General features: G+C 50.9%; 53 protein-coding genes, 2 other RNA genes and 1 pseudogene (1 of these 56 only partly in view). 28 read left to right on the top strand and 28 right to left on the bottom strand.

The window, feature by feature from the left end:
* The 4 genes from FHS90_RS19985 to FHS90_RS19970 all read right to left on the bottom strand — a co-directional run.
* Positions 1-204, bottom strand: the beginning of a protein-coding gene (locus FHS90_RS19985; RefSeq protein WP_182514338.1) for a glycosyltransferase family 4 protein. It extends 537 nt beyond the left edge of the window; only the first 204 of its 741 coding nucleotides appear in the window; the start codon lies at positions 202-204; the stop codon falls past the left edge of the window.
* A gap of 364 nt (positions 205-568) precedes the next feature.
* A complete protein-coding gene (locus FHS90_RS19980) occupies positions 569-1,465 on the bottom strand; it encodes an FkbM family methyltransferase (RefSeq protein WP_182514337.1) in 897 nt (298 codons plus the stop codon).
* Positions 1,466-1,488: 23 nt separating this feature from the next.
* Positions 1,489-2,508, bottom strand: coding sequence for a Gfo/Idh/MocA family protein (locus FHS90_RS19975; RefSeq protein WP_182514336.1), 1,020 nt, complete (start codon positions 2,506-2,508; stop codon positions 1,489-1,491).
* A gap of 79 nt (positions 2,509-2,587) precedes the next feature.
* Positions 2,588-3,739 carry a DegT/DnrJ/EryC1/StrS family aminotransferase gene (locus FHS90_RS19970; protein ID WP_343049813.1) on the bottom strand — a complete coding sequence of 384 codons (1,152 nt, stop codon included), beginning with the start codon at positions 3,737-3,739 and terminating at the stop codon, positions 2,588-2,590.
* Positions 3,740-3,943: 204 nt separating this feature from the next.
* On the opposite strand from FHS90_RS19970, the gene FHS90_RS19965 reads away from it, so the two are divergent.
* Positions 3,944-4,846: a DUF6565 domain-containing protein gene (locus tag FHS90_RS19965; RefSeq protein ID WP_066833276.1), complete on the top strand. Its 903-nt coding sequence runs from the start codon at positions 3,944-3,946 to the stop codon at positions 4,844-4,846.
* A 93-nt stretch (positions 4,847-4,939) separates the two neighbouring features.
* On the opposite strand, the gene FHS90_RS19960 is transcribed toward FHS90_RS19965, so the two are convergent.
* The 6 genes from FHS90_RS19960 to FHS90_RS19935 all read right to left on the bottom strand — a co-directional run bounded on the left by FHS90_RS19960 (position 4,940) and on the right by FHS90_RS19935 (position 10,010).
* On the bottom strand, positions 4,940-5,833 hold the full coding sequence (locus FHS90_RS19960) for a glycosyltransferase family 2 protein (protein WP_182514335.1): 894 nt from the start codon (positions 5,831-5,833) through the stop codon (positions 4,940-4,942).
* Positions 5,823-6,536 carry a cell division ATP-binding protein FtsE gene (locus tag FHS90_RS19955; protein WP_066833281.1) on the bottom strand — a complete coding sequence of 238 codons (714 nt, stop codon included), beginning with the start codon at positions 6,534-6,536 and terminating at the stop codon, positions 5,823-5,825. The genes FHS90_RS19960 and FHS90_RS19955 overlap by 11 nt, the downstream gene beginning before the upstream one ends.
* A 3-nt stretch (positions 6,537-6,539) precedes the next feature.
* Positions 6,540-6,743 (bottom strand): fructose-6-phosphate aldolase, encoded by a 204-nt coding sequence (locus FHS90_RS19950; protein ID WP_066833283.1) that lies wholly within the window; start codon positions 6,741-6,743, stop codon positions 6,540-6,542.
* 91 nt (positions 6,744-6,834) lie between these two features.
* On the bottom strand, positions 6,835-7,491 hold the full coding sequence (fsa, locus tag FHS90_RS19945; protein ID WP_182514334.1) for a fructose-6-phosphate aldolase: 657 nt from the start codon (positions 7,489-7,491) through the stop codon (positions 6,835-6,837).
* Positions 7,492-8,801: 1,310 nt separating this feature from the next.
* Positions 8,802-8,901: signal recognition particle sRNA small type (gene ffs / locus FHS90_RS19940), an RNA gene on the bottom strand.
* Between the two features lie 452 nt (positions 8,902-9,353).
* Positions 9,354-10,010, bottom strand: a complete 657-nt coding sequence (locus FHS90_RS19935) for a hypothetical protein (RefSeq protein WP_153042647.1) — start codon at positions 10,008-10,010, stop codon at positions 9,354-9,356.
* Positions 10,011-10,480: 470 nt separating this feature from the next.
* Here FHS90_RS19935 and guaA point away from each other — a divergent pair, with 470 nt between their 5' ends.
* The 4 genes from guaA (at position 10,481) to FHS90_RS19915 (ending at position 15,756) form a co-directional block, all read left to right on the top strand.
* Positions 10,481-12,010: a glutamine-hydrolyzing GMP synthase gene (gene guaA, locus FHS90_RS19930; RefSeq protein WP_066833303.1), complete on the top strand. Its 1,530-nt coding sequence runs from the start codon at positions 10,481-10,483 to the stop codon at positions 12,008-12,010.
* Between the two features lie 27 nt (positions 12,011-12,037).
* Positions 12,038-13,726: an ABC transporter substrate-binding protein gene (locus FHS90_RS19925; protein ID WP_182514333.1), complete on the top strand. Its 1,689-nt coding sequence runs from the start codon at positions 12,038-12,040 to the stop codon at positions 13,724-13,726.
* 153 nt (positions 13,727-13,879) lie between these two features.
* The gene (gene hemL, locus FHS90_RS19920; RefSeq protein WP_182514332.1) at positions 13,880-15,175 is read left to right on the top strand and encodes a glutamate-1-semialdehyde 2,1-aminomutase; all 1,296 of its coding nucleotides are present in this window, start codon (positions 13,880-13,882) and stop codon (positions 15,173-15,175) included.
* A 176-nt stretch (positions 15,176-15,351) separates the two neighbouring features.
* Positions 15,352-15,756, top strand: a complete 405-nt coding sequence (locus FHS90_RS19915) for an acyl-CoA thioesterase (RefSeq protein ID WP_182514331.1) — start codon at positions 15,352-15,354, stop codon at positions 15,754-15,756.
* A gap of 154 nt (positions 15,757-15,910) precedes the next feature.
* On the opposite strand, the gene FHS90_RS19910 is transcribed toward FHS90_RS19915, so the two are convergent.
* A complete protein-coding gene (locus tag FHS90_RS19910; RefSeq protein WP_182514330.1) occupies positions 15,911-16,900 on the bottom strand; it encodes a GlxA family transcriptional regulator in 990 nt (329 codons plus the stop codon).
* Between the two features lie 283 nt (positions 16,901-17,183).
* Here FHS90_RS19910 and FHS90_RS19905 point away from each other — a divergent pair, with 283 nt between their 5' ends.
* From FHS90_RS19905 to FHS90_RS19875, 7 genes are all read left to right on the top strand, one after another.
* On the top strand, positions 17,184-17,444 hold the full coding sequence (locus FHS90_RS19905) for a hypothetical protein (protein WP_182514329.1): 261 nt from the start codon (positions 17,184-17,186) through the stop codon (positions 17,442-17,444).
* 90 nt (positions 17,445-17,534) lie between these two features.
* A complete protein-coding gene (locus tag FHS90_RS19900) occupies positions 17,535-18,071 on the top strand; it encodes an SRPBCC family protein (protein WP_206598668.1) in 537 nt (178 codons plus the stop codon).
* Positions 18,072-18,080: 9 nt separating this feature from the next.
* The gene (locus tag FHS90_RS19895) at positions 18,081-18,509 is read left to right on the top strand and encodes a VOC family protein (RefSeq protein WP_182514328.1); all 429 of its coding nucleotides are present in this window, start codon (positions 18,081-18,083) and stop codon (positions 18,507-18,509) included.
* Positions 18,510-18,582: 73 nt separating this feature from the next.
* Complete coding sequence (locus FHS90_RS19890; protein ID WP_182514327.1) at positions 18,583-19,089, top strand: SRPBCC family protein; 507 nt, start codon at positions 18,583-18,585, stop codon at positions 19,087-19,089.
* A 193-nt stretch (positions 19,090-19,282) separates the two neighbouring features.
* Positions 19,283-19,717 carry a VOC family protein gene (locus FHS90_RS19885; RefSeq protein WP_182514326.1) on the top strand — a complete coding sequence of 145 codons (435 nt, stop codon included), beginning with the start codon at positions 19,283-19,285 and terminating at the stop codon, positions 19,715-19,717.
* Between the two features lie 93 nt (positions 19,718-19,810).
* Positions 19,811-20,227 carry a DoxX family protein gene (locus FHS90_RS19880; RefSeq protein WP_182514325.1) on the top strand — a complete coding sequence of 139 codons (417 nt, stop codon included), beginning with the start codon at positions 19,811-19,813 and terminating at the stop codon, positions 20,225-20,227.
* A gap of 59 nt (positions 20,228-20,286) precedes the next feature.
* Positions 20,287-20,475: a hypothetical protein gene (locus FHS90_RS19875; RefSeq protein ID WP_241498964.1), complete on the top strand. Its 189-nt coding sequence runs from the start codon at positions 20,287-20,289 to the stop codon at positions 20,473-20,475.
* A 120-nt stretch (positions 20,476-20,595) separates the two neighbouring features.
* On the opposite strand, the gene FHS90_RS19870 is transcribed toward FHS90_RS19875, so the two are convergent.
* Both FHS90_RS19870 and FHS90_RS19865 read right to left on the bottom strand, forming a co-directional pair.
* Entirely contained in the window at positions 20,596-21,291 is a 696-nt protein-coding gene (locus FHS90_RS19870) for a hypothetical protein (RefSeq protein WP_182514323.1), read from the bottom strand.
* Between the two features lie 414 nt (positions 21,292-21,705).
* Positions 21,706-22,461 (bottom strand): hypothetical protein, encoded by a 756-nt coding sequence (locus tag FHS90_RS19865; protein WP_182514322.1) that lies wholly within the window; start codon positions 22,459-22,461, stop codon positions 21,706-21,708.
* A 527-nt stretch (positions 22,462-22,988) separates the two neighbouring features.
* Between FHS90_RS19865 and FHS90_RS19860 the strand changes: the two genes are divergently transcribed.
* Positions 22,989-23,453: a hypothetical protein gene (locus FHS90_RS19860; protein ID WP_182514321.1), complete on the top strand. Its 465-nt coding sequence runs from the start codon at positions 22,989-22,991 to the stop codon at positions 23,451-23,453.
* Positions 23,454-23,552: 99 nt separating this feature from the next.
* Here FHS90_RS19860 and aroF read toward each other — a convergent pair whose 3' ends face one another.
* The 8 genes from aroF to FHS90_RS19820 all read right to left on the bottom strand — a co-directional run bounded on the left by aroF (position 23,553) and on the right by FHS90_RS19820 (position 31,757).
* Entirely contained in the window at positions 23,553-24,566 is a 1,014-nt protein-coding gene (gene aroF, locus FHS90_RS19855) for a 3-deoxy-7-phosphoheptulonate synthase (RefSeq protein ID WP_182514320.1), read from the bottom strand.
* Between the two features lie 176 nt (positions 24,567-24,742).
* Positions 24,743-25,540, bottom strand: coding sequence for a tryptophan synthase subunit alpha (gene trpA, locus FHS90_RS19850; RefSeq protein ID WP_182514319.1), 798 nt, complete (start codon positions 25,538-25,540; stop codon positions 24,743-24,745).
* Positions 25,527-26,729, bottom strand: coding sequence for a tryptophan synthase subunit beta (trpB, locus tag FHS90_RS19845; RefSeq protein WP_182514318.1), 1,203 nt, complete (start codon positions 26,727-26,729; stop codon positions 25,527-25,529). The genes trpA and trpB overlap by 14 nt, the downstream gene beginning before the upstream one ends.
* A gap of 396 nt (positions 26,730-27,125) precedes the next feature.
* Positions 27,126-27,761, bottom strand: coding sequence for a phosphoribosylanthranilate isomerase (locus tag FHS90_RS19840; protein ID WP_220483111.1), 636 nt, complete (start codon positions 27,759-27,761; stop codon positions 27,126-27,128).
* Positions 27,762-27,801: 40 nt separating this feature from the next.
* Positions 27,802-28,623, bottom strand: a complete 822-nt coding sequence (gene trpC / locus FHS90_RS19835) for an indole-3-glycerol phosphate synthase TrpC (RefSeq protein ID WP_182514317.1) — start codon at positions 28,621-28,623, stop codon at positions 27,802-27,804.
* The gene (trpD, locus tag FHS90_RS19830) at positions 28,607-29,617 is read right to left on the bottom strand and encodes an anthranilate phosphoribosyltransferase (RefSeq protein WP_182514316.1); all 1,011 of its coding nucleotides are present in this window, start codon (positions 29,615-29,617) and stop codon (positions 28,607-28,609) included. Before trpD ends, trpC begins: the two co-directional genes overlap by 17 nt.
* Positions 29,614-30,237, bottom strand: a complete 624-nt coding sequence (locus tag FHS90_RS19825) for an anthranilate synthase component II (protein WP_182514315.1) — start codon at positions 30,235-30,237, stop codon at positions 29,614-29,616. The genes trpD and FHS90_RS19825 overlap by 4 nt, the downstream gene beginning before the upstream one ends.
* Before the next feature lie 107 nt (positions 30,238-30,344).
* Positions 30,345-31,757, bottom strand: coding sequence for an anthranilate synthase component I family protein (locus tag FHS90_RS19820; protein ID WP_182514314.1), 1,413 nt, complete (start codon positions 31,755-31,757; stop codon positions 30,345-30,347).
* A 583-nt stretch (positions 31,758-32,340) separates the two neighbouring features.
* Here FHS90_RS19820 and FHS90_RS19815 point away from each other — a divergent pair.
* Positions 32,341-33,285, top strand: a complete 945-nt coding sequence (locus tag FHS90_RS19815; RefSeq protein WP_182514313.1) for a DUF2279 domain-containing protein — start codon at positions 32,341-32,343, stop codon at positions 33,283-33,285.
* A gap of 605 nt (positions 33,286-33,890) precedes the next feature.
* Here FHS90_RS19815 and FHS90_RS19810 read toward each other — a convergent pair.
* Positions 33,891-34,544, bottom strand: a complete 654-nt coding sequence (locus tag FHS90_RS19810; RefSeq protein ID WP_182514312.1) for an acetoacetate decarboxylase family protein — start codon at positions 34,542-34,544, stop codon at positions 33,891-33,893.
* A 309-nt stretch (positions 34,545-34,853) separates the two neighbouring features.
* Between FHS90_RS19810 and FHS90_RS19805 the strand changes: the two genes are divergently transcribed.
* The 6 genes from FHS90_RS19805 (at position 34,854) to FHS90_RS19780 (ending at position 39,038) form a co-directional block, all read left to right on the top strand.
* Positions 34,854-35,813 (top strand): Smr/MutS family protein, encoded by a 960-nt coding sequence (locus FHS90_RS19805; RefSeq protein ID WP_182514311.1) that lies wholly within the window; start codon positions 34,854-34,856, stop codon positions 35,811-35,813.
* A gap of 93 nt (positions 35,814-35,906) precedes the next feature.
* An RNA gene (gene rnpB / locus FHS90_RS19800) (RNase P RNA component class A) lies at positions 35,907-36,360 on the top strand.
* A 308-nt stretch (positions 36,361-36,668) separates the two neighbouring features.
* A complete protein-coding gene (locus FHS90_RS19795; protein WP_066833368.1) occupies positions 36,669-37,187 on the top strand; it encodes a hypothetical protein in 519 nt (172 codons plus the stop codon).
* A 98-nt stretch (positions 37,188-37,285) separates the two neighbouring features.
* Positions 37,286-37,795 carry a hypothetical protein gene (locus tag FHS90_RS19790; protein ID WP_066833372.1) on the top strand — a complete coding sequence of 170 codons (510 nt, stop codon included), beginning with the start codon at positions 37,286-37,288 and terminating at the stop codon, positions 37,793-37,795.
* Between the two features lie 88 nt (positions 37,796-37,883).
* Entirely contained in the window at positions 37,884-38,489 is a 606-nt protein-coding gene (locus tag FHS90_RS19785) for a hypothetical protein (protein WP_182514310.1), read from the top strand.
* Between the two features lie 90 nt (positions 38,490-38,579).
* Entirely contained in the window at positions 38,580-39,038 is a 459-nt protein-coding gene (locus FHS90_RS19780; RefSeq protein WP_182514309.1) for a netrin-like domain-containing protein, read from the top strand.
* Between the two features lie 91 nt (positions 39,039-39,129).
* On the opposite strand, the gene FHS90_RS19775 is transcribed toward FHS90_RS19780, so the two are convergent.
* Complete coding sequence (locus FHS90_RS19775) at positions 39,130-40,152, bottom strand: IS110 family RNA-guided transposase (RefSeq protein WP_182514308.1); 1,023 nt, start codon at positions 40,150-40,152, stop codon at positions 39,130-39,132.
* Positions 40,153-40,421: 269 nt separating this feature from the next.
* Between FHS90_RS19775 and FHS90_RS19770 the strand changes: the two genes are divergently transcribed.
* Positions 40,422-40,790 carry a hypothetical protein gene (locus tag FHS90_RS19770; RefSeq protein ID WP_066833379.1) on the top strand — a complete coding sequence of 123 codons (369 nt, stop codon included), beginning with the start codon at positions 40,422-40,424 and terminating at the stop codon, positions 40,788-40,790.
* A gap of 96 nt (positions 40,791-40,886) precedes the next feature.
* Here FHS90_RS19770 and FHS90_RS22670 read toward each other — a convergent pair.
* A pseudogene (locus tag FHS90_RS22670) lies at positions 40,887-41,165 on the bottom strand (transposase); the annotation flags it as partial.
* Between the two features lie 12 nt (positions 41,166-41,177).
* Positions 41,178-41,882: an IS110 family transposase gene (locus tag FHS90_RS19760; protein ID WP_182514307.1), complete on the bottom strand. Its 705-nt coding sequence runs from the start codon at positions 41,880-41,882 to the stop codon at positions 41,178-41,180.
* Positions 41,883-42,258: 376 nt separating this feature from the next.
* Between FHS90_RS19760 and FHS90_RS19755 the strand changes: the two genes are divergently transcribed.
* Positions 42,259-42,840, top strand: a complete 582-nt coding sequence (locus FHS90_RS19755) for a Crp/Fnr family transcriptional regulator (RefSeq protein WP_182514306.1) — start codon at positions 42,259-42,261, stop codon at positions 42,838-42,840.
* 75 nt (positions 42,841-42,915) lie between these two features.
* Positions 42,916-43,821: an alpha/beta fold hydrolase gene (locus FHS90_RS19750; RefSeq protein ID WP_182514305.1), complete on the top strand. Its 906-nt coding sequence runs from the start codon at positions 42,916-42,918 to the stop codon at positions 43,819-43,821.
* Between the two features lie 128 nt (positions 43,822-43,949).
* Here the strand turns inward: FHS90_RS19750 and FHS90_RS19745 are convergent, their stop codons facing one another.
* Together FHS90_RS19745 and FHS90_RS19740 are read right to left on the bottom strand one after the other, a co-directional pair.
* Positions 43,950-44,876 (bottom strand): DUF808 domain-containing protein, encoded by a 927-nt coding sequence (locus FHS90_RS19745; protein WP_182514304.1) that lies wholly within the window; start codon positions 44,874-44,876, stop codon positions 43,950-43,952.
* Between the two features lie 327 nt (positions 44,877-45,203).
* Positions 45,204-45,830, bottom strand: a complete 627-nt coding sequence (locus tag FHS90_RS19740) for a trimeric intracellular cation channel family protein (RefSeq protein WP_066833391.1) — start codon at positions 45,828-45,830, stop codon at positions 45,204-45,206.
* A gap of 516 nt (positions 45,831-46,346) precedes the next feature.
* Here FHS90_RS19740 and FHS90_RS19735 point away from each other — a divergent pair.
* From FHS90_RS19735 to FHS90_RS19725, 4 genes are all read left to right on the top strand, one after another.
* Entirely contained in the window at positions 46,347-49,787 is a 3,441-nt protein-coding gene (locus FHS90_RS19735; protein ID WP_182514303.1) for a methylmalonyl-CoA mutase family protein, read from the top strand.
* A gap of 568 nt (positions 49,788-50,355) precedes the next feature.
* Positions 50,356-50,484, top strand: coding sequence for a hypothetical protein (locus tag FHS90_RS22665; protein ID WP_277620009.1), 129 nt, complete (start codon positions 50,356-50,358; stop codon positions 50,482-50,484).
* A 104-nt stretch (positions 50,485-50,588) separates the two neighbouring features.
* Positions 50,589-51,209, top strand: a complete 621-nt coding sequence (bamJ, locus tag FHS90_RS19730) for a BamJ family beta-barrel-assembly machinery protein (RefSeq protein WP_066833393.1) — start codon at positions 50,589-50,591, stop codon at positions 51,207-51,209.
* Between the two features lie 888 nt (positions 51,210-52,097).
* Positions 52,098-54,044 carry a KUP/HAK/KT family potassium transporter gene (locus FHS90_RS19725; protein ID WP_066833399.1) on the top strand — a complete coding sequence of 649 codons (1,947 nt, stop codon included), beginning with the start codon at positions 52,098-52,100 and terminating at the stop codon, positions 54,042-54,044.
* Between the two features lie 465 nt (positions 54,045-54,509).
* On the opposite strand, the gene FHS90_RS19720 is transcribed toward FHS90_RS19725, so the two are convergent.
* Positions 54,510-56,315 (bottom strand): M61 family metallopeptidase, encoded by a 1,806-nt coding sequence (locus FHS90_RS19720; RefSeq protein WP_246387245.1) that lies wholly within the window; start codon positions 56,313-56,315, stop codon positions 54,510-54,512.
* A gap of 125 nt (positions 56,316-56,440) precedes the next feature.
* Here FHS90_RS19720 and FHS90_RS19715 point away from each other — a divergent pair, with 125 nt between their 5' ends.
* On the top strand, positions 56,441-57,049 hold the full coding sequence (locus tag FHS90_RS19715) for a C40 family peptidase (protein WP_182514302.1): 609 nt from the start codon (positions 56,441-56,443) through the stop codon (positions 57,047-57,049).
* Positions 57,050-57,222: the final 173 nt, after the last annotated feature.

Below are 57,222 nucleotides of genomic sequence, written 5' to 3'. Positions count from 1 at the left end.
AGGTGCACCAGTAATGTAAAAATCACGGGAATCATAGCCATTGCAGATCTCCCGGCATTCAACTGCTGCATCGGGCACAAAGACTTGATAGCCTTGGGCGGGTGCACCGGCATCAGCATACGTATACGGTGTTAGCTGCAGGCTTTTATGCACCGGCGTCACAATTGTGGCATGTTTGATAGACCAGCCCGTGAAGAAGCCCATGAGTTTCTTACGGTACGCGCCGTGTTGAATAGCAGGAAAAGAGTGGCAATCAGAGCCGCACAGAACAAGGAGACTTGGCTTTCCTGTTAGTTTCCCAAAAAAGACAGGCAAGACCGAAAGATATCCGGCAAATTGACAGAAAAGAACATCTGCCTTCCAGCTATTCTTTAGAAGAAACAGCAACTGGTTGACAAACAGAAGAGGAGTAAGGTACTTGTTCCTGGGAATGAATTGAAACTCCCTTATCTCGTAATGTTTAGCCAGCAGCTCCCTGTCCTTGATTATAAAGGAAGAAATGGAAGGATAAAAATATAAAAGGACCGGCCTCCTGTTCTGCATGTTGCGGTTGATTCAGTTGTACCCGTTACCGAAGGATATATTTTTCAATCAGGGACAATTTCTCTGGATGTACAAAGAAACAGTTCTTTGCTCCGTTGTCATTTTCGCGGGCCAAGGTTGAGACGGGCACCAAGCCGTCATTCAGATGCAGGTAAAAGCCGTAGCCGTACTGCTTCATGGCCTCTTCCAGTTCATTTTCTATGAGTCCAAAGAGGATTTCGCAGACAATGATAGGCTTATGTTTTCTGATGGTTGCGTCCATCCCTTTGATAATACTGGGTTCGGCTCCTTCGGCATCAATCTTCACAAAGTCTACCTGCAGGTCAGACTGGCCCGGCTCCTGCAGAAGCGCGTCCAGGGTATAGCTGTGCACCTTGTACTTTGAAAATTGCCTTGGCTTCACAAAAAGGCTGGAAGAACCACCCAGGTTGTACTGGAGGTAACCGTACTTCTCACTTTTCACCTCAAAGAATTCCAGTTCGCCCACCTGATCTGAGAGAGCAGATTTAAAAGTCTTTACCCGGCTGTTCAACCCGTTCAACTGTACATTTCTGTTCAGGAAATGATGGGAGGCGTTAGAAGGGTCAAAGGCCAGCACGTTGATAGTTGGATTGACAGTGGCAGCTACCAAAGAGAAAAGCCCGGCATTGGCGCCTATATCAACAAACCCTTTACAGTTTTGGATGATCTCTTCAAAGATCCCCAGGTATTCATAGGAATAAACCCCGTTCCAGAAGATCAGGTAACCTACATAATCTGTCTGGTTCGTTTCAAGCTTTATCTTCTCCCCATTTTTAAGCGTGATATCTAAGATACCAGAAACCGGTAGCTTAAATTTGGGGAAAAGCAGCTTGTTTACATTCCGGAGGAAGTAATTCACCTGTGGTTGGTAAACCACTTTATAAAGAGGGGTTAAGTTCATGGTGGGGCAGAGATAATGCAGGCTTACGCTTTGTTCTTCAGTTCATAAATTCGCTCAATGATCTCCACCACCTTCAGTCCTTCCAGCGCATTGGTAGTGGCAAAGGTCTTGCCCTTGAGCGTGTCAATCACGTTCTCAAAAATGAAGTGGTGGTTGGCGGCACTCCCTTTGTAGTGGCCGTAGTCATTGGCGGGACTGCTGGGCGGCAGCTCAGGCATGGTATAATCCTGCACGTGGCAATATTCCACCTCGTTCATGTACTGGCCACCCACTTTGATACTGCCTTTCTCGCCAATAATGGTCATGCTGCTCTCCAGGTTGGTATCCCAAACGGCAGTGCTGTAGTTCAGGCACCCGTTACCGCCGTTCATAAACTCAAACTGGATCAGGCCGCTGTCTTCAAAATCTGTGAGCGTGGCGTGGTTGAAGTCCATGAACCGGCCTGTTATATTTTTGATATCCCCGAAGAGCCAGTACATGATATCAATAAAATGGCTGAACTGGGTGAACAAGGTGCCTCCATCCAGCGCCTGGTTTCCTTTCCAGGTACCGGCTTTGTAGTAGCGTTCATCCCGGTTCCAGTAGCAATTGATCTGCACCATGAAAATCTGCCCCAGCCGCTTCTCAGAAATCATCTCCTTTAACCACAAAGACGGCGGACTGTAGCGGTTCTGCATGACACAAAACACCAGTTTAGAAGTCTGCAGTGATTTATAGATGATGCGCTCACAGTCTGCTTTACTGAGGGCCATGGGTTTTTCACAGACCACATGGCTCCCGTTCTCCAGCGCCAGCATGGCCTGCTCAGCATGATAGCCGTTAGGGGTGCACACGCAGATGACATCGGCCTTGGGGCCGGAAGCCAGGTATTCTTCCATGCTCAGGAAGAAAGGAACGCCATAGTCCTCCACTTCCGCTCTACGGGCGGGGTCTGAATCTACCATGGCGATCAGCTCCCCTTCCGGATGGCGCTGTACCATGGTGGCGTGGCGTTTGCCAATATGGCCGGCCCCTATGACCGCAAAAGTTATTTTCTCTGACATGAACTGCCTGTTGTGCGTTTTTGGCCTGTTTTCAGAAAAGTAGCCCGAAAACAGGAAATCTTAACTCTATTTTGTTGCTCTATTTCCGCAGAAACTCTATTACTGCGTTGGCAATGTATTGCTGTTGTTCCTGGGTAAGTTCTGTGTGCATGGGCAGGGAAAGTACAGTATGGCAGAGGCCTTCCGCCACCGGGAAGTCTCCCGCTTGGTAGCCCAGGTAGGCATAGGCGTCGTGGAGGTGCAGCGGCACCGGATAATACACCATGCTGGGGATGCCCTGCTCCTGCAGGTGGGCCTTTAAGGCGTCACGCTTTCCGGCAGAGACCTGCACGGTGTACTGGTGGAACACGTGCGAGCTGTAAGGGGCCAGGGTTGGGATTTTGATGCCCTCCACTTCGACAAACGCCGAATCATAATTCATGGCTGCTTTCTGTCGGCGCAGGATAAAATCATCCAGGTGCTGCAGTTTTACATCTAGCAGGGCGGCCTGCAGAGTATCTAACCTGGAGTTCACCCCTACCCTGGAGTAATGGTATTTCTTGTGCTGCCCGTGGTTGGCAATCTGCTGAAGCACTACTGCCAGCTCCTCGTCCTGGGTGAAAATAGCACCGCCGTCCCCCATGCACCCCAGGTTCTTTGACGGAAAGAAAGACGTGGTGCCCACATGCCCAATAGTGCCTGCAAACGAGGTGCCCCCCTCTGCGTCTATGTATTCTGCCCCAATGGCCTGGGCATTGTCTTCAATCACAAACAGTTCCTGCGCAATGGCCAGATCCATGATCTCCTCCATAGGGGCACATTGCCCGAACAGGTGCACCGGCATAATGGCCACTGTTTTATCTGTGATGGCGGCTCTTACGCGGTCTGGGTCCAGGCAGAACGTATCTGGCAGAACATCTACAAAAACCGGCTTGAGCCCCAGGAGCGCAATCACTTCGGCGGTAGCCACATAATTGAAGGCAGGCACAATTACCTCGCCCCCGGCGGGAAGATCCAGCGCCATGAGCGCAATCTGGAGGGCATCTGTACCGTTGGCGCAGGGAATGACATGGTTGGCCTGCAGGTACTGGGCCAGGTGCTGGGAGAATTCCTTTACCTGTGGGCCGTTGATAAAAGCTGTACTGTCTACCACAGCCTGCATGGCTGCGTCAATCTGAGGTTTAAGGCGTTGGTACTGACCTTTCAGGTCTACCATCTGCAGTTGGTTCATGCACACAAATATAACAGGCAAATATAGGAACTGTTGCTGGTAATCTCTTTACCGGCAGTCACTATAATTCAACAGACAAGCAATCAACCTATACCAATACTATCTTTATATTATTCAATTAACAAACCAGAACCACCAATATATAATGCAAAATGCAACCTCATTTACAGCACCCCGTTAAATAACCCATATTGAACTTTGAATAAAAGGCAAAACCACACAACTATGAAAAAGCCAAATTTCTTTAAAAAACATATTTTTATCTATGGGGCGGTTCTGACCATGGGTTTCACGCAAGTGGCGTGTAACAGCACTGACCGCACTACTGCCACCAACACAGAGGCTTCTGGCACCAGTGACCAGGCCTATAATGATTACAAGAGTTATGTCACTACGTATGAGTCTGACGTAAACGGCGGCTGGGACAGCACCGAGACTGACTGGGATTCTCGCATGACCAGAGACCGCCAGCGGTATGACTCCCTGGAGTACGCGGTTTCAGGGTTTGAAAGCACCCTTGATGAAAACCAGAAAGCAGAATACGCCGAGTACCGCAGCCGCTACCAAAATGCGTGGCAGCAGCGGGAAGGCCAGTACAGCGCCTGGATGAACAACAACCAAAGCACCAGTGCCAGCTCAACCAACCGTAGCGCCGGTATGAGTTCAGAGGTTGACATGTCTTCTATGAACACAGAAAAGATCCCGTCTTATACCGCCCGTGACATCAGGGAAGCGTATGAGTCGTTTGTGTCACATGTAGAAAGCAACAAGTCAAACTACAGCAATGACGACTGGAAAACTGTTGAAATGTACTGGAACAAACTGGATGACCGTAAAAACGCCATCCAGAGCGAACTGAGTGACAAAGACAAGTGGGAAATCGCCAAGGCGAAAACCAAGTACATTGCCATGAAGAATGCCAGCAAAGCCGGTAATACCGCCAGCAATGTGGGCTCCAGCCTGAAAGAAACCGGTAAAGATGTTTCTAACAGCAAAGTGGGCGAGAACGTTAAAGACGCCGGGCAAGCCGTTGGCTCTGGTGCAAAAAAAGCCGGGAAAGCCGTAGGCAACACCGTGAAGAAAGGTGCCAATAAAGTAGAAGACGCCTTTGACGGCGATGATAATTAGTCTTTAGTTTCTTCTTGTAGAAACGTAAAAAGCCCTGCCGCTTTGGCAGGGCTTTTTTGTGCCTGTTTTAGGGCTGTTTTCAGAAAAACAGCCCTAAAACAGGCTTTGTTTCTGCAGGTAACGGGTTAGCAAGAGCAGCCGGTACAGGTCAAAACACCACAGGCGGGGGTTCTGGCTTAGGAGTTGCTGCTTAAGCATGGGAAGCAACCAGGTATTGCTCTGCTGGAGCAGTGGCACAGCCCCCCATTTCTTCGCCTTACAATACACCTGAAACAACCGGCTGTCTTTGCCCAGCTGCCGGTGCAACCGCGCCAGGTTGTACACCGCCTGGTCTGCCTTAAGAAGGAAAAGCGGGCCAGGTTCAAGCCCCAGGTGCACCACCGGGTTCTCCAGATGCTGTACCGGCAGGCCTTTTTCCTGCAGCCGCCAGGCAAAGAGCGTGTCTTCATGCCCATACCCCTGCACCTGCGCCGCCAGAAAGTTCTCCAGGAACAGCGTTTTAGAAACGAGCATGTTACTGAAGAACAGGCGCTGGTAAGGGTTCTTCTGCCGCTCCGCACTGGTGGCCTGCTCTCTTGCCCTCCCATATTTCCACCGGAGAACCGCCTCTGCCGGATAGGTATCTGCATACGTAACCCCGCCCGCTACCACGGGCGCCTGCCCTTGCTGCACGTACTTTTGAAGGAAAAACAGGGAGGCCGGTAAGACATCATTGTCCAGGAAAAGCAGCGTGTGGAAAGCGGCCTCTGTGGCCAGTTGGTACCTGATCTGGGACCGGCCTACGTTTTGGGGCAGTTCCAGGTAGGTTACCTCCGGCAAGTTGCGGCACGCCCGGTTCTGTTTTTTAATTTCCTGGTTAGAGCCGTCATCATAAACCCTCACCTCAAAGGGAATGGTAAGAGACCTTGCCTGCTGCAGCAGCGCCTCAACCAGTGCAATAACCGGCTGGTTATAAACGGGAATGAGAACAGAAAGCTCAGATACCATCTACCAGCGAGAATTCTTCGCGGGCAGAATCAAGTACCCTGCCCCGTTCACACTTCAAGATGCGGCGCGGGTACCGTTGCAAGGTCTGGTGGTTGTGGGTAGCCATGAGTATAGCCGTCCCGCTGTTGTTGATCTCCTGAAACAGGCGCAAGATACTGTCAGTCACCTCGGGGTCCAGGTTGCCGGTGGGCTCATCTGCAAAAAGAATGAGCGGTTCATTGAGCAGGGCGCGGGCAATCACTACCCGCTGCTGCTCCCCCCCGGAAAGCTGGTGGGGCATTTTATTGGCCGCAGAGTCCAGGCCCACCCGCATGAGCACCTCTGAAATCCGGTTTTTGATTTTAGACTTGTCGCTCCAGCCGGTGGCTTTCAACACAAACTTGAGGTTGTCTGCCACACTGCGGTCAAACAGCAGCTGGAAATCCTGAAAGACAATCCCAATCTTGCGACGCAGAAATGGAACCTGCTTCCAGGTGACGCTGTGAATGTTAAACCCGGCCACCTGGGCGGTGCCCACTTTCAGTGGAAGATCAGCGTACAGGGTTTTAAGCAAGGAGCTTTTCCCGCTTCCGGTTCTGCCTACCAGGTACACAAACTCCCCTTTCTCAATGGCAAAGCTCACCTCGCTCAAGATGGTGTTCACATCTTGAAAAATAGAGACTCTGTTTAAGACCACCACCGGGTTAGAGGAGAAATCTGCCATAGGTTATATTTCCAGTTTCTGTAATTTCCCGAACTCCAGGCCTTCTATCACGGCAGCCAAGGCTTCTTCCTTGCCTGCCAGGCCGTATCGGTCAATGTTTTTCAAAGGCCGGTCAGCCCGGAAATACGCAATCAGCACGAAGTTCTCATCGCGCAGCTGAATATAATCTGGAATCTTTGCCTTGCCTTTTACTTTGATGATGTACACCTTTTTTTAATTAGGGATTAGGAATTAAGAATTAGGAATGCATGAGAACACCTTCCAATTCTTAATTCCTAATTCTCAATTCTTAATTTATTTACCCGTTTGCTTTTTTATGGTCTGCCAGGAATTTTGCCAGGCCAATGTCGGTCAACGGGTGGTTCAGCAAACTGGTGATCACGTTCAACGGGCAGGTCACCACATCAGCGCCAATCTCAGCACACTGCACCAGGTGCATCACGTGCCGAACGGAAGCCGCCAACACCTCTGTGGGGTACCCGTAGTTCTGGTAAATCTGCACAATCTGCTCAATCAGGTTCAACCCGTCTGTAGAGATGTCATCTAAACGGCCTACAAACGGAGACACATAGGTAGCACCGGCTTTGGCGGCCAGCAATGCCTGTCCGGCTGAGAAAACGAGGGTACAGTTGGTTTTAATGCCTTTGTCTGTGAAATACTTGATGGCTTTTACACCGTCTTTGGTCATGGGCACTTTCACCACAATATTGGGGTGCAGTTGCGCCAGCTCCTCCCCCTCTTTCACCATGGTCTCAAAATCTGTGGCAATCACCTCCGCACTGATGTCACCGTCTACAATTTCGCAAATGGCTTTGTAGTGCTTCATCACATTATCATAGCCAACAATGCCTTCTTTGGCCATCAATGACGGATTGGTAGTCACGCCGTCCAGTACGCCAAGGTCATAGGCTTCACGGATTTCATTCAGGTTTGCGGTGTCAATGAAAAATTTCATAGCAGATGGGTTTTGAAACACAAATCTACTTTAAAGCATTTTTAAAAGCGAACTGACAAGGGAAGTATTTTCTCAGGGCCTTCTCAGGGCCTTTAGAGAAAGAAAGGAAGGGTATTTGGTTAATTAGATGCTGGAGCAATTACCGTGGCAGCAGTGGTGCGTGATATGCAGTTCCCCTGGCGGTAGCGGTTGGTGCGGTAGTGCCTAAGTGATACACTCTTTTCAAAGCCCCTGTTGCTGGAGTTAGAATGTGGAGCGTAGTCTGCAGTTCCCTTGGCAGCGGCAGTTGGATGCAGTGCTGTTGTTTTAGGAATACATGGTCTGCTGTTCCCTTGGCTCTCCCGTTTGCTCCGGTGCGAAATCCCATTGCTGTTTCATCTTTTCCGGTAAGCGCTCACGGCCGCGGGGCCCCGTCCTGGCGGTGAGCACTGCTGTTAAAACTAGGCCTTTGGCGTTGCCTTCGGCACCGTATTAACAGAGGCGCTCACCCCCAGGACTGGTTTGGGTTCCTCTCCTGCTACTTCCTTACTTGCTCTGTCTGTTCCAGTAGGTAACCACTGCTGTCCCGCTAGCCTGAGGCGAGCCCGTGCTGCGCACATCAGTCAAGGGCAGAAGGGTTGATTGTTCATTGCTGCTTGCCAGCTGGTCTGGTTCAGCTGTTTCGGAGAATGGTAGAGACCAGGCACCGCCTTGTCTCCCACGCATACCTGATACTCCCCCTTTGAAGGGGGCGAAGGGGGATGTTGACACAGGAGGGAACGCATTGCTGATCACCCTCTTTTTTGCACATATCGTTGAGCCCTGCCTAGCATCGCGCTCTTCCGGATTTGCAATCCGGAAGCTGGTACTCGGGGATTTGCAATCCCCGTGGCAGCACGTTTGATCTGCAGGCGCCGCGGATTACAAATCCGCAGGTACTGTGTCCGGGATGGCAAATCCCAGACAGACGAGGCCATTTCAGAGGCAGGGGCATATTGCATACAACCTACGCATTCCAGATCACTCCCCTCCCTGGAGGGGTAGGGGTGGGTTTTACATACGGCTAAACTCCCCGCGGTTCCCGTCGGCTCTGGAGACTCGCCCCATGCCATGGCACGAAACCAGAGTCTCGCGCCAGATCCAGCAACCAACCTAGCAACAACAAACCATCAGCCATTCTTATAATTCACCGTAGCGTCAAGAGGATATAAGAGCGGCTGGGTCCAAAGCTGTTTTCGGGCTATTTTTCCCAAAACAGCGCTAAACTAGAAAATAAAACGTGTGAGGTGGAGGCAGTGCCGGAAGTGGCATCTGTTGGGGTATGGGCAAAAAAAAGCGGCAAACCGAGTATCGCGCCGCTCAACCACCTACCCTTGCTCCCTTCCGGGCCTGGGGGAGTTCAGCAGGAGCTGGCCGTACCGATTTGCCGTTGCAAAGATACGCAACCATTTCTTCAGCGCAAGCTGTTTTTCGTTTATTTTTCAAAAAACAGCCCGAAAACAAAAAAGTAACGGCAAACGGCAAGACAACTGCATCTGGGTCAACGGGAAAGCAACAGGGTCTAAAAAGCCAGAAGTGGCGCATGCTCCTTACGCATCACCCCCTCCACAATGGCCCTTCTCCATATATCATCTGAAAGACCAATAAGTGAGGGAAGATATAAGAGCATGTTTTTGCACAGTAAAGCGGCCTCAAGGTTGCCTCGTACGTTAGCGCTGCTATGCGGCTCTAAAGACTATAGTGAAGAGCCTCTTGCTCCCCCATTCCCCTTGTAAACCAAAACGAAAACCTGCTCCAATAAAATAATCCTGTTTTGAAGCTGTTTTCTGAAAAACGGCTCCAAAACAGGATGACCCTACCCTTCACAGGGAAGGAGAATGCAACTACATTTGGCGCAGCTTTGCGTTCTTGAATGACAGGTTTACATGACGGGTTGAGCCGCTGGTGCTCAGGAACAGGCCCGTATGGTTAGGGAAAGCATAAGACGGCACAAAGTAGCCAATCCCGAATTTCAGGTTAGTGACAGCTCCGCTCAACACGCGGGTGTCTTGGTCATACGTCAGGGAAATGGAACCGTCCAGCACCGTGGTGCAGCCGGGAGACATAGCCATGCTGCCATCTTTGAACTGTTGTCCGTCTTCCACGCAAACCACCGCGGTATCTTTTAAAGAGACATGGGCTGGTAAGTTTTTTACACTCCGGTTCTTGAAAGTGAAAGAAAGCCACGGCTGCTCTTTCCCCTGTGAAGCATCTTTCACGTACAAGGTTAAACCTTCCTGGTCTTCATAATAATATACCTCAGACTGGTTCTGTGAAGTCACCAGGTAGGTCTTATCGTTCATAGAAGCATAGAAATCTGGATACGCCAACTGATACGCAGCAGAGACTTTCATGCTGTCTACCAAAGCAAACTGCGTTTCAAGCGGGGCGGCCAGCGGAGTGGGTTCTTCAGAGGTTTCAGTTTCACAGGCCGCCAGCAAGGTGGCGGCCAGTAGTACCGTACTTGCGTTGCGGAGCAAAGAGAGTAAAGTTTTTAACATAGAATATCGTTACTAAAGGGTAGCAGGCGGTATAAGTGGTGCCAGGCCGTTAGGTCTCAGCCCCTTTTTCTGTTACAAGATACCAACAAAAGCCGTGCCTATTTAGAATCGTTCTTTAAAATTAATTTCGAAAGCTGGGAACCGCCTCCCCTACCTTAAGAAGCTGGTTAGGGTTTACTCGTTTTATTGCCGTTTTACACCGCCGCTGCCCCTGGCATGGCACACGCTCCTGCATGCGCCTGCGTTTTTGGCCTAATTTCCCAAAAACAGCCCGGAAACAGAAACTCACTTCCTCTCAAAGCACAAGCGCAGGCCTGCGCTTGTGCTTTGAACAAAAAAAGCTAAACAGCTTCTAAGGGAAACCCACCATTAGGCTGCCCTCCCTCATCTTTAGACAGCACCGGGGTTCTTCTCCCCTACACTTCTATAATTTCATTTTCAAGTTTTAACTCCTGCGTGTACCTTTGCGCATGCCAGAAAAAATTCTCATTCTCGATTTCGGGTCCCAGTACACCCAACTGATTGCCCGTCGCGTGCGCGAACTCAACGTTTACTGTGAAATTCACCCGTTCAACAAGATCCCGGAAATCACCTCAGACCTGAAAGGGGTCATCCTCTCCGGCAGCCCTTGTTCTGTGCGGGAAGAGAACTACCCCAACCCAGACCTTTCGGCTTTCTTAGGCAACCTGCCCGTTTTAGGGGTTTGCTACGGCGCCCAGTTGATGGCACAGGAAGGCGGCGGCGAAGTGATTGCCTCTACCATTAGAGAATACGGAAGGGCAAAACTGAGCCACGTTGACCAGCACAGCCGTTTGCTCAAGGAAATCACCATTGACTCCCAGGTCTGGATGAGCCACGGGGATACCATCAAGCACATTCCGGATTCTTTTGAAATCATTGCCAGCACTGACTCTGTGCAGGTGGCCGCCTATAAGGTGAAAAACCAGGAAACCTACGGCATCCAGTTCCACCCAGAGGTGACCCACTCTACAGAGGGCAAGCGCCTGTTGAGAAACTTTGTGGTGCATATCTGCGGCTGCGCCCAGGACTGGACCCCAGACCAGTTCATTGAAAGCACCGTGGCTGAGCTGCGGGAGCAGATTGGAGAGGATAAAGTGATCCTGGGCCTTTCTGGCGGGGTTGACTCCTCTGTGGCGGCCATGCTCATTCACCAGGCCATTGGCAAAAACCTGTACTGCATCTTTGTTGACAACGGCCTGTTGCGCAAGAACGAGTTTGAAGACGTGCTCCACTCTTACAAAGACATGGGCTTGAACGTGAAAGGCGTTGATGCCAAGGAGCAGTTTTATTCGGCGTTAGCCGGCTTAACCGACCCGGAGGCCAAACGCAAAGCCATTGGCAAAGTTTTCATAGACGTGTTTGACCAGGAGTCGCACCAGGTGGAAGACGCCAAATGGCTGGGCCAGGGCACTATTTACCCAGATGTGATTGAGTCGGTGTCAGTGAAAGGGCCTTCGGCTACCATTAAATCCCACCACAACGTGGGCGGACTACCAGATTTCATGAAACTGAAGGTGGTGGAGCCGCTCAAAACCTTGTTCAAAGACGAGGTGAGGCTGGTGGGCAAAACCCTGGGAATTGCTGAGACCATCATAGGGCGTCATCCGTTCCCGGGCCCCGGCCTGGCCATCCGGATCCTGGGCGACATCACCCCGGAGAAAGTAGCGATTTTGCAGGAGGTGGACCATATCTTCATTTCCTCGTTAAAGAAAAGCGGCCTCTATGACCAGGTTTGGCAGGCGGGGGCAATGCTGCTGCCTATCCAGAGCGTGGGCGTAATGGGCGATGAGCGTACGTATGAGCGCGTGGTGGCCCTCAGGGCCGTGACCAGCGTAGACGGCATGACCGCCGACTGGTGCCATTTGCCGTATGAGTTCCTGGCAGATGTCTCCAACGAGATCATCAATAAGGTACGGGGCGTGAACCGCGTAGTCTATGACATCAGCTCTAAACCACCGGCTACCATTGAGTGGGAGTAATTGCGTTTCTGGCTTACTTTTCTGAAAATGATGAAAAAACAATGTTTTCTTGCGGTACTGGCGGGGCTTTCGCTGGGTTTTCAAGTGCAGGCCCAGTCCAGTGCAGACCTGAACACGCGTCTGCAAAACGGAAAGGTACTGGTAGACCAGCAGAAGTATGAGCTGGCCATGGCAGAGCTGTTGCCCCTGACCAGCAGTGCCACCGGCAAAACCTTTGCGGCAGATGCGGCCTATTTGTACAGTGTGGCGGCGGCTAAGCAGAAAAAATGGGCCGAGGCCGATAAAATGCTCACGCAGCTTACCGCAGAACACCCTGCCTGGGGTGGCCTGCCAGATGCGCAGTACCTGCACGGGCACGTTCTGTTTGAGAAGAAGGAATACCTGCGCGCCTTGAACGCATTGGCCCCAATACAGGGAATGCAGGAGGAGGTGGCCAACATCAAGCGGCATTACATGATGCTGCTCCCTGACAAGGCAACCTTCCAGTACCTCATGCGTCAGTTTTCTGAAGATGCCACTCTGGCCAAAGCCTACGCAGATAAACTGGCCAGCGGCTGGTACACGGCCCAGGACAGAAGTCACCTGGAAGACCTGGTGCGGAAGTTCAACCTGGACCGCAGCTACCTACAGCGCACCGAGGCGGTCAAGAAGAACGAGTACAACATTGCGGTGCTCCTCCCCTTCAACCAGCCGGAGAACAGGGTGCAGGTAGATAAGAAAAACCTGTTTGTCACTGACTTTTACGCCGGCATGGCCGCCGCCCAGGATTCCCTGCAGAAACAGGGCATACGGGTCAACCTTTTCCCTTATGACACCCGCAATGACACCGCCCTGGTGCGAAAGATCATGACCATGCCTGAACTAGGGACCATGGACCTGGTGGTGGGGCCTATCTACAAGAACAACAGTACCCTGGCCGCTAAAATTGCCCAGGAGCGCAGCCTCAACATGGTAAACCCGTTTTCAGATGACCAGGAAATCCTGAAAGGCAACCCATACCTTTACCTGATGGAAACGTCTGTGGCCACGCAGGGGCAACGGGCTGCTGCTTTTGCCTACCAGACGTTTCCTAAGAAAACCGCGGTGATTATCTACGGCAGTGACAAAGACGACACCGTTTTTGCCAGCAGCTTCAGAAACACCTATATTTCACTGGGGGGCAAAGTACTCACGTACCACCGGTTCAACCCCAAAGTGGGTTCTGGCATTTCAGGGGCTTTGGCTACCACCAACCTCAAGGATCTTGGGGTATTGGTAGTGAAATCCAATGCCTTGAATGTGGCCACCGGCACCATTGGCTACCTGGAGCAGCGCGCTTCTAAAGTACCGGTCATGGTACCGCAGGCCTGGCTGGAACACCCGCAGATAGGTATGTCCCAGCTAGATTTCCTGGAGATGTACTTTTTGGCGCCCAAATACGTGGATCTGGAAAACCCCACCGTGCAGCGGTTCAGGAAAAACTATAGCTCCAGATACAATCTGCCCCCTTCCAGCTTCACCTTTTCCGGGTTTGAACTCCTCATGTACTATGGCAAACAGTTGCAGCAGAACGGCTATGCAGTTCCCTTGAGATTAAGCGGAGTGCAGCCGGGTGTCTTCTACCAGGGGGTGGGGTATATGAACAATGCCTCTGCCAAGCAAACCCAGGACAATCAGTACCTTCCTATCCTGAAACTGGAGAATGGCCGTTTTCTAGTAGTGAACCCTGTTTTTTAAGCACATGACTGTTGGGAGAAGAGAGAGTTCTAACGAACCAGGCAACAGAGACAGGAATCTTTCCCTTTTGGCCTCCAGCTTTGGAACCCGTTGCTTTACACCCTCCCCTACTCTGTCATCTGCATATTTCATCCACTAATCCTTTGAACCAACATGCTTACCCATACAACCAGCAAAGAACTATTTGAGCGGGCCCAACAGTTTATTCCCGGCGGGGTGAATTCACCGGTGCGGGCATTCAGGGCGGTGGGCGGTCAGCCCCTGTTCCTGAAATCTGCCAAGGGTGCGTTTCTCTATGACGAAGACGGCAACCAGTACCTGGACCTGATCAACTCCTGGGGCCCAATGATCCTGGGCCACGCCCATGAGGTGGTGGAGAAAGCGGTGCGGGATGCCCTGCCAGGTTCCCTTTCCTTTGGGGCCCCTACCCGCCGCGAGATTGAAATGGCCGAGCTTATCACCTGCATGATCCCCAGCGTGGAGAAGGTGCGCATGGTTAACTCCGGCACTGAGGCCACCATGAGTGCCATACGCGTGGCACGCGGCTATACCGGCCGTGACAAAATGATCAAGTTTGAAGGCTGCTACCACGGGCACGGTGACTCATTCCTGATTGCCGCCGGCAGCGGGGCCGTCACCCTGGGGGTACCAGACAGCCCCGGCGTAACCAAAGGTGTGGCCAATGATACCCTTACCGCCCCCTTCAATGACTTAGCCGCCGTGCAAACGCTGGTAGAAGCCAACCCGGGGCAGATAGCCGCCATCATTCTGGAACCGGTGGTAGGCAACATGGGCCTGGTGCCACCGGCAGAAGGCTTTCTGCAGGGGCTTCGGGATTTATGTACCAAAGAAGGCATTGTGCTCATTTTTGACGAGGTGATGACGGGATTCCGGCTAGCCAAAGGCGGGGCGCAGGAGTTGTTCGGCGTAAGCCCAGACATGACCACCCTGGGCAAAATCATTGGCGGCGGCATGCCCGTGGGCGCCTACGGCGGAAAAAAGGAGATCATGAACGCAGTAGCCCCGGCCGGGCCAGTGTACCAGGCAGGTACTTTGTCAGGCAATCCCATTGCTATGTCGGCAGGTTTGGCGGCATTGACGTACCTGAACGAGCATCCTGAGGTGTACACGCACCTGCAGCAGATCACTGACAAGTTGGTGAACGGTACCAGACAGAACCTGCAGCAACTGGGCTTGCACTACACCCTTAACCAGGTGGGCTCCATGTTCAGCATCTTCTTCACAGAGCAACCGGTTACAGATTTTGCATCGGCCAAAACGTCAGACCTGCAGCTGTTCGGGAAGTATTTCCATGAGATGCTGCAGCGGGGAATCTACCTGGCCCCTTCCCAGTTTGAGACTCTGTTTGTCTCCCATGCCCTCACAGATGAACTGGCAGATCACTACCTGGCAGCTAACCTGGAAGCTTTAAAAGCCATACACCCTTAGAAAGAATAGCTCAAAAGAAGCGGCGCCTGAACCTAACCAAGGCGCCGCTTCCTTTTTCTAAGCACCTGTTTTTTCACTTCTTGATTTTTCTGTTTTGGGGCTGTTTTTCAGAAATCAGCCCCAAAACAGAACGTATGCCTTATCTTTTCCCCTCAATTTTACGTTCAGCCCTTAGAATGAAACCTCAGGAGCACGCCGGCAAGTTTTCAATTGAGATCAGGGTCACCCCGCAAGACATTGATGCGTTGGGTCATGTGAACAACGTGGTGTATCTGAGGTGGGTGCAGGAGGTGTCAGCGGCGCACTGGGCGCAGGTGGCACCGCCCAGAGTGCAGGAAAAATTCCTGTGGGTGGTGCTTCGGCACGAAATTGATTTTCACAAACCTGCTTTCCTGCAAGACACCGTGACGGGTTATACCTGGGTAGGGGAACACCAGGGGGCAAAATTTGAGCGGTTTGTGAGCCTGTACAGAACAGCCACCGGTGAACTGCTGGCCGCCGCAAAGACCGTCTGGTGTCTGTTAGACGCCCAGACCCTACGCCCCAGAAGAATTGAGCAGGAGCTTCTCCGTCTGCTGTAGTAGCCTCCATTTTTTCATGCCGCCTAGGTGCCCATTTCATTGGAACGAGAAGAATGCCTCCTTTCCTGAATTATTTTCAGGGGAGTTTTTCTGTTTTGGAGCTGTTTTGGCCAAAACAGCCCCAAAACAGAAAAAGTAGCCCAACCTGCTGCTGCTAATTCACCTGGAGCGCACCGGCTACTTTGTTGTATTTGTTCCGGTATTCAAGCGGTGACAAACCCGTGATTTTCTTAAACGTGGCCCTGAATGCTTTTGGATCTGAATACCCAACGGTAAACATCACCTCGTTCACATTGTCCTGGGAGGATTCAAAGCGCATCTTGGCCGCCTCCATCTTCACCCGCTGTATGTACTCCAGCACGGTATTGCAGGTGGCTTTCTTGAACCGGCGTTCCAGGTTTCTTCGGCCTAGATAGAAATTACTGGCCAGGTCGTCTACGGAGATTTTTTCCTGGTAATTGGCTTCAATGAACTCCTGGGCCTGTTTGATGAGGTCGTCTTCATGGTCTTTCTGCCCCTGGAAAATCACGAACGGGCTCTGGCTGCGCCGGTCAATGTCAATCTGGAACGCCTTAGACATGACCACGGCAATCTCGCGCCCCGCAAATTTCTCAAGGAGGTAGAGCACCAGGTTGAGGTAGGAGAACGCGCCGCCGCTGGAGTAGATGCGGTGCTCGTCGGTGATGATGCTGTCTTCCACCAGTTCCACCTCTGGGAACATCTTCCTGAAGGCATTGGCGGCCATCCAGTGGGTGGCGCACTTGCGGCCGTTGACCAATCCGGTAGAGGCCAGCAGGAAAGCGCCCACGCAGAGACTCGCCACTTCGGCCCCGGCCTGGTACTGCTGCACAATCCAGGGCATGAATTCGGCATTGGCTTGTACGGCCTTGGCCAAATCACCGTCCAGCGCCGGAATCAACACCAAATCAATGTGGGGAACGTCATGAATGGTGGCATCTGTATAGACAGTGTAAATGCCGCCGGCCGCCTTCACTTCCCTGGTAAGCCCCACCAGCTGAATCTTGAAAAGCGCCGGTTTGCCCATGCCTAAGAGCAGTTTATTGGCCTCTGTCAGCACCTGCCGGGGGCCTTCCACGCTACCTAGAATGGCACCTTGGGGCACAAGAAGGGTGATGTGCTTCATCTCTAAAATATTTTTGGTTACTTAAGGCATTCTTTTCCTTCTGCCCTATCTATCACTCTCATTCTTAAGCATTATACCGGCGGCCGGTGTAGTTGCTTTGGTTTTCAAGGTACATAATTTTCTTGCTTCCTGATTCTATAACCTGGTCAATTTTGTGGCTTTCCTTTCAGTTTCAGGCGTTCTGGGGAAAATGTCGGAATCACCCCGTTTAATGCCGTATTCCCCCCCGTTCCATCCTTTTAAAGAAGTCTATGTTTGCAAGGTCAATATGAAGGAAAGAACTATGACTCCATACGCCCTGGTAGCCTATACAGAACCCCGCGTTAAGCGCCACTCTGCCCAGCACTTGGCGGTCATCAAAACGCAGGTGGCCCTACCGCAGATTCACCGGCACCTGCCTCCGCTTTTGCCAGAAGTTCAGGCGTGGCTGGCCGCATGCCAGGTAGCCGCGGCGCAGCAGGAGCTGGCTGCCTTTATCAAAGGAAATGTCTTCGCTATTGAAACGCACCCCACCGGCCCCGCCAACAAGCCAAACCCGGAATAAATGGCAAACCAAAATTATGCTCATGGTGGAGCCTGCTACTACCCTTGTCACTACTTAAACCAATCATCTCTCTTTTTATCCATGAAAACCTTGAAAAAAATCTTACTCGGCGTAGCCGCTTTTGTAGTGCTGCCTCTGGTAGTGGCGCTGTTCGTGCAAAACGACTTTAAAGTGGAACGGCAGATTGTCATCAACAAGCCCCAGCCAGAGGTGTTTGCCTACCTCAAGCACCTCAAAAACCAGGAAAACTTTAGCAAATGGGTCATGGCTGACCCGAACATGAAAAAAGCATTCAGGGGCACCGACGGCACCGTGGGGTTTGTGTACGCCTGGAACGGCAATGACCAAGCCGGTGAAGGCGAGCAGGAAATCAAGCACCTGGACGGACAGAACATTGACATTGAAGTCAGGTTTAAACGCCCCATGGAAAGCATGGCACAAGCCCCATTCCACACCCAAGCCCTCTCTGACAACCAGACCAAAGTCACGTGGGGCATGCAAGGTTCTTCGCCTTACCCATTCAACCTCATGAATTTATTTACAGACAAAATGCTGGGCGGTGACTTAGAAGCCAGTTTGACCAACCTGAAAGGAATTTTAGAAAAAGAAACCATTTCCAAAAAATAACCTAACGCTATGCTCACCATTCATCCTTACGTCAATTTCCCGGGCAACACCGAAGAAGCCTTCCGGTTCTACCAATCTGTCTTCGGCGGCAATTTCAAAGCGCTCATAAGGTTCAAAGACACGCCAGAGGCGGAAAGAATGTCACCCGAAGACCAGGAGAAAATCATGCACATCAGCCTTCCCATTGGCGATTCTATGCTGTTGATGGGCACAGATGCGCTGGAATCTATGGGTCACACGCTCACCATGGGCAACAACTTCTTTCTCACCATTACCCCAACTTCCAGACATGAGGCAGATGAGGTATTTGCCAAACTGTCAGCGGGCGGAAAGGCGTCTCTGCCCATGCATGAAAGTTCGTGGAACTCCTACTTTGGTATGTTCACAGACAAGTTCGGGCTGCAATGGATGATTGACCTGGATTTAAGCCAGCAATAGCACCGCATGTAAGGAATGCCCTTCGCTTATTCACCTGAAAAAGAATCTTCCCATCACCTAATCTGAAATCGCCATGGCAGCAAATGAAATCTTACAAGAACCTGCGTTAGACACGCTCCACCTGCATCGTATTTTCAACGCGCCCCGGGAACTGGTTTGGCAAGCCTGGACCACTCCCGCTTTGCTCATGCGTTGGCACGGTCCCAAAGACTTTACGGCTCCGGTTTGCCATGTAGACCTGCGGAAGGGCGGTATAACGCACCTCTGCATGCGTTCGCCCGAGGGGCAGGATTTCTGGAGCAAGGGCACGTACCGTGAGATAGATGCCCCGCACCGGATGGTGGTGACCGATTCCTTTTCAGATGAGCAAGGGAACATTATCTCGGCCGCCAACTTGGGCATGGGCCATGATTGGCCGCTGGAACTGCTGGTGACGCTCACGTTTGAGGAAAAAGACGGCAAAACCCATTTCCACCTGCAACATGAAGGGCTGCCCACCGGTGAAATGCTGGATTTGTGCCGCGCCGGCTGGATTGAGTCGTTAGACAAGCTGGAGAACCTGTTGCAGCAACTTCAATAAAAAGCGGGAAGAATTTAGAGTTTTCAGTTTACCCTTAGCAACAGCGTCCGCCTGGGTCTTACGGTAGATTAGTTTCCTGTTTTGGGGCTGTTTTCAGAAAAACAGCCCCAAAACAGGGGCACAAGCTGGCCCTTGCGCCCTCTAACCTCTCCGCCTCTAGAACACAGCATGTATCACTTTAAAAAATTAGAAAATGGCAAAGCAAATTTTTGTAAACCTTCCGGTGAAAGACCTGAACCGTTCTGTTGAGTTTTTCACCCAACTGGGTTTCACCTTCAACCCGGAGTTCACCAATGAAGACGCCACCTGCATGATTGTGGGCGAGAATATTTTTGTCATGCTGCTGGTAGAAAAGTTCTTCCAGGGCTTCACCAAGAAACCCATTGCCGATGCCTCCAAAACCACCGAGGTGCTGGTTTGCCTTTCGGCGGAAAGCCGGGAAGAAATAGATTCTTTGGTGGAAAAGGCCGTGGCCGCCGGTGGGGCCGCGCCCAATGACAAGCAAGACCACGGCTTTATGTACGGCTGGGGCTTTGAAGATTTAGACGGCCACCTCTGGGAATTCAGTTACATAGAGGCCATGCCCGAAACCCAAGCTGCCGCTGCCCAACCGGAAACTATGGCGTAAAAAATTTCCTGTTTTGGGGCTGTTTTTCTAAAAAGAGCCCCAAAACAGGAAATCCTTCACAATTCACTATCAAAATTTCATCTCTTCTAACAAATGAAAAAGACTAAAATTCTCTACTGGGTTTTCACCGGAATCATGGCGCTCATGCTGGGCTTCGGGTCGGTGTTCAACGTCATGTCCTCACCCGAATCGGTTGAGCTTTTCAACAGGCTAGGTTACCCGTTGTACCTGTTGCCGTTCCTGGGGGTGGCGAAGTTGTTGGGGATTTTCGCCATTCTGGTGCCTGGTTTTAACCGGGTGAAAGAGTGGGCGTATGCCGGCCTCATCTTTGATTTGGTGGGCGCCATGTATTCGCTAATGTCTATTGGCGAACCAATTTATGTGTATTTGCCGCTGTTGCTGCCCATTCTGCTGGTGGCGCTTTCTTATTACTTCCACCACAAGCTACTGAAAGGGGCGGCGGACCATGTTCCAGAAAAAACGCCAGACCTTTCTCTAGCCGTTTCCTAAGCGTTTCATTTTATTTATCAGGCGAAGTCATGCCCCCCGTTGAAGTATTTAAAACCAATGTGGCAAGAGTTTCCCAAGCCCATGCGCTGGCGCAACTACTCACGCAACAGCTGCCAGGCTGTAAGATTAGCTTTGACCTTGACGACTGTGACCGGATTCTGAGAGTGGAAGGCAACGGCTGTCCGCCTGAGCTGGTCATTGAACTGGTGCAGGAAAATGGCTTTTTTTGCCAGGTGCTGGAAGAATAGAGTTGGTTCTGCTTTCGGGCTGTTTTTCAGAAAACAGCCCGAAAGCAGAACCCGCGGGTACAAGCTTTAGCTTGTACCATGCCTTGGTCAGTCGCTATCTATTACTTTAGAAAAAGGACACTAATTTAAGGAATTATAGTATGTAACTAGTTTGGCTAAGTCTTCATCCTCTTTAAAGCTCAAATTATTATTTTCAGCGAATTTGGCTATTTCAGTGGATTTATCTTTTAAAACTGCTAGTATTTCTTTTTTATCTTTCCTTATTTTAACAAACCCAGTTGGTGTTGTCATATAGTACCTCATTGTAGGTTTGATCTGTTTAGTAGCAATAGTGGCCCCTGGGGCTCTTTCCTCCACTATAGTCTTGGTTGTACGCTTGAGCAGCTGTACTTTCCCCTCAGCAAGAACTTCATAAAAAGAATTTCCATTTGCACCGTCAACACTTGCAAACCCATTCCTAAACTTCTTCTCAGTGTACGCTGCCCCACTTCCATTAGCCACCTGCAGAATAAACTCGTGCACCGGGTGCATGAATGTCTGCATTCTATTTTTGTCTATACTGAAAATTAGCTCATCTTTCTGTTGGTCATATAAAAGATTTAATCCCTGATAAGTTGTTCCGTCTTTCAATGTAACCGTTCCATTTGTCCAATCATTGTATAAATAGGGGGATCCTGTAGCGCCAGAATACATCTTTCCAACAACACCTAAACCAACCGGGTCAGGAGTAATTGTGACGCCTTGTGCAAAAAGATCCAATTGTATAGACACTATTGCTACTACTAAAACAACTAATCTTTTACCTAGCTTTCTCATCTAAATTTGCTTTATCTTATTGTATTATTTTAAACTCCCTAAATATAAAAAAAGGCCTGCACTTTAACATGAATAAATATCCATCTTCAAAAAGATTTAAAAAAATCACACAGCACTAGACAATTAACAAAGCAATTATTATTCAAGTCCTTACAAACTCACCCATTACACCCTGAAAGTAGTTCGCCTTTAGTAGCCGGAATTTAGCGTGGCTCTCTCCCGTCAATAAAAACTCTCAGTATTTAATTAACGTGTAGCTAGAAATTGTCAGTACCTTCAGCAACCGCCATTACCACTCGGGTGAGTACAGCGCCAAACAGGCTATTTGTGATTTACGCAAAAATCGTTCCTACTATTCCCTGATACACGTTGATGAAGTATTACAAAAATAAAAAAAGCATTTTAAGTTGTTTCTTACCCCGCTACTAACTGCAGCTCCGCCGGCAGCTCCACCACCGGCACGCCATCTTTCTCCAGTTGGGTCACCAAATTGGTCAGGTCAGACAAGTGCTCCAGCACGAAGTACCTTTCGGCCACTTCCTTTTCTTTGTGAGGCATGGCTAACATTTCTGCCAAATCCAATGGTTGCCAGCTGTTCTCTTTGCGCATGGCCGCCTCGCCCTCCGGGGCGTTGGAAAGCAAAGCCGCCCCGAAAAGCATCACTTTCCCTTCCTCATTTCTAAGCAAGCCGTTGCTTAACACATGCTGCGCCAACCGCCACAACAGCTCAATGCCCTCCGGCGATTTCTGTTCTTTAGACAAAACGCCCAACCGCTGCATGAAACCCGCTACTTCTGGCTGCAGCAACCACGGCAACTGGCAGAACACGTGGGTAAACATGTCTTGCCCGCCCTGCAGACGCATATCAGCGTCTGGGTGCAAGCGCAGTGTGGTCAGCGCCGGGAATTTGCACTTCGCCCAGCGGGCGAGGAGTTGCCGCGGGGTCATGGGTTCCTCAACGGCCACTACCTCCCAGCCAATCTGCCGCTTGAGCAGAAAGTTCAGCTCCTGGAAATCAGGAATCATATACGCCTTCAGTTCCAGCGCCTTCACGCCTTCCCAGAAGGGTGCCGCGACCTGATTAGCCAACGTCTCCACACGCTTGGTGTACAAGATGTTCCAAATCTGCTGTTCTTGAATGGTGTACTGATGATACTGTTGCTGGTACATAACGGTTAAAATGAAAAAGGCCTGATTCCGAAGCGGAACCAGGCCTTTTATGGTGATTGATGTTCTTAGTTTTTATCCATCAAAAATTCACCCATATTGTCCCGGCTCCGAAGGCGCATGTGCGCTTCGCAGAATTGACAATAATCATATATAGGGCAAAGTTTTGCATAACTGGGACTAATATAAGAGTCCTGTTTTATATTTCCAAATTTTTAAACGCTTTTTTCAGTTTTTTTCTAGAAAGGATGCAACCATAGTTCTATACAGATGCTCTTACCTTTAAAGGCATCATCATTCCTATAGAAAAAGCGTTTAGCATTTTATTACAGTTTGTGGCGCAAACATCTGTTTGTTCCTTCAGGAGAAGTAAGTCTCTGTTTCCGGGCTGTTTTTTGGAAAGTAGCCCCGAAACGGAAACACCGGCAATCGTGTTTGCCATGCCAGGGTCAGCCAAGATTTATCACGATAGTAAAAGGAAAAAACTTAAAACAGCTTCAGTAAACTCTCCAACATCTACTAACTCTATTATGAAAAGACTTATTTCTCTACTGCTGGTTTTCATTGTTTTCGCGCAGACAGGCTGTGATAAAACAGACGATGAACCTACTTCCCCTTTTCAAAGAAAGACTACCTCTATCAAGGCCACAGATGTTGTTGGCGAGTGGAAGTATGTGAAGAGGGTTTGGCTATCACAAATAGCTGGTAAACCCGAACCCTATGTTACTCCCGCCGAATTCGAAGAGGTTATTACCTTTTATACAGATAACACCTATACCAGGTCAACATCTGGCACAGTTACTACCGGAACCTATAGAGTACATGAATTGACAGCCCCAGAATGGGTAGTCATTTTAGAAAACAACCAAACCTCCAGAAGCACTTCTCTGTCTACAGGAGACAGCAATTTCTTAATTGAAGACCACACCCCCTCTGACGGCCCCATGTACTACTTCCAGAAGGTGACCAGTAGCACTGGAACCACCCCCAGGTAATAGACCAACTGAATGCACTTTTGTTCCGGAATGCCTGTTTCCGGGCTGTTTTTCACAAAACAGCCCGGAAACAGATGTTCTGCAAGGAGTTTTTGGGTTCTATACCAATTCCTTCCTCAGTTCAAACGTCTTGCGCATCTTCTGAATCATACGGGCAGACTCCGCAAAACTTAAGGTTTGGGCCCCGTCAGAGGCGGCTTCCTCTGGTTTCTCGTGGGTTTCATAAATAATGCCATCGGCACCGGCCATGATGGCGGCCAAAGCCATGGGCTCCACATAGTCCCTGATGCCGATGCCGTGCGAAGGGTCAACAATTACCGGCAGGTGCGTCTTCTCTTTCAAGATTGGAATGGCGTTCAGGTCTAAGGTATTTCGGCTGGCGGTTTCATAGGTCCTGATACCGCGCTCGCAGAGCATGAGCTTCTCGTTTCCGCCGGAGAAAATGTATTCAGCCGAATACAGCAGTTCATCAATGGTGCCGGAGATGCCGCGTTTTAACAACACGGGCTTGTCTACTTTGCCCAACTCGTCCAGCAGGTTGAAGTTCTGGGTGTTGCGGGCGCCTACCTGAAAGACGTCGGTGTACGGCTCCATAGGGACGATCTGAGACACCTGCATGACCTCAGTCACAATCTTAATGCCGTTGGCGCGGCAAAGCTGGTAGAACATTTTCAGACCTTCCAAACCCAACCCTCTGAACGAATACGGCGAACTGCGGGGCTTGAACACGCCGCCGCGCATGAACCGAACACCCTGGCTTACCAGATGGGCAATGGTTTTCTCAATTTGTTCCTCGTTCTCAATGGAGCAAGGCCCGGCCATGAGGGTCAGCTCCCCTTCCTTCACCTGCAGCCCATCCCCGAAGTCAATGACCGTGGGATTCACTTTCCATTTGCGTGACACCAGTTTGTAGTCATCAGAGACCATGTGAATGTCCTTGATACCGGGTAAATGCCCGATGGTGCGCACGTCAAATTCGGCTTTGCCGGTACCTACCAGATAATGACCTGCCTGGGTGATGACCTCAGTAGTTTTGTACTTGAGTTCTTTGGCTTTGTCCTGAATGGCAGTCTTCTGGTCAGGACATATATTAGCTTGTAGCTGGATCAGCATGTTTTTAAATTTGAAAGTTCACTTCTCTTTTGTCATCCTGAAAGGATCTTGTGAGCGAACGGTAGTAGCGGTTAATAAATGCCGTTCTAGCTCGCCCACAAGATCTTTCCAAGATGACAAAGTGAGGGGTGTATACTCTTGAAAATAAGAGCTTGTATTTCGAATTATGTCGTCGTTTATGCTTGTACGGTTGGCTCTGATTTAATAGACTTCAAGAAGCCCCGCACATTCTCCCGCACCTCCGCCGGATTTTGCAACGCTTTGATAAAAGCGCTGCCAATAATGGCGCCATGAGCTGTTTGGCAGGCCAGCTCAAAGGAGTTCTTATCTGAAATCCCGAAGCCAATCAGCAGCGGGTTCTTCAAACCCAAATTCCGCACGCGGGAGAAATAGGCCTGCTGAGCGTCATTGGTCTGCACCTGGCTGCCAGTGGTGCTGGCGCTGGATACCATGTAGATAAAGGAGTTGGTCAGGTTGTCAATTTGCCGGATTCTTGTATCTGAAGTTTGCGGCGTAATCAGGAAGATAAGGCTGAGGCCATGCTTCTCCAGAATGGGTTTGTACTCTTCCTCGTACTCGGCAAACGGAAGGTCTGGCAGAATAAGACCATCTACCCCTACCCTGGCAGCATCTTCGCAGAAGCGTTCAAAGCCGTACTGCATCACCGGGTTCAGGTACCCCATTAAAATGATGGGCAGCGTCACTTTCTCCCGCACGCCTTCCAATTGCTTTAACAGCACTTTCAGGGACATGCCGTTGTCCAGCGCGACCATGTTGCTGGCTTGTATGGTAGGTCCGTCGGCCAAGGGGTCAGAGAAAGGCATGCCAATCTCCACCAAATCAGCGCCGGAGGCTTCCAGTTCCTCCAGAATGGTCACGGTGTCTTCCAGTTTAGGGTAACCGGCGGTGAAATACACGTTGAGCAGGTTGCCGGTCTTCTCCCGGAAAAGTTGAGTGAGTCTATTGTTGGGCATCTTGTTGTTCAAAGTAGGTGAGAATGGTGTTCAGGTCTTTGTCGCCGCGGCCGGAAAGGTTCAGTACCACCACATCTTCTGGTCCGGCATTGATTTCTTTCAGAGCCGCCAGTGCGTGTGACGATTCAATGGCCGGGATAATGCCTTCCAGACGGCTCAATTCGCGCAGCGCTTCCATGGCATCAGCGTCTGTGATGGCAATGAATTGGGCTCTGCCCGATTGGGCCAATTGCGCGTGTAACGGCCCTACACCTGGGTAATCTAGCCCCGCCGAAATGGAATATGGTTCAGTTATCTGTCCGTCTTCGGTTTGCATGAGTAGAGTTTTGCTGCCGTGAATGATGCCGGTTTTCCCCAGCACCGAAGTAGCCGCCGAATGACCGGAATCTACGCCCAAACCAGCCGCTTCTACCGCTACCAGCTTCACGCTTTCCTCGTCCAGGAAATGGTAAAAAGCACCAGCCGCGTTGCTGCCGCCGCCTACGCACGCCACCACGTAATCTGGTAATTCCCTTCCCTCCTTCTCAATCAGTTGGTTCCTGATTTCCTCAGAAATTATGGCCTGAAAACGCGCCACCATGTCTGGATACGGGTGCGGCCCCACCACTGAACCAATAATATAATGCGTATCAACCGGGTTGTTAATCCAATCTCTTATGGCTTCATTGGTGGCGTCTTTCAACGTCTGGCTCCCCGAAGTCACCGGCACCACCGTGGCGCCCAGCAGTTTCATTTTCTCCACGTTGGGTTTCTGGCGTTCGGTGTCAATCTTGCCCATGTAGACAATGCACTCCAGACCAGCCAAGGCGCAAACGGTGGCGGTGGCCACGCCGTGCTGACCGGCTCCGGTTTCAGCGATGATGCGTTTTTTTCCCAGCCGCTTCGCCATGAGAATCTGCCCCACGGTGTTGTTAATTTTATGGGCACCGGTATGGTTCAGGTCTTCGCGCTTGAGGTAGATTTTGGTGTTGTACCTTTCAGAAAGACGCTTGGCGTGGTACAGCGGCGTGGGCCTGCCCACATAATCACGCAACAACAAATGCAGTTCTTCCTGAAACTCGGGCTCCTCTATAATTTGCAGGTATTTCTCGCGCAGCTCCTCCACGTTGGGGTACAGCATCTCCGGGATAAACGCCCCGCCAAACTGTCCGTAATAGCCCCGCTCGCTTACTCCGTAATGTTTACTCATATTCTTATGTCTTTTAAGACGTTAAATCTTAGTGATTGCCAAGCTATTCTAAAACAGCTGGCTACTTATACAGTTTATCAATTTCACTTCACCTACCCATTTTCAATTAGCCCGCAGCTCTTCATTCTGCCTCCCACTTTGTCCTTCTACCTTCTTTTCTATCCCCATTATGTCATTCTCGAAGAATCTCGGTTGCGAACGGTAGTAACACTTACTTTTCTAGTTTGCCACCAATTTTCTTTCAGATTGACAAAGAGAGACAGAAAGACAAAAGAGAGAATTCATTAATTGAATTGGTTAGATAACCTCTCAACAGGTGTAACCTACTTCCTGTTTTTGACCTGTTTTGGCTAAAACAGGCCGAAAACGCACTTCCTTCTTTCGGCTGCGCCGATATTAGTCCCTTAGCTGGGTAAAGAACTCTTTCAGGCGCGTCACATCTTTCAACCCCGGCGAAACTTCAAACTTGCTGTTCAGGTCAATGCCGTAGAGCTGCGGGTGCCGGAGGGCTTTGATTTCATCTATATGCTCCAGGTCAATGCCGCCGCTCAAGAAGAAAGGAACGTCTAGGTTGTAGTTCTGCAGCAAGTTCCAACTGAACCGCGTGCCGTTGCCGCCGGGCGAAGGCCCGCTGGCGTCAAACAGGAAATAATCACAGCAGCCGGCGTATTCCTGCAACTGAGTGAAATCAAAGTCGTCACCCACCCGGAAGGCTTTCATAACGGTGAGCCCGGCGTCTTTGAGTTCGGCGCAGAACTGCGGCGGTTCATGGCCGTGCAGCTGCACCAGGTCCAGCCCCAAATCGGTGACCTTCTGCAGAATGTTGACCACCAGCTCATCTACAAAAACCCCCACCTTCTCTACCCCGCTCCCCGCCGACGACGAGAAAACGGCCCATTGGGTGGTGATGAAGCGCGGCGATTTTTCATAAAAGATAAACCCTATGTAATCTGGCTGAAGCTGAAGCAGTTCTTCAATATTTTCTGAATACTTCATGCCGCAGACTTTAATCTTCAGGTCGCGAGGGGCCATGGTTGCGTTTCTAAGCTGTTTTTCTGAAATGAGGCCAAAACTAGATGGTAAACGCGGGCGAAGCCGTCCGCAGTTTTTTCAGCTCGCCTATGAAGGCCGCGCAGGCTTTCTCCGGACGGCTGTTCTTCATGAACGTCTCCCCTATCAAAAAACCTTCAAAGCCGTATTGCCGAAGCTCCATGATGGTTTCGGCGGAGCTGATGCCGCTTTCAGACACTTTCACAAAGTCATCAGGAATCAAGTCCGCCAGTTCTTTAGACGTCTCCACGCTCAAGGTAAAATCATGTAGGTTGCGGTTGTTCACGCCAATCAGGTCTACATGCGGCGTCACTGTTCTTTCCAGCTCGGCGCGGTCATGCACTTCCAGCAGCACCTCCAGCCCTAGTGAGTGCGCAAACTGCCCCAATTGGGCCACTTCCTCCTTCGTCAAAATGGCGGCAATCAACAAGATGGCATCTGCGCCGATGGATTTGGCCTCCAGAATCTGGTATTCGTCTATGACGAAATCTTTGCGCAGAATGGGGCAGAAATTGAATTTGCGGGCGGTGGTCAGGTCTTCGCTCTTGCCCCCAAAAAAAGCCGAATCTGTGAGCACCGACAATGCCGAAGCCCCTGCCTGCATGTAGCCAATGGTGGTTCTTTCCACCGGCGCGTACGCATTCAGCATACCTTTGGAGGGCGAGCGGCGCTTGAATTCGGCAATAATGCCGTTGAGGTCATCGCGCTGCACGTACTTGCGTAGAGACACCGGCTGCGACGGGAAATACAAGCTGCGCTCCAGCAGTTTTACCGGTACAATGGTTTTGCGGTCGGCAACTTCCTGGCGTTTGTGCGCCACTATTTGGTCAAGAATGGTAGGCATAGGGTTGGGTCACTAAAAGCTGTTGAAAAGTGTGCAGGGCTTTGCCGGTTTCCAGCGTGTGCCGGGCTTTCTGCAGGGCCTGCGCCACGGTGAGGGTTTCGTCTGAACAGTAAATACCCAGTCCGGCGTTGGCCACCACAGCATCTTGCTGGGCCTGGGTGCCGCGGCCTTCCAGCACGTCCATGAAAATGCGGGCCGCGTCTTCCACCGTCTCACCCCCAAATAAATCAGAGGCCTGGTACGTAGGAAACCCGAGGTCAGACGGCTGCAACATCTGTTCGCCCTGCGGCGTCACCATTTTGAAGGCGCCAGTCAAAGAAACTTCGTCATACCCATCTAGCGAATGCAGCAGCACAAAGCGTTTGCCGGTTTTCTGGTACAGGTACGTGTACAAACGCATAAGCTCCAGGCTGAACACGCCCACCAGTTGGAAGTGCGGCTTCGCCGGATTAATCATAGGCCCCAACATGTTGAAGAAGGTTTTCACGCCCAGTTCTTTCCTGATGGGCGCCACTTCTTTCATGGCCGGGTGGAACAGCGGTGCGTGCATGAAACAGAGGTTAGTTTTCTCCAGTTGTTCGCGCAGCACTTCGCTGTCATTGGTAAAATTGTAGCCCAGATGCCCCATCACGTTAGAAGAACCGCAGATTGACGAAACGCCCGTGTTGCCGTGCTTGGCCACTTTATAGCCCGCGCCTGCCACTACAAAAGAAGACAGCGTAGAGATATTGAACGTGTCTTTACCGTCGCCACCGGTGCCGCAGAGGTCAATCACTTGGTCGGTGCCCAACTCCGGCAGAATGCAAAGTTCCAGCATGGCCTCTCTAAAGCCCTCCAGCTCCTCCACGGTGATATTGCGCATGAGGTACACGGTCATGAAAGCCGCCATCTGGCTGGCGTTGGCCTGGCCGCGCGTAATATTGATGAGCACTTCCTTGGCAGTTTGTTTGCTCAGGGTTTTGTGCTCAATCAGTTGTTGCAGAATTTGTTTCATAGGGTTAAGGAAGCGGCAAACGTGGTCCATTTAGTGATGCGGGTCTGGGGTTTCTCCAGCCAGTTGCGCATCATGTCTTTGCCGTAATCGGTGAGAATGGATTCTGGGTGGAACTGCACGCCGCACACGTCATATTCGCGGTGACGCAGCGCCAGCACCTCGCCGTTCTCGTCAACGGCGGTCACTCTCAATTCTGAAGGCATGGAATCTGGCACCACCGTCCAGGAATGGTAACGGGCCACTTGAAACGTTTGGGGCAACGACTGGAACATGGGCTCATGGTTGTTCACCACTCTTATAGTAGCCGACACGCCGTGGAAGACCTCTTTCATGTTCTCCAACTCGCCCCCGAAGGCTTCGGCAATGGCCTGGTGGCCCAGGCATACGCCCATGATGCGTTTGGTGGGCGCGTATTTCTTGATTAAAGCCGGCATGATGCCCGCGTCTTCGGGCACGCCCGGCCCCGGCGACAGCACAATAGCATCATATTTTTCCACGTCTTCCAGGCTGATTTGGTCATTTCTGAAAACGTCCAGTTTATCGGCGTAGCCTAGCTCCCGGAGCAACTGCACCAGGTTGTAGGTGAAGGAATCGTAATTGTCCAGAACTAAAATTTTCATGGTACTCTTGGGTTTAGTCGGGTTTGTCTGTATCGGTTTCGGTTTTCCGTTTTTGGCCTGTTTTTCAGAAAACAGCCCGAAAACAGAAATCATCCATTCATAAGTTACTAAATAGTAGCGGCTTTTTCAAGCGCCTTCCGCAGGGCGGCCAGTTTGTGGTGCACCTCGTTCAGCTCGCTGTGAATGTCTGACTTGGCCACCACGCCCGCCCCGGCCTGGTAAAACAACTGGTTCTGCACGCTCAAAAACGACCGAATCATGATGGCATGGTTAAAGTCGCCGTTAAAGCCCAGGTAGCCAATGCAGCCGCCGTAGTAGCCGCGCCCGGTAGGTTCCAGCTCGTCAATGAGCGTGAGCGCCCGGTGCTTGGGCGCCCCAGACAAAGTACCCGCCGGAAACGTGTCGGCTACCATCTGCACCGAGCCGTGCTGATTGGGCAGCTGCGCCGTCACTTTTGAGACCAGGTGAATCACGTGGGAGTAATACTGCACCTCCTTGAACACCTCCACCTTCACTTTATCGCCGTGCCGACTTAAATCATTGCGGGCCAGGTCTACCAGCATCACATGCTCTGCGTTCTCTTTGGGGTCATCATACAACTTCTGGGCCAACTCGGCGTCTGCCTGGTCATTGCCGGTGCGTTTGAACGTGCCCGCAATGGGGTAAATGGTGGCTTTCTCGTTTTTGATGGTGAGCTGCGCCTCCGGCGATGACCCAAAGATTTTGAAAGTGCCGTAGTCAAAGTAAAACAGGTACGGCGACGGATTGATGGAGCGCAACGCACGGTACACGTTGAACTCATCGCCCTGAAACTCCTGCGAGAACCTTCTGGAGAGCACAATCTGGAACACGTTGCCCAGGTGGCAATGCTTCACGCCCTGCTCAATCACCTTCAGGAATTCCTCATCGGTCTGGTTGGTGACTTCCTCGCCCACCGTAGAGAAATGGAACTGCGGGAAGTTCTTGTTCTGGATTTGGTTTTCCAGCTCGTCCAACCCATCGTTTTGTGGCTGATTTCCCAAAAAGTGCTCAAAAATGAACAGCTCGTTCTTGAAGTGGTTGATGGCAATCACGTACCTAAACGCCTGGTACAGAATCTCGGGCATATCAGAGTGCGCCGTGGGTTTCTCCTGCAGATTGAGCTGCTCATAATACTGTACCGCCTCAAACGACATGTACCCGAACAACCCGTTCTGGATAAACCCGAACTGGTCATTGCCTGCCTCAAACTGCTCAGCGTATTGCTGGAGCAATTTCACCGCCTCGCGCTTGTCCGTCAGTTCTTGCTCTTCTACCGTTCCGTCTGGAAACGTGAGGCGCAGCTGGCTGTCTTTTAACCGGAACTCGGCGATGGGTTCGCAACAGATGTAACTGAAGCTGTTTTCCTGGCCGTGGTAGTCAGAGCTTTCCAGCAAGAGGCAGTTGCGGTATTTGTCGCGCAGCTGCAGGTAAATGCCCACCGGGGTCACGGTGTCGGCGAGGAGGTGGCGGTATTGCGTTTGTAGGTTGAAGGTCTTCATGTGGTTCAAATAAAAAAGGCTTGCCGTTTGGGTAGAACAGCAAGCCTTTTGGGTATGGGCACGTTTTCTCTAGGCAACAGCCTGCTGTTCACGAATCTTGCGATTGGTGCCACCAACAGAACTGGTTGAAGATTTGTACCTGTACCATGTTTTTTTTGTCTTGATGAAACGGTTAAAAACGCCAAAGGCCCGGGGTGAATCCGAGCCTTTGGTTCTAGCAAATTACTGCATAGCAAGCGGGTCACCCATCAGATTTGAGGAGTGTGCCACCAAGCGTTATGTGTAAATTGTGCTGTGTTCATGTTGCAAATGTAACGGTCGTTTTAGAATGTGCAAGCGAATGGCAGAAAAAAATATCAAAAATTTAACTAAAGGCAATTTCTTATCAATTCTGTACATTTATGACGTGGTTCAACGGCTCTCTTTAGCATTTGCAAAGTCAAAATTATATGGCGCAAGCGTCCGCTTGTGCCTACTAACAAGGAGAAATTTGCGTTTACAGCCTCTTTTTCGCGAAACTGCCCCAAACTGCGGCACAAGCGGACGCTTGCGCCATGATAAGCGAGCAACCATTTTTTTACCATTGCACAAAACTCTTTCCTCCAGCTTCTTTATCTGGTGCTGCCTGTACGGGTGGTTGTGGCTAACTCCTGCCCTGCCTGTTTTTGCTCAGTCTACTTACACTTTTGAGCCGCAAGCAGAAGTTGATTCTGCTAAAACCGTCTCCAGGAAACTCCTGCCCTACGCCCTCGGCACCGCCGCCGCCTATACCGGCGGCCTGCTTTGGCTCAATGAAACGTGGTACAAAAATGAACCCCGCACCTCGTTCCATTGGTTCAATGATGCCCGCGAGTGGAAACAGATGGACAAGCTTGGCCATTTCTGGGGCGCCTTCCACGAAAGTAAACTGGGTGTTGACGTGCTGCGAAGCCTGGGCGTTTCTGAGAAAAAAGCCATTTGGTGGGGCGGCTCGCTCGGTTTCCTGCTCCAGACGCCCATTGAGTATTTTGACGGTCGCTCGCCTGCCTACGGTGCCTCAGCGTCTGACATCGTCGCCAACGCTGCCGGTTCTTTGGCTGTCATTAGCCAACAACTGGCCTGGGGAGAGCTTCGGCTCACGCCGAAATTTTCCTTCCACCGTTCCCGCTACGCGGAATTACGCCCTAACGTCTTGGGCAACGGCCTGGCCGAGGAACTGCTCAAAGACTACAATGGGCAAACCTACTGGCTCAGCGTAGACGTGGCCAAGTTCCTGCCTGCTTCCAGCCAATACCCGAAGTGGCTGAACTTAGCGCTGGGTTATGGGGCCGAGGAAATGGTGTATCATGATACAGATGCCAATCAAGCCTTAGGATTACAGGCGTACCGGCAGTATTACCTGAGTCTTGATTTGAACTGGCAAGCTATTCCTACCCGGAGCAAGTTTTTACGCGGCGCGTTTTATGTGCTGAATGCGGTGAAGTTACCCGCCCCGGCGGTGGAATGGAATGGCAGACGTGGGTGGCGCCTGCATGGGTTGTATTTTTAACTACGGCTAATGCTTGGGGGCCTGCTTTTGCAATGCGTAGTCTGCTGTTCCCCTGGCGGTGGCGCTTGATGCTGTATTTGGTGACTGCCAATTGCTGCTGCTGAAATGCTTAATTCGCTGTTCCCCTGGCTTTGGTGTTTGACGCGGTGGTTTAGTAGCTGTGTTGTTTCATCTTTACCGGTATGCGCTCACGGCCGCGGGGCCCCGTCTTGCCAGTTCGCACTGCTGTTAAAACTACGCCTTTGGCGTTGCCTGCGGCAGCGTATTAACAGAGGCGCTCACCGCCAGGACTGGTTTGGGTTCCTTCCCTGATCAGCTTCTCTGGTTGTAGTTGGTTTGCAGGTAATTATTGTAGTTCCGCTAGCCTGAGACGAGCCCGTGCTGCGCACATTCATGGATTTACTGATTGTCAAATTGCTGATTGCCTTTGGTTTGGTTCAGGCGTTTCGGAGAATGGTAGAGACCAGGCACCGCCTTGTACCCCACGCATTCCAGAAAACTCCTCTGAGGGGCAGGGGTAGGTTTAATCCATTTGCCGCTGCAATTGCGCCTGCTCCAAAGACCTCGTAGCGTCCGGAGGACCTGCGAGCGTCTGCGCCAATGTTTCACCGCAGCACCTCCGCCACCGGAAACACCATCTTAAAATCTTGCACCGCCAGCACAGCCAACGGCTTTAAATGCTGTACAGGCGGGAAATAGGCCGCGTCTGCCTCTAAATACGGCACGTTGGCCAGGTGGGCATGGCCGAAGGCCTGCGGCTGGGTGAGGAGCAGTCGCCCCCGCCGTTCCTGCACCACCCGGAACAGGGGAAGCAGTTTGGTGGTAACCGGAAAGGAAAAGCCTTTGGGGTGAACCTCAGCAGAGAAGAAAGTACGGCCCTCCCGGCTCACTTCAAACAGCTGCGTCCCGTCACCCTGCTTCTGGAAGTGGAAGTCGGCCACCTCTTTGGGTATGCCCCAGTTCTCACTTCCGCTGGCGGCGCTGGCGTGGGTGGAGACGTAAATTTTGGAGATGGCAAAGGTGAGTTTTCCGCCCCGGCGGAAAATACCCGGGATAAAGAGCAGCTCCTGGTACGGCCCCACCCCCGAGGTGTCATACTTCACCGCCATCACCGCCCCCAGCCCCAGCTTGTGCTGCCTGCACAAGTCTGGGTCCAGAAATCCGAATTGCCGGAGAAAGGCCTTCGGGAAAGCGTACAGGAAAACCGCGCCGTGGCCCGTGAGAAACCAGGGGGCGGGAACGATACCAGCAGGTGCCATAGGCCAGAATATGTTGGTGTTTTTCCTCAGAACGGAATCCTCTACCGGCAGTTGCCCTAAAAGCAGCGGGGCGTTTTGGGGCTATTTTCCGGAAAACAGCCCCAAAACAGAAAATGAAACGGCTTTACCTTATCTGTAGCACCTGCCTTGCCACCTGATGGTTTACCTGTTGATCATATGCCCAAACGCCAGAACAGCCGGCAAAGACCAATTAATTAACTTCCCCGCGCCAGCCGCATTTCCCGTATCTTTGCCTAACGGCCGAAGCTGTTTCTGGCCTTTTTTTCCCAAAACTGAACCAAACTGGATATGAACATAGGAGACCGCGTTCGCCTTATGCACGGCAAAGAACAAGGCGTGATTACCCGCTTTCTGGATAACAACCTGGTAGAAGTGGCCATTGACAATGATTTCACCATACCGGTGATGCGCCGCGAGGTGGTGGTCATTGCGCAGGAAGAAGACCAACATTTCAGGAACGCCCCGGCTCCGGCCCCGGTGAAAAAAGAAGCCGCGCCGGTGGTGCCGTCTACTGCCGTGGCGGGCATCTACGTGGCCCTGGTGCATACTACGCCTGATCTGCTGGCGGTGCACCTGGTCAACAACTCTGAGTTTGACCTGCTGTTCACCTACGGCGAAGAAACCGCCAAAGGCTACCGCGCCCAGCACAATGACAAGCTTCCGCCCAAAAAAACCAAGCCGGTGGCGCACCTGCACCTAAACGACTTTGACAAATGGCCCGACCTGGTGGTGCAATACCTACAGCACAAGACCGGTGCCAACACCCTGCTGGAGCCTGTGACCCGCAAGCTGAAGTTCAAGGCCTCCTCGTTTTACAAGAGCAAGAAAACCGCGCCGGTGCTGCAGAAGGAAGGTTACGTTTTCCAACTGGACTCCAAGCCTTCATTGGTGAACCCCGGGCAAATACAGGAGCAGTTGATTGAATCTTCGGCCGCGGCCGATAACATCAAAGTCACCGTGCCCAATCATGAGGTGGACCTGCATATTGAGAAACTGCTGCCCAATGAGGACCCCAAGCAGCTAAGTAATTCGGAGCTGCTGCGCACGCAGTTGGCCGCTTTTCAGGACAATTTAGACCGCGCCGTGGCCGCCAACATGCACGAGATTATCTTTATTCACGGCACCGGCAACGGCGTACTCAAAAAGGAAATCCAGAAGCTGCTGAGCCGCAACCCGCACATCAAGTTCTATGAAGACGCCCGCAAAGAGAAGTTCGGGTACGGGGCAACCCGGGTGGTCCTGAAGTAGCCGTTTCCGTTTTGGGGCTGTTTTCATGAAAACAGCCCCAAAACGGAAATAGGAACAGATTGCCCCATTTATAATGTTACCTTTGTAAAAAAATCGGCAAGCCGGCTTATCGCTGCGCCCGTTGGGGCGGAGAGGAAAGTCCGGGCAACGCAGAGCATCCTGCTTCCTAACGGGAAGGCACCTGGCGGGCGACGGCCAGGTGACAGCAGTGCCACAGAAAAGTACCGCCCACTAATTAATTAGGAATGGGGAATTAGGGATCATTCTTAATTCTCAATTTTAAATTCTTAATTAAAAATGGGTAAGGGTGAAAAGGTGCGGTAAGAGCGCACCAGCGGCTGGGCGACCAGTCCGGCTGGGTAAACCTCAGGAGTTGAAAGACCAAATAGGCTGGCAGCGTCACTCCCCCGGGAGTGGCTAAGGGCGGCTCGTCCGATGTCAGTGGGTAGGTTGATGGAGCCCCTCCGTGAGGGCGGGCCTAGATAAATGATAAGCCATCTGCCGCCAAGGCAGAGGACAGAACCCGGCTTACAGGCTTGCCGATTTTTTTTATTTATCCATTCTGGAGAATCTTCTTTAGCCTGGCTTTTGCCTCGCCATTAGCAGCCCCGCACACGAATTTTATTCCTCTCTTTTTCGTGGCCCTGAATCTGGCAACTTCAGCAGGGCTACTACCTATTTATCTGATTCTCTTCATCTTGTTAAAGATATATCCTATATTAGGCTGTGTATTACGTTTATCAGCCTAAAACTGGGGGTAAACCGTATGTTTAGGTACGTATATAGGGGTGATAAACGTGATTATGACGGTTATACGGGAGTTGTGCGGCATTTTAAAATATTAAATAAATTACAATGGAATATACATCTGTGTACGGCTATATCAAAATCGACCGAGATTATGAAGAATCCGTCAATCATATAAAAAGTTTAGGTAAAGATGATTCATACCCATTCATAAATACAAGTATGTTTAGTTTTGGAGATTATGAAATCCCATACTATTATGAAAATATGATTTTTGGATTTGCTGCTACCTATAAATATTTTGGATTTGAATTATCAGACTGGAATAATTTTATTATTAAAATTGAGAATATTCTTAGGAATGTTGATTTTGAGAATGCTCAATTTCATATTGAAAGTTCTTTTGGAGATTTTACATTATTTTGGACTACACAAGGTCCTTCTTTATCAGGTAAAGAACATGAAGAAGAGTACCTTAAAGAATATTTATTAACTAAAACTGACGAATGGTATTTTGGCTTTGGTAAAAGGAGCGTTTTTACTGGCTATATAGAAAGTTTAGAAGACTATGAAGATTTAAGGAATGATAAAACTCTCGGATTTAGTTATCCTGTACCTCTGAAATAAAAACGAACGCACAACAAGGCATAAACGTCAGCCTTCGGCCGACGGCCTCGCCCGTCGTTTATGCTAGACCGTTAGACAGCATTTATAATAAATCATCAATGAAAAAACTCATAATCTTAGCCACTTTCTCAACATTTCTAAATTCATGCGCTAAACCTGAAGCAGCTAACAATCAAGCTCCTATATCAATAAGTGGTACGGATTCTTTGGCAAGTAAATCTCCTTTGATGAAAGCGTCCTTACCAGAGGAAGAAGAATCATCGGACAATTCCCAAAAACAAGAAAAAAGGGATAAACAGGTAAGTACCGCCGCTGAACTGCAAGGAAAATGGGTGCATGAAAGTGATAGTCTAGCCTATTTAAATATAACTGGCTCAAGCTGGGTTTCAGGATATGAAGGTGAAGAAGAGACACAGGACAATAAATACACATATACTCTCACCGATAAACTTCCTCAATTTGTTGACCCAGAGGTGAAAGCAGAGTTTATAGTTTTGTCTAATAAGAATGACACCATGTACTATGAACTAAATGGTGTCTCAAAGGAAACGCTAAGCCTCACATATTATCCAATGATGAAACTTCATGTCTATAAAAGAAAGAAATAAAAACGCTGTCTAACAACACCTAAACGTCAGCCATCGGCCGACGGCCTTGCCCGTCGTTTACACGAGACCATTGGCAAAAATTTGATATATGAAAAAGGTATTACAAATAAGTTTTCTGCTCACCATCTTTGTTGGTTGCAACTCTTCGTATATCCACTCTTCTACATCGCACTATGAAGCTATTAACGAAGGGGACTTATATTTCCCATTGAAACCAGATAGTGTTGAAGGTCAAGAAAATGACAAACAGATTACTTTTATGAACAAATGGTATTCAGAAAATATGGTCAGACTGAAAGAACCTGTCTTGTATAAACATACCGGTAGAGACTTTAATGTTTTCAGATTTACCAAAATCGGGACATGGGGTGAATCAACCTCCTACAGGATAGAAAAGACGGATTCAAATGTATCGATTGTTAAACGCACAAAGGACTTGTCTGGAAATTTGATTGCTGATGAAAAGAAGTTATTGAGCAAAGAAAATTGGAGCGCATTAGAGGCAAGAATACAATCAATAGCTTTCTGGCATTTAAACACTCACGGTGAGCGAGGTCTCGACGGGGAGGAATGGATATTGGAAGGTCTAGATGATGACAAGTATCATTTTGTGATAAGATGGAGTCCTGACCTTCATGGTGATAAAGAGTTTGTAAAAGCTTGTAACTTATTTGAAGATTTGTTTAAAAAATAAAGAAAAACTCTTGCCAACACTGTATAAACGCCAGCTTCGGCCGACGGCCTCGCCGTCGTTTATACTAGTCCGTTGGCAGTAAGTTATAATATGAAGAAACTAATTCTTTTAACTTTTCTAATTGTAGTAATAGCGACAGATTCTATTACGTGTAAATGCGGGATTTATACAACATCTCTTCAAGCAGCTACTCAAGAGCGCTATAATTCTTCGGACTTTGTAATATCGGCAAAGGTGGAGCTTGTTAGAGACAGCTTGACAAAAGGAAACTACTTTATGGAACCAGGACCTTATTGGCGGAAAGGTGGCTATAACGTAGTAATAAATGTAAAAAAAGCCTACAAAGGAGAAATAAAGACTGATAAAATTGAAATTACTCCAAGCTGGTCGAATTGCAGCCAATATTTCAAAATAGGAGATACATATATAATTTTTGGGTACATCAATAAAAAGGGTGAGTACACAACTGACATATGCTCAATGAATTTCTCAACAGATCAAAAAGATAGGTTGAGGGCGTTTAAAAAAATAAAGAAGAAGAAAACCTAATGCTAACAAGGTGCATAAGTCATGCTACGGCCGACGGCCTCGCCCGCCGCTTACACTAGACGAAATCTATGAGTAAAGCAAGCATTTCCCGCTAAACTTTATCCAATTTTATCACATATGGCGTCCCCCTCTTCACCACGGCCACAATCTGGTGCAGAAGCTTGTTTCGCACGGCATTTAGCACGCTCATCTTGCTTTTGCCCTCGGCCACCTTTCGCTCAAAATACGCCTTGAGTTCCTGATTATAGCGCACGCTGTTCATGGCCGCCAGGTGCAAAACATGCTTGAGCTCTTTGTTGGCAAGCCTTGACACCCCAGTCCTTCCTCTTACACTTGTTCCGCTGCGATATTCAAAGGGGGCCACGCCGCAGTAGCAGGCCAGCTTGCGGCCGTCTTCCATCCGGTTAAAACCGTGGGTGTAAACCAGCAGGGAAGTAGCCAGCACCTTTCCCACCCCCTTCACGCTCGTCAGAAGATCATACTTTTGCTTTAGCGACTGATCCTGCCGGATAAACCCCTGCATCCTCTCCTCCACCTGTTCTATGCTTTTCTCCAAGCCACGCACCGCTTTTTTGTTTACCTGCTCCAGCGTCTTACCCGACACCGGATCTATCTGCAGCAGCTCTTTTATGGTGACTTTGATGCTCTGCAGCGCTTTGAGCAGCCGGCTGCGGTTAGCCTGCAGGTCCTTCAGCCGCTCCAGGGTGACGCTGGACAAGTTCACGCATTTAGCCTGCTGTTGGTGCAGGAGCGCGTAGCGGGCAATCCGCTGGGCGTCAACCCGGTCATCTTTGCCGCGGGCCATGCCGATGCTGCGCTTGATCTGCAGCGCGCTTTCCAGCCACACCCGCACATCTCTGGCCAGCAGGTAATGCACCAGCTGCCGGGTGTAAAGGCCGGTGTGCTCCATGCAGGCCAGCGTTTCCGGCCCTGCCCCGCAGCTCTGTAGTTTGCACCAGGCTTTCAGGCGTCTGAAGCCTTCTTTGTTGTTGTTGAACTTCTGACTTGACGCCTGCTGGGTCTGCGAATCGATCAGGCACACATCCAGGCTGTCTTTGGACACATCCACACCTAAAATAAAGGCGCAGGCTTGGGTTTGCAGGAGCTTTTCCATACCTTTTGTTTTAAGTAAAGCAAGCACTGGATCGAAACCTTAATGATGGGCCTGAAATCCCGAAAATCTATATGACCCTTGCCTGCGGGTTAAACAATTAAGCAGTCAGTCTGAATCGTCTATTAGAACTCCAGGGCTGGTTAGCGTGTAGGTCGCTGACTGCTCTTCAACTACTACTAAGTTATAGCAGTAGTTGGTAAAAGGGTAATGCTAACATTAGAAAATTAATATCCGGCTAAACTAAAGGTTGGGGTTAATTAAAAATATAAATGTTCGGACTATTTGATAAAAGAACTTCTAAAATTGAATTCACCGAAGAAAGTGAGGAGAAGTTCAACCACCTGTTGACAGAAATCTATGAAATCCTTCGCGACTCAGCATATACAATTCAGGCGGACAGGATAAAAGAAATCTTGTTCGCTGTTCAAAAAGAAGACCCCGAATTATTTGAGCAGAAAGTGATTTCTGCAGAACTACTTGGTGGTGCAGGTTCTGTAGTGGACGTTTGGATTGAGAAAGAAGAGAAAATGAAAAGAATGGATTCGTTAATGAACGACTTCTTAGAACTTACTTTTAAATCGGGGTTGAATCAAAGAGCTTTAAAAGCAAGAATGACTAGAAAAATGAAAAACAACTAACCCCTAACATTGTGTTCTATGGTAAAATCAAGTAAAAGCGCATAAATTTCCCAAGAACTTCTCCCAACCTACTTCATGGATTTGTAGGCATACGCATTACGTCTGCAGGCACACGTAGGGCGTGTTGCGCTCGATGACGGCGAACATGCGGCTGACGATCTTGTTCTTGATGGCGTTGAGCACGGCCATGGGGTGCTTGCCCTCGCCCGTCTTCCTCTCATAGTACTTGCGGTACTCGTTGCCGGCCTTGATGCTGGCCAGAGCGCCCATGGTCAAGAGGGCCTTTATCTTCTTGTTGGCGATCTTTGAGACCTTCGTCCTCCCCCTGACGCTGGTGCCGGAGGAGTTCTTGAACGGCGCGAGCCCGGCGTAGCAGGAGAACTTGCGTCAAGAGGGGAACCGGGTGAAGCCCCTGGTGAGGATGAGCATCTGGGTCGCCGTCTGCTCGCCCACGCCCGGCACTGAGCACAGGAGCCCCTTCTTCTCCCTCAGCTCCCTCTGGGCCTCTATCAGGCGGTTTATCTCCGCCTGCACCTCCTTCAGCTTCCTGTCCAGAAGGCAGACCATCTCCTTCTCGATTCTCAGGGGAAACCTCACGTCCAGGCAGCGTCCCAACACTTTCAGCTCCCTGATGCGCGCCTTGTGGGCCGATTTCTCCTTCAGCAGCCGCTCGCGCTGGGAGAAGAGTTGGCTCAACTCCAGCAGCAGGTCGGGGGCCGCCCCGTTGAAGCTCAGCTCCTCCAGGTTCCTTTTCAGGTAACGGGCTATCAGCAGCGAATCAGCCTTATCGTCCTTGCCCCGCACGGTGCCCATTGAGCGCCTGATGCGGCAGGCGTTCTCCGAGACATACTTAAGCTTCAGCTCGGAGAGGAACCTGCCCAGGCCGACGGAGTAGACGCCCGTGTCCTCAAACCCGAACACCGTCCTACAGGTCGCATACGCGATAAACTTCCCTACCCACCTGAGCAGCTGGCCGAAGCCCACCTTGTTGATCTTGAATTGTTGGTGGGCGTGGTCACCATTAGGGAAAAGCACGGTGGCATCCAGCACAAGTTTGCTGACGTCGATGCCGACGGAAAGGTTTTTCTCCATATCTTTCTCTTGGTTAAAAGAAGGTTGAACAACTGCCACCTTTATGAGGCATGAGAGCCTGGTGTTCTATCTGGTCAAGGTTCAACCGAAGGGAACAGGGAGAGGACTAACACAATGTAGGGGAATAGAATCCTATGTAAACGTGTAGTTCTCCTCTCCCTTTTCCCAAGTTAGGAAATTGTACTCGTACAGGTATAGCAAATATAAAGGTGTAAACGGCAGCTGGGTTTCCTCGGCGAGCGCCTCTACTCCCCTTTTCCCCAATACCCGAACTTTGGTTTAAATTTGCCAGGCAGGGGGAGGTGAATCTTTACTTTCAGCCCCTCAAGCCGCCATAGCCCCCCGTATGGCAGAAAACCAGTTCATTTGTGAGAAGATGACAAATCACTTTGATGAAATCCTGACTGGCTTTGGTTTTGTTTCCTCCTTATCCAGACAACAGTTTGTGAACCATGCGCAGGTGCTAGAGTTCACTAAGAACCAGGAGATTTTTGCAGAGGGTAAGAAAAACACCTTTGAATACCTGCTCTTGTCCGGTATTTCCCACCGGTACACTTTTACTGATTTGGGAGAAATGGTTACCACTGGCCTCTATGTGGCACCCGCGGTGATCACCCCCCATTTTGCCAGGACAAGCCAGGGGAAAAGCATGTTCAGTTTGCAGTCACTAACGGAGGTGGTGCTGGCAGCCATACCCGTGGCTGAACTGGACAGGTTAAGAAGCAGCCTGGCCGAGTTCAGGGACTTTGGGCAGCGGGTGATAGAACAGGAACTTGTCCAGAGCATCCAGCAGGAAGTGACCTTCCGGTCCTTCAGCGCCAAAGAAAGGCTTCTGGCCCTCCGGAGAAGATACCCCTTGCTGGAAAACCTGATCCCCCATCACATCATTGCCTCCTATCTGGGGATCACCCATGTCTCTTTCAGCCGGCTGAGAAAAGAACTTGCCCTTGAAGATTGATTTTATCAAATGATAACAGAGGGGGCGGTATTTTAGTCCACTTTTGCCTCATTCACCATAAAAACAGGTTGAGGCATGAGACATACATTCTTCAGGTTAGCCGTACTGGTTTCTTTCACCGCAACTGTACAGGCTGGTATGGCGCAGGAAACCAGCGTGCTTGATAACAAAGGCGATAAATTATTTACCACCCTTTACCCTAACCCCGGGAAAGAAACTGTTCTTCTCCTGCATGGGGGCCCGGGGTTTCCCAGTGACCTGGTAGAGGTAGTGCAAACCCTGAAAGACAACTATCAGGTAATTACCTTTCACCAGAGAGGCACTAAAAAATCTCCCTGCATAAGCAAAGATTATTCTATGCCAGCCTATCTCAGTGACATAGAAGCCATCAGAGAATACTACCAGCTAGACAAATTTCACCTGTGGGGCCACTCCTGGGGCGGGCTTTATGCCCAGATCTATGCCAATCAATACCCCGAAAGGCTTGTGAGCCTGTTCTTGTGCTGTCCCGGGTCAGGCACCAATACAGAATGGCAGCAGACTGAAAAGGAGGTCATGCAGCTGAACAGGTCAAAATGCACCCACTGGCAGTGGGCAAAAATGGGTTGGAACAACGTGTGGGGGGCACTGGGGAGCGACAGGGCTTATAAACGGCTCTTCACCCAGGTGATGAAAAACTACAATGATGGTTTCATTCAGACGGACGGCCTGGAGATTGATTTTGATAACCTCAGGGCCGAATCCATCAATAAAACGAGGCCACAGATTGTCAAATACCCTATACTTGCCAGACAAGAAAACCCAGGCTTTCAGATTACCATTATTTACGGGGATCAGGACATTTACAATGCAAGCAAAAACTTTGTCCTGAACCGGTACCCTACCGCTAAGACCGTCACCATCAAGAACAGTGGGCATATACCGTGGCTGCACAACCCTTCGGCTTATAAGGCCGCTTTGGAACAGCATTACCGGTTATAGGCACCGGGCAGCATCTGCTAAAAAAAAGTCCTCCTGAGGGTCCTTTCCTGCTTGGTTAAAAACATGGGAAGAACCCTCAGGAGGACTTTTTTTACCGTAATGAAGCTTAGTTAGTAGCAGTTATAGGTTTACCGGTTGTTTGACTTGAACAAGCCTTTCGCCAGCCCTATTACTTTCTCAATCACAAACCCCAGCGCAATGCCAAAGACAGCACAGGCTACCACCTTGGCCAACCAGGCCAGAACCGGAATTTGGGCCAGGGAGTGCTCCAGGTTCTCCAGGTGATGGTGCAGGTAAGGAATTCCGTGAATCACAATTTCAGCCCCTACCCAGAGCATGGCGGCCGTCCCCACATACCCTAAGATCTTAAGGAAGCTGGGCATGAACTTAACAATGCCGCGGCCAATCTTTTGGGTTGAGGCATTGTTCTTCTTGGCCATGTGCAAGCCTATGTCATCTGCTTTTACAATGAGCCCCACAAAACCGTACACGGCGGCGGTAATGAAAATGGCCACGGCCAACATCACAGCAATCTGGTTGAGCAACGGCTGGTCGGCTACGGTAGAATAGGTGATGGCTACAATCTCAGCCGACAAGATAAAGTCTGTTCTGATGGCGCTGGTCACGCGCTCCTTTTCCAGTTCCTCAGGGGTGATGACCTGCACGTCACCGGCCGCCTGCGCCTCCTCCGCCGCATGGGGGCTGAACATGCCGTGCACCTTCTCATAGCCTTCAAAGCAAAGAAAGGCGCCCCCCAGCATCAAGATGGGGGTAATGGCCCACGGGGCGAAGAATCCCAGAAGCAAAGCCGCCGGCCCCAGAAAAATAACCTTGTTGATAAAAGATTTCTTGGCAATCTGCCAGATGATGGAAAGCTCCCGCGAAGGGTCCAGCCCTACCACGTACTTAGGCGTGACAGCGGTGTCATCAATCACAATGCCAGACACTTTGCCGGTGGTTTTGGCTACCTGCGTGGGTACATCATCTAAACTTGCCGCACTGACTTTCACCAGCGCCGCCACATCATCTAAAAGAGCGAGAAGACCTGAGGCCATTAGGTTATAGTTGTTTATGGGGAATTAAATTCTTCTTTCAGTCCTGGGACAAATCTCTATTTTTTTGTGCAATCCCGTCTTCGCCTCTCTTCCTCAGCTTCCGGCAAGCAGACCCTTTTTTACAGAATTGACCGCTTAAAGATAAAGCAACCGCGCCAGAATCATAGGCAATGGCCAACATTTCTGCAGAAGACAGGCCTGGGGGTGAATAACTGTGATTTACACCAAGCTAGAAACGGCCCCTGCCGGAATAAGTTGGCAGAGGGTCACCACCATAAACGCTTCTCTGTTTTAGGCCTGTTTTCGCAAAAACAGGCCTAAAACAGACTATTCCCCGGCGCTCAGATTCGGGAAGGCCCACTTTAGCCGCACCGCCAAAACCCTGATCAGGATGATAATGCCCACGGCTACGCCGAAGGGGACTTCGGCGGGAACGGGAGCCAGGCGCATGAGCAGGTACGTCACCCCGCCCGCCAGACACGCCGTGGCGTAGATTTCCCTCCGGAAAATAAGCGGGATCTCATTGCAGAGAATATCCCGCACCACCCCGCCAAAAACAGCGCTTACCACCCCCATCACCAGGGCTATCAGCGGGGGCACACCCAGCCGGAGGGCTTTCTCCATTCCCAACACCGTAAAGAGGGCAATTCCCACGGTGTCAAACAAAAACATGGTGCGCCTGAATCGGCCAATGTCTCTCCTGAAAACCAGGGTGACCAGCACTGACACAAAAACGGTTACCAGAAACCTCTCTTCCTGCATCCAGATGGGCTGCAGGTTGAGCAAAAGGTCCCGCAAAGTACCTCCGCCCAGCGCCGTCACAAACGCAATCACACTCGCGCCAAACGGGTCCAGTTTTTTATCTGCGGCGGTAAGTGTGCCGCTGATGGCGAACACAAACGTTCCCACTACATCAATAACAGGAATAAGCGCAAAGGAGGGCAAGTCTGGCATAGGCGGCAAGTGAAAGATGAAACTACGGCATAAGCGGCAGAAAATCTAAAGGCTGCTGAAATTTGTACTGCCCCTACAAACAGATGACGCAAACAGGAACAGGCATTTTATCCCCCTTTTGCGGGAGCAAACGAGCCTTTTCTTGCTGTGTTCACGTGATCGTTTCTTCCGTGCCTGCAGCGGCCCCACCCCTTTTCTGTTTTAGGCCTGTTTTCAGAAAAACAGGCCTAAAACAGAAAAGGGGTACCGCCTCCTATTGCCAATGGTGTACCCTAATCAATAGCACCTTCTTCTGCCGCAGGCTTTTTCCATGGCGTCACCTCTTCCCTCTTCTGCTGTCAGTTTTGTTGCTTGTGAGTAGAGGAATACGGTAAGCAATTGACCAACTGAACAAATAGCGTTTTTTGGCTGTTTTCAGAAAAGTAGGCCAGAAACAGGACGGGTGACTTTTGCCAGCCCGTTCCATTCTATCTTAAAATTCGTACTTTCGCATACCAATCACTAGCAACCTAACAAATGTCAGTTACCACTGTACAACCTTATAAACCGGTCAACCACATCCGAATTGTAACGGCCGCCTCTCTGTTTGACGGCCATGACGCGTCTATCAACATCATGCGCCGCATCATCCAGGCATCGGGGGCCGAGGTCATTCACCTGGGCCACAACCGCTCGGTGCAGGAGATTGTGGACTGCGCCATTCAGGAAGATGCCCAGGCCATTGCCATCACCAGTTACCAGGGCGGCCACCTGGAGTACTTCAAATACATGTATGACCTGCTGCAGGAGCGGGGCTGCGGCCACATCCGTATCTTTGGCGGCGGTGGCGGCGTGATTCTGCCCACTGAGATTGAGGAACTGCACGGCTACGGCATCGCGCGCATCTACTCCCCAGACGACGGACGCGCCATGGGCCTGCAGGGCATGATCAACGACATGCTCCAGAAATGTGACTTCCCCACGGGTCAGAACCTGAACGGCGAGGTGAAGCACCTGAAAGAAAAAGACATCAAATCCATTGCCCGCCTTATCTCTGCCGCTGAGAACTTCCCGGAGGAATTTGCGAAGGTAAAAAAAGACCTAACCCCAGCCCTCTCCCACGGAGAGGGAGATAAAAACACCCCCTCTCCGCGGGAGAGGGGGCCAGGGGGTGAGGTGACCACCCCCGTGCTGGGCATTACGGGTACCGGCGGGGCCGGAAAATCTTCTCTGGTAGATGAGCTGGTGCGCCGTTTCCTGATGGATTTTCAGGACAAGACCATCGCCATTATCTCGGTGGACCCTTCTAAGCGCAAAACCGGCGGTGCCCTGCTGGGCGATAGAATACGCATGAACGCCATCAGCAACAGCCGCGTGTACATGCGCTCGCTGGCCACGCGCCAGAGCAATCTGGCCTTGAGCAAGTACGTGCAAGACGCCGTAGACATTGTGAAGGCCGCCCACTTTGATCTGATCATCCTGGAGACCTCGGGCATTGGCCAGTCAGACACCGAGATAATTGAGCATTCAGACGCCAGCCTGTACGTGATGACGCCCGAGTACGGCGCCGCCACCCAGCTGGAGAAAATTGACATGCTGGATTTTGCCGATATCATTGCGCTGAACAAGTTTGACAAGCGCGGGGCCCTGGATGCGCTGCGCGACGTGAAGAAACAATACAAGCGCAACCACCAGCTCTGGGACGTGTCTGATGAGGAAATTCCGGTGTTCGGCACCATCGCCTCGCAGTTCAACGACCCCGGCATGAACCGCCTGTACAAAGCCGTGATGGCGAAGATATCTGAGAAGACCGGCGTCACGTTTGACTCTCAGATGCAGGCCACCGGCGAGATGTCTGAGAAAGTGTACATCATTCCGCCCAGCCGCACCCGCTACCTTTCTGAGATTGCCGAGAACAACCGCAGCTATGACAAATGGGTGCAGGATCAGGCCGCCGTGGCGCAGAAACTGTACGGCATCCGGCAGTCTATTGAAGCCATCCAGGCCATTGAGGTAGAAGATAAAGACCGCTTGATCAAAGGGTTGGAGTACGCCTATGAAGAAACTGCTTTAAAGCTGGACGGCCAGAACAAGAAGCTGCTGGAGCAATGGCCTGAGAAGCGGCAGAGTTACAAAAACGAATTCTACGAGTTCAAGGTACGCGATAAGGTGCTCAAGGTGAAAACCCACACCACCAGCCTCTCCCACCTGGAAATCCCCAAAGTAGCCACCCCGCGTTATGAGGCCTGGGGCGATTTATTGAAGTGGAACCTGCAGGAGAACGTGCCGGGCGAGTTCCCGTACACGGCCGGCGTGTTCCCGTTCAAGCGTGAAGGCGAAGACCCTACCCGTATGTTCGCGGGCGAAGGCGGGCCGGAGCGTACCAACCGCCGTTTCCACTATGTGAGCAAAGGCTTGCCGGCCAAGCGCCTCTCCACCGCCTTTGACTCCGTAACCCTGTATGGCGAAGACCCGGATTTGCGCCCAGACATTTATGGGAAGATAGGAAACTCCGGGGTGAGCATCGCCTGCCTGGATGATGCCAAGAAACTGTATTCCGGTTTCAACCTGGCGCACCCCATGACATCGGTGTCTATGACCATCAACGGTCCGGCCGCCATGTTGACCGGCTTTTTCATGAACGCCGCCATTGACCAGCAGTGCGAACTCTACATCAAAGAGAACGGTCTGGAGGCTGAAGTGGAAGCCCAGATTGAGGCTATTTTCCAGAAAACAGGCCAGAAACGCCCCCGCTACCAAGGCGACCTGCCCGAAGGGAATGATGGCCTGGGCCTGATGCTCTTAGGTGTGACCGGCGACCAGGTGTTGCCCGCCGAGGTGTATGCCCAAATCAAAGAACGCACCTTGGCCTCGGTACGCGGTACCGTGCAGGCCGATATCCTGAAGGAAGACCAGGCGCAGAACACCTGTATCTTCAGCACCGAGTTTGCGCTGCGGTTGATGGGTGACGTACAGCAGTATTTCATTGACCACAACGTACGCAATTTCTACTCGGTTTCTATTTCAGGCTACCATATTGCCGAGGCGGGCGCCAACCCTATTTCCCAATTGGCGTTTACGCTGGCCAACGGCTTTACCTTTGTGGAGTACTACGTGAGCCGCGGCATGGACATCAACGCCTTTGCGCCCAACCTGAGCTTCTTCTTCTCCAACGGCATTGACCCTGAATATGCGGTCATCGGGCGAGTAGCCCGCAGAATTTGGGCGAAGGCCATGAAGCTGAAATACGGCGCCAACGCCCGCTCGCAGATGTTGAAGTACCACATCCAGACCTCGGGCCGCTCTTTGCACGCGCAGGAGATTGACTTCAATGACATCAGAACCACGCTGCAGGCGCTGTACGCGATTTATGACAACTGTAACTCCCTGCATACCAACGCGTATGACGAGGCTATTACAACCCCTACTGAAGCATCGGTACGCCGGGCAATGGCCATTCAGCTCATTATTAACCGCGAGTTGGGCTTGGCTAAAAACGAGAACCCGCTGCAAGGTTCCTTCATCATTGAGGAACTGACCAACCTGGTAGAAGAGGCAGTATTGCTGGAGTTTGACCGGATTACCGAGCGCGGCGGCGTGTTGGGCGCCATGGAAACCATGTACCAGCGTGGTAAGATTCAGGAGGAAAGCCTGTACTACGAAACGCTCAAGCATACCGGCGAGTATCCCATCATTGGCGTGAACACCTTCCTGAGCAGCCAGGGCTCCCCTACGGTGATTCCTTCAGAGGTCATCAGGGCCACCGAGGAAGAGAAGCAGTACCAGATTTCCATGCTGCAGGAACTGCACGCCCGGCACGCTGACAAAGCCCCGGCAATGCTTAAGCAACTGCAGGAGGTGGCTATCCAGAACGGTAACATCTTTGACGCGCTCATGGAAGTGTCTAAATACTGCTCTCTGGGCCAGATCACCAATGCCCTGTTTGCCGTAGGCGGACAATACCGCCGGAACATGTAAAACCTTTGGCCAGAGCCAACGCTGTTTTTAACCTGTTTTCAGAAAAGGAGCCGATAAACGTCGGCTCCTTTTTTTATGAGGGTTTGAGGGCATTTCAGGTGTATCGCTCCCATAATGCAACGGCAGGTTTCTATCAGCTTTGTGCAATGGAGACACTAAATTGAAGAACCACTGAAACCGGCTGGTGTTTTCAATCCCTTCGGGAGGAAAATTTAATATCTGTTGTCCGCTTTGAGATAGGGCATCCCACTGAACATGGCGGCCATTGCCAGGACAGATTTAGCTGCTGAATCCCCGTCCTGGCCGTTCCCAACCAGGGGTGAAAATAAAGTGGATGGGCAATGAACAGGAAGTAGTGATTTAGATAATTTACATCTGCCGTTATGGGGTTAACAGAGAATTTCCGCCTAAGGTTGAGTCTGCCCTACAGAACATAATTCCTTCATAGCGGGCTGTTTAACAGGCATAAGCTATAACCTTAACTAAAGCATAACCTGGAGAACACACTGGAGTAAACTCATTTGCATTATTTTACGTTTATAGTATAAACCAAAAATAACTGCAGGCCATGAAAACAATTTCTACACTCTCGTCCCTCTTAGTTATAGGCGCTTTGGGCATCTTGGCCTCAACCTGGCTTTCTACTCCAGATTTGTCTATTGACCTCTCAGACGAAGAAACCCACCTGTATCTCTAAACCCTGTATAAGCTTTGAACCTCTGAACCCCGCCCTGGCGGGGTTTTACTTTTTTTGCTCATCTATTTCAGCTGAGCGCCGTACCTTTACCCAAAATAAACACTATGGAATTAAAAGACCTTTCACAGAAAATCAGCTACATTATTGGCCGTGACATGGCCGCTAACTTCAAAAAACAAGGCATTGACATTGAGCCGGAGTCTCTCCTTTTTGGCTTGAAGGAAGCCCTTGCAGGTACCCCCTCAAAGCTTAGCCAGGAAGAGGTACAGTCTTCTATGATGCAGTTGCAGCTCCAGATGCAGGAGAAGCAGCAGGCAAACGCCGGGGCGGCCGGTGAGCAGAATAAAAAAGAGGGGGAAGCTTTTCTGCAGGAGAACAAGGGCAAAGAGGGCGTGAACACCTTACCGAGCGGCCTTCAGTACCAGGTGCTGGCGTCTGGATCAGGCAAGACCCCGTCCGGAAGCTCAAACGTGACCACCCATTACCATGGCACCCTGATTGACGGCACCGTGTTTGACTCTTCCTATGAGCGCGGAGAACCCGCCACCTTCCCGGTAAACGGGGTAATTGCCGGCTGGACCGAAGCCCTGCAACTCATGAAAGAGGGCGACAAATGGCGTCTGTACATTCCCAGCAACCTGGCATATGGCGCGCGCGGAGCCGGTGCTGACATTGGGCCCAACGCTACCCTTATCTTTGATGTGGAACTGTTGCAGGTTCATTAATAGCTACATAGGTTCATTGATACCTACAAAGAAGACCTGTTGCAAAGCAGGTCTTCTTCTTTTTTACCCCTTCCCCACTAAAGGCTTTTGTCTCTTCACCATAGCGGCAAGCCGCCCCTCATCTGGCAAGGCGCATTTCCCAAAAAAACGGTTCCACCGCAGTATCAGCCGGCAAAGCTTACATTCAGAATTGGTGCTCAGGTGGTGCAACCACAATGAGCATGTTAACCGTGCTTCACAATAGAGGGATTATGACTGTTTTCGGCCTGTTTTTGTGAAAACGGCTCCAAAACAGAAACAAAGGTTGGCTGGCGCCAGCCCGAAAAAAGAAGTGCGCGGGCGCAGGAATTTTACACGTCTTACTGCTTCAACAGGCCATGGTCTGCCCATAACTGTCCCAAGCTCCCTTGCCTGTGACGTTCCTTTCCGGAAGCGGCCACAAAAAAGAACGCTTGAAACAACAGTTCTGTTTTCGGCCTGTTTTTCTTAAAACAGGCCGAAAACAGCGGGAATTCCTTCCTGCCCCCCCAAAAAAGGAAAGAGGCAGCATTTAAAAAACCATCCTCCCTCACTTCCCATCAGACTTGAATTAAGTCCCTGACCTTGCTCTTCCCTGCTGTGGTGGGCGTATTCTCATACCCATGGCTGGCGGGTTCACCTCGCCTTCTCTTACAGAAAGTTACCTGCGCGGCGGTGCTGGTCAACCACAGGAATCTACCTGTTTAAATTAAATGGAGGCAAAACGTAAATATTATTAAACCACCTGCTAATTTTGGCGCCGCTTGTCTAGGCAGGCCAGGTGCGGGAAAAGGAATGGTATCAGCTTAACCTGCACCAAATCAATTTAAAGAATGGCTTTGCGGGAAGAGGGAATTAAACACATACCAAATGAATAATACTAGCCACGCCCACCGGGTTTCGGGGGCCGGTCTGCTCATTGCTCTAGGCATCATTTACGGGGACATAGGAACGTCTCCTTTGTATGTGATGAAAGCCATCATTGGGGCTTCCCCCATTAACTCCACGTTGGTCTACGGAGGTATCTCGTGCGTGGTCTGGACCCTTACCCTCCAGACCACCATCAAGTACGTGATCCTGACCCTGCGGGCAGACAACAAGGGCGAAGGCGGGATCTTCTCGTTATACGCTCTGGTGCGGCGGCATGCCAAATGGCTCACGGTCCCGGCCATTATAGGGGGAAGCGCGCTGCTGGCAGATGGCATCATCACCCCTCCCATCTCGGTTTCTTCAGCGGTGGAAGGGTTGGAGATCCTTTACCCGCACATCCCCACGGTGCCTATTGTCATCAGCATTCTCACGCTGCTGTTCCTGATGCAGAGTTTTGGAACGCAGATTGTGGGCAAAGCCTTCGGGCCGGTGATGTTCATCTGGTTCAGTATGCTGGCGGTGCTGGGCGGGTTATCTGTCATGCAGCACCCGGAGGTGCTAAAGGCGTTCAACCCGTACTACGCGTATGATCTGCTGGTCAACTACCCGGGGGGCTTTTGGCTGCTGGGGGCGGTGTTTCTCTGTACCACCGGGGCAGAGGCCTTGTATTCAGACCTGGGGCACTGCGGCAAAGGCAACATCAGAATCAGCTGGGCGTTTGTGAAAGCCTGTCTCCTGCTCAATTATTTTGGCCAGGGGGCGTGGCTGATGCAGTTTGAAGGGCAGGAACTGAAACTGCTCTCCACCACTAATCCTTTTTATGGCATAATGCCAGATTGGTTCCTGATCTTCGGGATTGCCATTGCCACCATTGCCGCCATCATAGCCAGCCAGGCCTTGATCACGGGTTCCTTTACGCTGATTGGCGAGGCCATCAGGCTGAACATGTGGCCGAAGGTGCGGCTCATCTACCCTACCAACGTGAAAGGGCAGCTGTATGTACCCAGCATCAACTGGCTCCTGCTGTTTGGTTGTATTGGCGTGGTGCTGTATTTTGAGAAGTCAGAGAACATGGAGGCGGCTTACGGCCTGGCCATTACCATGACCATGCTCATGACCACCACCCTGTTGAGCTATTATCTCATTGCCAAGCGTACCGCCCGCATCTGGGTGTTTCTGTTCCTGGCGGTGTACCTGGCCATTGAAGGGTCTTTTCTGGTGGCCAACCTCATTAAATTCCCGCACGGCGGATGGGTGTCACTGGTGATAGGCTTCCTGCTGATCAGCATCATGTACATCTGGCTCAAAGCCTTCTTCATCAAGCGCCGGCTTACCGAGTACGTACGGCTTTCTGACTACGTGCCCATGCTCCGGGAGCTGAGCGAAGACGACTCCATTCCCAAATACAGTACGCACCTGGTGTTCATGACCAGTGCCGAGAGAACCTCTGAGATTGAATCAAAGATCATTTACTCCATCTTTCAGAAACGCCCCAAACGGGCCGACATTTACTGGTTCGTGCACGTGAACACCATGGATGAGCCGTACACCATGGAGTACAAGGTAAACGTTCTGGCGGCGCAGGATGTGGTGCGCATTGACTTCCGGCTGGGTTTCCGGGTGGAGCAGCGCATTAACCTGTTCTTCCGGAAAGTGGTGGAGGACCTGGTGCAGAACGGCGAGGTAGACATTACCAGCCGCTACAGCTCCCTGAACAAACAGAATGTGATAGGAGACTTCAGGTTTGTGGTACTGGAGAAATTCCTGAGCTATGAAAACGACCTCCCCTTCTGGGAAAACACCATCATGCAGTCGTACTTCAACATAAAACAGTTCACCGCCTCAGAAGGAAAGTGGTTTGGGCTGGACACCAGCTCTGTTAAAGTTGAAAAAGTGCCGCTCATCATCAAACCAGCCAGGGAGGTTGAACTGAAGCGTATTCTGTAAACCCTCCTTTGAAAAAGCGGGGCAAAAGCATTGGCTTTTGCCCCGCTTTTCTATTACAGGAGTTACAATCTGTTTTCGGGCTGTTTTCACAAAAACAGCCCGAAAACAGAGATGCCAGCCCCCTTCCCCTTCAGAGGGATAATCGAAAACACCACCAGCCACTTCTCGGCACTGATTTAAACGGAGTGCCACCGGCGCGGGCAATTTCTGGCTTCGGTCTTGCTAACAGAAATGCAGGTTTAACTTTCAGATTGCTTTTCCTCAGAGTGTTCTGCCCTGCCCCCACGGCTCATGACGCAACCAAGACAATACCTGCTGAAAACTCAACGCGAATAGAACCTCCCCTTTCTGTTTTTGGGCTGTTTTGGGCAAAACAGCCCAAAAACAGAAAGAACACTAGATGATCTGGGCAGGCACAAAAAAAAGGGAGCCCAGGGGCTCCCTTTTCAAGGCTTCTTAAAAAGTCTATTTCTGCAGATGCAGCCAGGTGGCATTGGCTGCTTTCTGCGCTTCTGTAGGGGTTGGAACGCGGCTGGCAACGTATTTCACCGTTTCGTTTTTCAACAGCTTGATGGGGAGAACCAGTATCTGGCCTGAGCGGTTTACCACCAGCTCCAGTACATCTCCCACCGCATACGCCGGAATAGATTTGTTCAGGTCATCTGACAACCGGTAGCCATTCACGGCTATGATTTCGTCATTGACATTCAGACCACCCTGCCAGGCGCTGCCGTTCCGGATGACGCTGGTCACCACCGGCTTGCCGGTTGCCGTAGAAATGCCGGCCCCCAGAAACGGTTCGTTCTGGTTTTTGTTCACATCTGTTAAGGTTACGCCCACCGTGGTGAGGTAAGCGCTGTAGTCCGGGGTTTTGGTGTTATACACAAAGTCTCTGAAGAAGCTCTCCAGAGAATGGCCGACAAACTTCTCAACGCCCTGCTGGAATTCTTTATCAGTGAAACCGCGGCCTTTTTTCTTGTAGTACTGGTCATAGAGGTACCGCATGGCATCATCTAAACTGCTTTTGCCGTTAGACCCTTTCAGAATCTCCATGTCCAGCAGCAAACCTAAAACACCCCCAGAGGTGTAGTAGGAAATGTTGGTGTTGTAGGAGTTCTCGTCTGGGCGGTACTGCTTGATCCAGGCGTTGAAGCTAGACTCAGCGGGAGACATGGCTTTGTTGCCCGGGGAGTTGGCCACGCTGGTAATGCCAGCCGCAAGTTTTTCTAAATAGTCGCTATCTGAGGTGTAGCCAGCCCGGCGCAGGATCAAATCTGCATAATAGCTGGTAAAGCCTTCAGAGACCCAAAGCATGTTGGTGTAGTTCTCCTGGTCGTAATCAAACGGCCCCAGGGCAATTGGCCGCAGGCGTTTCACATTCCAGAGGTGGAAATACTCATGCGCCACCAGGTTCAGGAAACCTTTGTAGCCCCGCTCCGTGCCGTAGGTGGTACGCGTGGTTTGTAACGTGGTGGAGTTCAGGTGTTCCAGCCCGCCGCCGCCGCGCTCCAGGTTCTGTACAATGAAGAGGTAATAGTTCACAGGCAGCTCGCCAAAAACTTTTACGGCGGTTTCGGTCACCTTTTGCATGTCTGCCATTAACCGTTTGGGGTCATAATTGCCATCACCGTACATGGCCACCTCATGCAGCACCCCGTTGGTTTTGAAGGAAAACACCTGGTGGTTTCCTATTTCAATGGGCGCATCTGCTAAGACATCATAATCTGGAGCCCGGTACGTAAACGGCTGGCCCTCTACCTTGGGCAGACCGGTAGACACGGTTTTCCATCCTTTGAAAGGCACCACCGTTAAGGTAGATGGCAGGTTCTTGTTCCCTTCCGGGTACATGAACACGCTGGTCCCGTTGACATACCCGTGGCTGGCGTCAATGAAACTGGTGCGCACACTTACCTCAAAGGCGTAGACCCTGTATTTCACGGTTACGTCTTTTCCGCCGGAGGCGATGCGCCAGGTATTCTTGTCAATTTTGTCAGCGGCCACCCTATTGCCGCCGGCAAAGGCCTCAAAGCCCTCTACATTTTTAGCGAACTCCCTCACCAGGTAAGAGCCGGGGGCCCACACCGGCATGGTGAGGTCAAGGGTTTTGCCTTTAAAGCCAGAGAGGCTCATCTCTACTTCAAAGTAATGCGTATGGGGCTCTGGCATAGAGAGCCTGTAAGAGATAGAAGGTGCCGCCGCGGCCTGGGTGACAATGGCAAACGCCAGAACCACCAGCAAACCAGCCACCTTGGCTAAATTCTTTTGTAGCATGATGTAGGGTTAGTTAGTATTTGTAAAACTTTAATATTACGGCAAAACAGTGGTTTTTCCAAAGTTGGCCCGGTGTTGGCAACCTCCCCTTCACCTGTTCACGTATGGAATATAAAAGAAACCCTATGAAAAGGATTTGGATTGGATTTGGGGTAGTTCTCCTGCTGCTGGTGCTTTACAAAGCTATTTTTGGGGCAGGGAGTGTGCTGGGGCCGGCGGTGCGGCGTACCAGTCTGGACGGGGGGGACCGGGCGTTTCATGCTGACTCAGCTTCTGAGAAGGTGACCGCCAACACAGCAGGCGGGTCCTCTGCCAAGCTGGGGGTGCTGGATGGGGACTACGCCACCAAAGCCGACAGCCTGGTGGCGTTCGCCCTGCAGCGGTACGGGGCGGAGTACACGTACGGCGGGGTGACAGAAGAAGGCTTTGACTGCTCGGGCTTCATCACCTACGTCTTTGGGGAGTTCAAGGTAGACATTCCGCACGGCTCCACCCTTCAATCAAAAATTGGCGATACGGTCCCGTTGCAACAGGCTAAAAAAGGGGACCTGATCATTTTTACCGGCACCAACCTGAAGGACCGTACCCCTGGGCACGTGGGCATTGTCATCACCAACCCGCCCAAGGCCGTTCAGTTTGTACACTCCTCCTCTAACGGCGGCGTTAAAGTGAGTGAAGTGGAAGGCACCCTTTACCAGAAGCGGTTTCTAGATGTGCGGCGGGTATTGCCATAAGACAGAGCGGGAGGCGAACTTTCCGGCAGGAGTAAATAGGGACTAACTGCCTAAAATGTGTTTTCGGGCTGTTTTTAGGCAATACTTCGGACAGTTTATGCTGCGATTCTGCCGAAGTTAAGGACACAGTCTGTTTTGTCCTTGTTATTTAAGTGGCTTTTGTCATAACCGAA

This window comes from Rufibacter ruber (genome assembly GCF_014138425.1).
GTDB classification, from domain to species: Bacteria; Bacteroidota; Bacteroidia; order Cytophagales; family Hymenobacteraceae; genus Nibribacter; species Nibribacter ruber_C.
Note: the sequence above shows the minus strand (reverse complement) of the source record. Positions and strands in the feature narration are given on the sequence as shown.

Excerpts from the sequence above, each read along its gene's own strand:
- FHS90_RS19980 (WP_182514337.1), bottom strand. The coding sequence starts at position 1,465 with ATGAACTTAACCCCTCTTTATAAAGTGGTTTACCAACCACAGGTGAAT.
- FHS90_RS19975 (WP_182514336.1), bottom strand. The coding sequence starts at position 2,508 with ATGTCAGAGAAAATAACTTTTGCGGTCATAGGGGCCGGCCATATTGGC.
- FHS90_RS19965 (WP_066833276.1), top strand. The coding sequence starts at position 3,944 with ATGAAAAAGCCAAATTTCTTTAAAAAACATATTTTTATCTATGGGGCG.
- FHS90_RS19960 (WP_182514335.1), bottom strand. The coding sequence starts at position 5,833 with ATGGTATCTGAGCTTTCTGTTCTCATTCCCGTTTATAACCAGCCGGTT.
- FHS90_RS19955 (WP_066833281.1), bottom strand. The coding sequence starts at position 6,536 with ATGGCAGATTTCTCCTCTAACCCGGTGGTGGTCTTAAACAGAGTCTCT.
- fsa (WP_182514334.1), bottom strand. The coding sequence starts at position 7,491 with ATGAAATTTTTCATTGACACCGCAAACCTGAATGAAATCCGTGAAGCC.
- FHS90_RS19935 (WP_153042647.1), bottom strand. The coding sequence starts at position 10,010 with ATGTTAAAAACTTTACTCTCTTTGCTCCGCAACGCAAGTACGGTACTA.
- guaA (WP_066833303.1), top strand. The coding sequence starts at position 10,481 with ATGCCAGAAAAAATTCTCATTCTCGATTTCGGGTCCCAGTACACCCAA.
- FHS90_RS19925 (WP_182514333.1), top strand. The coding sequence starts at position 12,038 with ATGATGAAAAAACAATGTTTTCTTGCGGTACTGGCGGGGCTTTCGCTG.
- hemL (WP_182514332.1), top strand. The coding sequence starts at position 13,880 with ATGCTTACCCATACAACCAGCAAAGAACTATTTGAGCGGGCCCAACAG.
- FHS90_RS19915 (WP_182514331.1), top strand. The coding sequence starts at position 15,352 with ATGAAACCTCAGGAGCACGCCGGCAAGTTTTCAATTGAGATCAGGGTC.
- FHS90_RS19910 (WP_182514330.1), bottom strand. The coding sequence starts at position 16,900 with ATGAAGCACATCACCCTTCTTGTGCCCCAAGGTGCCATTCTAGGTAGC.
- FHS90_RS19905 (WP_182514329.1), top strand. The coding sequence starts at position 17,184 with ATGACTCCATACGCCCTGGTAGCCTATACAGAACCCCGCGTTAAGCGC.
- FHS90_RS19895 (WP_182514328.1), top strand. The coding sequence starts at position 18,081 with ATGCTCACCATTCATCCTTACGTCAATTTCCCGGGCAACACCGAAGAA.
- FHS90_RS19890 (WP_182514327.1), top strand. The coding sequence starts at position 18,583 with ATGGCAGCAAATGAAATCTTACAAGAACCTGCGTTAGACACGCTCCAC.
- FHS90_RS19885 (WP_182514326.1), top strand. The coding sequence starts at position 19,283 with ATGGCAAAGCAAATTTTTGTAAACCTTCCGGTGAAAGACCTGAACCGT.
- FHS90_RS19880 (WP_182514325.1), top strand. The coding sequence starts at position 19,811 with ATGAAAAAGACTAAAATTCTCTACTGGGTTTTCACCGGAATCATGGCG.
- FHS90_RS19870 (WP_182514323.1), bottom strand. The coding sequence starts at position 21,291 with ATGAGAAAGCTAGGTAAAAGATTAGTTGTTTTAGTAGTAGCAATAGTG.
- FHS90_RS19865 (WP_182514322.1), bottom strand. The coding sequence starts at position 22,461 with ATGTACCAGCAACAGTATCATCAGTACACCATTCAAGAACAGCAGATT.
- FHS90_RS19860 (WP_182514321.1), top strand. The coding sequence starts at position 22,989 with ATGAAAAGACTTATTTCTCTACTGCTGGTTTTCATTGTTTTCGCGCAG.
- aroF (WP_182514320.1), bottom strand. The coding sequence starts at position 24,566 with ATGCTGATCCAGCTACAAGCTAATATATGTCCTGACCAGAAGACTGCC.
- trpA (WP_182514319.1), bottom strand. The coding sequence starts at position 25,540 with ATGCCCAACAATAGACTCACTCAACTTTTCCGGGAGAAGACCGGCAAC.
- trpB (WP_182514318.1), bottom strand. The coding sequence starts at position 26,729 with ATGAGTAAACATTACGGAGTAAGCGAGCGGGGCTATTACGGACAGTTT.
- FHS90_RS19840 (WP_220483111.1), bottom strand. The coding sequence starts at position 27,761 with ATGGCCCCTCGCGACCTGAAGATTAAAGTCTGCGGCATGAAGTATTCA.
- trpC (WP_182514317.1), bottom strand. The coding sequence starts at position 28,623 with ATGCCTACCATTCTTGACCAAATAGTGGCGCACAAACGCCAGGAAGTT.
- trpD (WP_182514316.1), bottom strand. The coding sequence starts at position 29,617 with ATGAAACAAATTCTGCAACAACTGATTGAGCACAAAACCCTGAGCAAA.
- FHS90_RS19825 (WP_182514315.1), bottom strand. The coding sequence starts at position 30,237 with ATGAAAATTTTAGTTCTGGACAATTACGATTCCTTCACCTACAACCTG.
- FHS90_RS19820 (WP_182514314.1), bottom strand. The coding sequence starts at position 31,757 with ATGAAGACCTTCAACCTACAAACGCAATACCGCCACCTCCTCGCCGAC.
- FHS90_RS19810 (WP_182514312.1), bottom strand. The coding sequence starts at position 34,544 with ATGGCACCTGCTGGTATCGTTCCCGCCCCCTGGTTTCTCACGGGCCAC.
- FHS90_RS19805 (WP_182514311.1), top strand. The coding sequence starts at position 34,854 with ATGAACATAGGAGACCGCGTTCGCCTTATGCACGGCAAAGAACAAGGC.
- FHS90_RS19795 (WP_066833368.1), top strand. The coding sequence starts at position 36,669 with ATGGAATATACATCTGTGTACGGCTATATCAAAATCGACCGAGATTAT.
- FHS90_RS19790 (WP_066833372.1), top strand. The coding sequence starts at position 37,286 with ATGAAAAAACTCATAATCTTAGCCACTTTCTCAACATTTCTAAATTCA.
- FHS90_RS19785 (WP_182514310.1), top strand. The coding sequence starts at position 37,884 with ATGAAAAAGGTATTACAAATAAGTTTTCTGCTCACCATCTTTGTTGGT.
- FHS90_RS19780 (WP_182514309.1), top strand. The coding sequence starts at position 38,580 with ATGAAGAAACTAATTCTTTTAACTTTTCTAATTGTAGTAATAGCGACA.
- FHS90_RS19775 (WP_182514308.1), bottom strand. The coding sequence starts at position 40,152 with ATGGAAAAGCTCCTGCAAACCCAAGCCTGCGCCTTTATTTTAGGTGTG.
- FHS90_RS19770 (WP_066833379.1), top strand. The coding sequence starts at position 40,422 with ATGTTCGGACTATTTGATAAAAGAACTTCTAAAATTGAATTCACCGAA.
- FHS90_RS19760 (WP_182514307.1), bottom strand. The coding sequence starts at position 41,882 with ATGGAGAAAAACCTTTCCGTCGGCATCGACGTCAGCAAACTTGTGCTG.
- FHS90_RS19755 (WP_182514306.1), top strand. The coding sequence starts at position 42,259 with ATGACAAATCACTTTGATGAAATCCTGACTGGCTTTGGTTTTGTTTCC.
- FHS90_RS19750 (WP_182514305.1), top strand. The coding sequence starts at position 42,916 with ATGAGACATACATTCTTCAGGTTAGCCGTACTGGTTTCTTTCACCGCA.
- FHS90_RS19745 (WP_182514304.1), bottom strand. The coding sequence starts at position 44,876 with ATGGCCTCAGGTCTTCTCGCTCTTTTAGATGATGTGGCGGCGCTGGTG.
- FHS90_RS19740 (WP_066833391.1), bottom strand. The coding sequence starts at position 45,830 with ATGCCAGACTTGCCCTCCTTTGCGCTTATTCCTGTTATTGATGTAGTG.
- FHS90_RS19735 (WP_182514303.1), top strand. The coding sequence starts at position 46,347 with ATGTCAGTTACCACTGTACAACCTTATAAACCGGTCAACCACATCCGA.
- FHS90_RS22665 (WP_277620009.1), top strand. The coding sequence starts at position 50,356 with ATGAAAACAATTTCTACACTCTCGTCCCTCTTAGTTATAGGCGCTTTG.
- bamJ (WP_066833393.1), top strand. The coding sequence starts at position 50,589 with ATGGAATTAAAAGACCTTTCACAGAAAATCAGCTACATTATTGGCCGT.
- FHS90_RS19725 (WP_066833399.1), top strand. The coding sequence starts at position 52,098 with ATGAATAATACTAGCCACGCCCACCGGGTTTCGGGGGCCGGTCTGCTC.
- FHS90_RS19720 (WP_246387245.1), bottom strand. The coding sequence starts at position 56,315 with ATGCTACAAAAGAATTTAGCCAAGGTGGCTGGTTTGCTGGTGGTTCTG.
- FHS90_RS19715 (WP_182514302.1), top strand. The coding sequence starts at position 56,441 with ATGAAAAGGATTTGGATTGGATTTGGGGTAGTTCTCCTGCTGCTGGTG.